53 protein-coding genes and 2 pseudogenes are annotated in these 57,671 nt (G+C 41.1%); 17 read left to right on the forward strand and 38 right to left on the reverse strand.

The window, feature by feature from the left end; all coding sequences use genetic code 11:
• Together BLS03_RS13755 and BLS03_RS13760 are read left to right on the forward strand one after the other, a co-directional pair.
• A partial coding sequence (locus BLS03_RS13755) for a hypothetical protein (protein ID WP_218122007.1) occupies window positions 1-183 on the forward strand: 183 nt, incomplete at its 5' end.
• Between the two features lie 529 nt (window positions 184-712).
• Window positions 713-1,285, forward strand: coding sequence for a DUF2913 family protein (locus BLS03_RS13760; RefSeq protein WP_093274974.1), 573 nt, complete (start codon window positions 713-715; stop codon window positions 1,283-1,285).
• A gap of 101 nt (window positions 1,286-1,386) precedes the next feature.
• Here the strand turns inward: BLS03_RS13760 and BLS03_RS13765 are convergent, their stop codons facing one another.
• Window positions 1,387-1,701 (reverse strand): hypothetical protein, encoded by a 315-nt coding sequence (locus BLS03_RS13765; protein ID WP_143015630.1) that lies wholly within the window; start codon window positions 1,699-1,701, stop codon window positions 1,387-1,389.
• A gap of 640 nt (window positions 1,702-2,341) precedes the next feature.
• Between BLS03_RS13765 and BLS03_RS13775 the strand changes: the two genes are divergently transcribed.
• Entirely contained in the window at window positions 2,342-2,815 is a 474-nt protein-coding gene (locus tag BLS03_RS13775) for a hypothetical protein (protein ID WP_093274980.1), read from the forward strand.
• Window positions 2,816-3,408: 593 nt separating this feature from the next.
• Here BLS03_RS13775 and BLS03_RS13785 read toward each other — a convergent pair.
• The 8 genes from BLS03_RS13785 to BLS03_RS13820 all read right to left on the reverse strand — a co-directional run bounded on the left by BLS03_RS13785 (window position 3,409) and on the right by BLS03_RS13820 (window position 13,567).
• A complete protein-coding gene (locus BLS03_RS13785) occupies window positions 3,409-4,236 on the reverse strand; it encodes a prepilin peptidase (protein ID WP_176765594.1) in 828 nt (275 codons plus the stop codon).
• Between the two features lie 62 nt (window positions 4,237-4,298).
• On the reverse strand, window positions 4,299-4,877 hold the full coding sequence (locus BLS03_RS13790) for a phage tail protein (protein WP_093274988.1): 579 nt from the start codon (window positions 4,875-4,877) through the stop codon (window positions 4,299-4,301).
• Window positions 4,878-4,986: 109 nt separating this feature from the next.
• Entirely contained in the window at window positions 4,987-5,448 is a 462-nt protein-coding gene (locus BLS03_RS25910) for a DUF7683 domain-containing protein (protein ID WP_245696689.1), read from the reverse strand.
• A 218-nt stretch (window positions 5,449-5,666) separates the two neighbouring features.
• On the reverse strand, window positions 5,667-5,918 hold the full coding sequence (locus tag BLS03_RS13800; protein WP_093274990.1) for a bacteriocin immunity protein: 252 nt from the start codon (window positions 5,916-5,918) through the stop codon (window positions 5,667-5,669).
• A gap of 1 nt (window position 5,919) precedes the next feature.
• Window positions 5,920-8,394 (reverse strand): T6SS effector antibacterial DNase, encoded by a 2,475-nt coding sequence (locus tag BLS03_RS13805; RefSeq protein WP_093275180.1) that lies wholly within the window; start codon window positions 8,392-8,394, stop codon window positions 5,920-5,922.
• 334 nt (window positions 8,395-8,728) lie between these two features.
• Complete coding sequence (locus tag BLS03_RS13810; protein ID WP_093274991.1) at window positions 8,729-9,313, reverse strand: phage tail protein; 585 nt, start codon at window positions 9,311-9,313, stop codon at window positions 8,729-8,731.
• Between the two features lie 594 nt (window positions 9,314-9,907).
• Complete coding sequence (locus tag BLS03_RS13815) at window positions 9,908-12,292, reverse strand: arylsulfatase (RefSeq protein ID WP_093274994.1); 2,385 nt, start codon at window positions 12,290-12,292, stop codon at window positions 9,908-9,910.
• 9 nt (window positions 12,293-12,301) lie between these two features.
• Window positions 12,302-13,567 (reverse strand): anaerobic sulfatase maturase, encoded by a 1,266-nt coding sequence (locus BLS03_RS13820; protein ID WP_093274996.1) that lies wholly within the window; start codon window positions 13,565-13,567, stop codon window positions 12,302-12,304.
• An 87-nt stretch (window positions 13,568-13,654) separates the two neighbouring features.
• On the opposite strand from BLS03_RS13820, the gene BLS03_RS13825 reads away from it, so the two are divergent.
• Window positions 13,655-14,542, forward strand: a complete 888-nt coding sequence (locus tag BLS03_RS13825; protein WP_093274998.1) for a LysR family transcriptional regulator — start codon at window positions 13,655-13,657, stop codon at window positions 14,540-14,542.
• 362 nt (window positions 14,543-14,904) lie between these two features.
• On the opposite strand, the gene BLS03_RS13835 is transcribed toward BLS03_RS13825, so the two are convergent.
• Window positions 14,905-15,312 carry a nucleotidyltransferase domain-containing protein gene (locus BLS03_RS13835; protein WP_176765595.1) on the reverse strand — a complete coding sequence of 136 codons (408 nt, stop codon included), beginning with the start codon at window positions 15,310-15,312 and terminating at the stop codon, window positions 14,905-14,907.
• 141 nt (window positions 15,313-15,453) lie between these two features.
• Window positions 15,454-15,900, reverse strand: a pseudogene (locus tag BLS03_RS13840) (NUDIX hydrolase).
• Between the two features lie 415 nt (window positions 15,901-16,315).
• On the opposite strand from BLS03_RS13840, the gene BLS03_RS13845 reads away from it, so the two are divergent.
• Together BLS03_RS13845 and BLS03_RS13850 are read left to right on the forward strand one after the other, a co-directional pair.
• Window positions 16,316-16,804 (forward strand): mobile mystery protein A, encoded by a 489-nt coding sequence (locus BLS03_RS13845; RefSeq protein ID WP_093275007.1) that lies wholly within the window; start codon window positions 16,316-16,318, stop codon window positions 16,802-16,804.
• The gene (locus BLS03_RS13850; RefSeq protein ID WP_093275009.1) at window positions 16,801-17,412 is read left to right on the forward strand and encodes a mobile mystery protein B; all 612 of its coding nucleotides are present in this window, start codon (window positions 16,801-16,803) and stop codon (window positions 17,410-17,412) included. Before BLS03_RS13845 ends, BLS03_RS13850 begins: the two co-directional genes overlap by 4 nt.
• 391 nt (window positions 17,413-17,803) lie before the next feature.
• Here the strand turns inward: BLS03_RS13850 and BLS03_RS13855 are convergent, their stop codons facing one another.
• From BLS03_RS13855 to BLS03_RS13895, 9 genes are all read right to left on the reverse strand, one after another.
• Complete coding sequence (locus tag BLS03_RS13855; protein WP_093275011.1) at window positions 17,804-19,471, reverse strand: hypothetical protein; 1,668 nt, start codon at window positions 19,469-19,471, stop codon at window positions 17,804-17,806.
• Window positions 19,472-19,693: 222 nt separating this feature from the next.
• Window positions 19,694-20,518: a hypothetical protein gene (locus BLS03_RS13860; protein ID WP_093275014.1), complete on the reverse strand. Its 825-nt coding sequence runs from the start codon at window positions 20,516-20,518 to the stop codon at window positions 19,694-19,696.
• 250 nt (window positions 20,519-20,768) lie between these two features.
• Window positions 20,769-21,365 carry a hypothetical protein gene (locus BLS03_RS13865; RefSeq protein ID WP_093275016.1) on the reverse strand — a complete coding sequence of 199 codons (597 nt, stop codon included), beginning with the start codon at window positions 21,363-21,365 and terminating at the stop codon, window positions 20,769-20,771.
• A 317-nt stretch (window positions 21,366-21,682) separates the two neighbouring features.
• The gene (locus tag BLS03_RS13870) at window positions 21,683-22,246 is read right to left on the reverse strand and encodes a PFL_4695 family integrating conjugative element protein (protein ID WP_093275019.1); all 564 of its coding nucleotides are present in this window, start codon (window positions 22,244-22,246) and stop codon (window positions 21,683-21,685) included.
• Entirely contained in the window at window positions 22,239-22,799 is a 561-nt protein-coding gene (locus BLS03_RS13875) for a transglycosylase SLT domain-containing protein (RefSeq protein WP_176765596.1), read from the reverse strand. Before BLS03_RS13875 ends, BLS03_RS13870 begins: the two co-directional genes overlap by 8 nt.
• Window positions 22,783-23,586, reverse strand: a complete 804-nt coding sequence (locus tag BLS03_RS13880) for a hypothetical protein (RefSeq protein WP_093275024.1) — start codon at window positions 23,584-23,586, stop codon at window positions 22,783-22,785. Before BLS03_RS13880 ends, BLS03_RS13875 begins: the two co-directional genes overlap by 17 nt.
• Window positions 23,586-24,584, reverse strand: coding sequence for a hypothetical protein (locus tag BLS03_RS13885; RefSeq protein ID WP_093275026.1), 999 nt, complete (start codon window positions 24,582-24,584; stop codon window positions 23,586-23,588). Before BLS03_RS13885 ends, BLS03_RS13880 begins: the two co-directional genes overlap by 1 nt.
• A 2-nt stretch (window positions 24,585-24,586) precedes the next feature.
• The gene (locus BLS03_RS13890; protein ID WP_093275029.1) at window positions 24,587-25,021 is read right to left on the reverse strand and encodes a hypothetical protein; all 435 of its coding nucleotides are present in this window, start codon (window positions 25,019-25,021) and stop codon (window positions 24,587-24,589) included.
• Between the two features lie 1,953 nt (window positions 25,022-26,974).
• Window positions 26,975-28,645, reverse strand: coding sequence for a glycoside hydrolase family 5 protein (locus BLS03_RS13895; RefSeq protein WP_093275032.1), 1,671 nt, complete (start codon window positions 28,643-28,645; stop codon window positions 26,975-26,977).
• Between the two features lie 635 nt (window positions 28,646-29,280).
• Between BLS03_RS13895 and BLS03_RS13900 the strand changes: the two genes are divergently transcribed.
• Window positions 29,281-30,042 carry a DUF1190 domain-containing protein gene (locus BLS03_RS13900; protein WP_143015631.1) on the forward strand — a complete coding sequence of 254 codons (762 nt, stop codon included), beginning with the start codon at window positions 29,281-29,283 and terminating at the stop codon, window positions 30,040-30,042.
• Between the two features lie 120 nt (window positions 30,043-30,162).
• Here the strand turns inward: BLS03_RS13900 and BLS03_RS13905 are convergent, their stop codons facing one another.
• From BLS03_RS13905 to BLS03_RS13915, 3 genes are read right to left on the reverse strand one after another with little or no spacing between them, the layout of a single operon-like run.
• Window positions 30,163-31,083 carry an AcaB family transcriptional regulator gene (locus BLS03_RS13905; RefSeq protein ID WP_093275036.1) on the reverse strand — a complete coding sequence of 307 codons (921 nt, stop codon included), beginning with the start codon at window positions 31,081-31,083 and terminating at the stop codon, window positions 30,163-30,165.
• Window positions 31,025-32,299 (reverse strand): hypothetical protein, encoded by a 1,275-nt coding sequence (locus tag BLS03_RS13910; protein WP_143015632.1) that lies wholly within the window; start codon window positions 32,297-32,299, stop codon window positions 31,025-31,027. Before BLS03_RS13910 ends, BLS03_RS13905 begins: the two co-directional genes overlap by 59 nt.
• A 5-nt stretch (window positions 32,300-32,304) precedes the next feature.
• Window positions 32,305-33,222: a hypothetical protein gene (locus tag BLS03_RS13915; RefSeq protein ID WP_093275042.1), complete on the reverse strand. Its 918-nt coding sequence runs from the start codon at window positions 33,220-33,222 to the stop codon at window positions 32,305-32,307.
• A gap of 416 nt (window positions 33,223-33,638) precedes the next feature.
• Between BLS03_RS13915 and BLS03_RS13920 the strand changes: the two genes are divergently transcribed.
• Genes BLS03_RS13920 through BLS03_RS13935 form a run of 4 tightly spaced genes read left to right on the forward strand, consistent with a single transcriptional unit; the run spans window position 33,639 to window position 37,845 of the window.
• Window positions 33,639-34,055 carry a hypothetical protein gene (locus tag BLS03_RS13920; protein ID WP_093275045.1) on the forward strand — a complete coding sequence of 139 codons (417 nt, stop codon included), beginning with the start codon at window positions 33,639-33,641 and terminating at the stop codon, window positions 34,053-34,055.
• Entirely contained in the window at window positions 34,052-36,070 is a 2,019-nt protein-coding gene (gene mobH, locus BLS03_RS13925; protein ID WP_176765597.1) for a MobH family relaxase, read from the forward strand. The genes BLS03_RS13920 and mobH overlap by 4 nt, the downstream gene beginning before the upstream one ends.
• A gap of 4 nt (window positions 36,071-36,074) precedes the next feature.
• The gene (locus BLS03_RS13930) at window positions 36,075-37,418 is read left to right on the forward strand and encodes a hypothetical protein (protein ID WP_093275050.1); all 1,344 of its coding nucleotides are present in this window, start codon (window positions 36,075-36,077) and stop codon (window positions 37,416-37,418) included.
• Window positions 37,408-37,845, forward strand: coding sequence for an H-NS family nucleoid-associated regulatory protein (locus tag BLS03_RS13935; protein WP_176765598.1), 438 nt, complete (start codon window positions 37,408-37,410; stop codon window positions 37,843-37,845). The genes BLS03_RS13930 and BLS03_RS13935 overlap by 11 nt, the downstream gene beginning before the upstream one ends.
• A 168-nt stretch (window positions 37,846-38,013) precedes the next feature.
• Here the strand turns inward: BLS03_RS13935 and BLS03_RS13940 are convergent, their stop codons facing one another.
• Entirely contained in the window at window positions 38,014-38,784 is a 771-nt protein-coding gene (locus BLS03_RS13940) for an AraC family transcriptional regulator (protein WP_093275055.1), read from the reverse strand.
• A gap of 106 nt (window positions 38,785-38,890) precedes the next feature.
• Between BLS03_RS13940 and BLS03_RS13945 the strand changes: the two genes are divergently transcribed.
• Entirely contained in the window at window positions 38,891-39,601 is a 711-nt protein-coding gene (locus BLS03_RS13945; protein ID WP_093275057.1) for a type 1 glutamine amidotransferase, read from the forward strand.
• An 82-nt stretch (window positions 39,602-39,683) separates the two neighbouring features.
• Window positions 39,684-40,319, forward strand: coding sequence for a LysE family translocator (locus BLS03_RS13950; protein WP_093275059.1), 636 nt, complete (start codon window positions 39,684-39,686; stop codon window positions 40,317-40,319).
• 235 nt (window positions 40,320-40,554) lie between these two features.
• Here the strand turns inward: BLS03_RS13950 and BLS03_RS13955 are convergent, their stop codons facing one another.
• The 3 genes from BLS03_RS13955 to BLS03_RS13965 form a co-directional block, all read right to left on the reverse strand.
• A complete protein-coding gene (locus BLS03_RS13955; protein ID WP_176765599.1) occupies window positions 40,555-41,406 on the reverse strand; it encodes an alpha/beta fold hydrolase in 852 nt (283 codons plus the stop codon).
• Window positions 41,407-41,474: 68 nt separating this feature from the next.
• Window positions 41,475-42,509: an alkyl sulfatase dimerization domain-containing protein gene (locus BLS03_RS13960; protein WP_093275065.1), complete on the reverse strand. Its 1,035-nt coding sequence runs from the start codon at window positions 42,507-42,509 to the stop codon at window positions 41,475-41,477.
• A 180-nt stretch (window positions 42,510-42,689) separates the two neighbouring features.
• Window positions 42,690-43,256, reverse strand: a complete 567-nt coding sequence (locus BLS03_RS13965) for an MBL fold metallo-hydrolase (protein ID WP_093275068.1) — start codon at window positions 43,254-43,256, stop codon at window positions 42,690-42,692.
• Between the two features lie 149 nt (window positions 43,257-43,405).
• Here BLS03_RS13965 and BLS03_RS13970 point away from each other — a divergent pair, with 149 nt between their 5' ends.
• The gene (locus BLS03_RS13970) at window positions 43,406-44,356 is read left to right on the forward strand and encodes a LysR family transcriptional regulator (protein WP_093275071.1); all 951 of its coding nucleotides are present in this window, start codon (window positions 43,406-43,408) and stop codon (window positions 44,354-44,356) included.
• 45 nt (window positions 44,357-44,401) lie between these two features.
• Here BLS03_RS13970 and BLS03_RS13975 read toward each other — a convergent pair whose 3' ends face one another.
• Complete coding sequence (locus BLS03_RS13975; RefSeq protein WP_245696691.1) at window positions 44,402-44,581, reverse strand: type 2 periplasmic-binding domain-containing protein; 180 nt, start codon at window positions 44,579-44,581, stop codon at window positions 44,402-44,404.
• A gap of 83 nt (window positions 44,582-44,664) precedes the next feature.
• On the opposite strand from BLS03_RS13975, the pseudogene BLS03_RS25400 reads away from it, so the two are divergent.
• Window positions 44,665-44,817 (forward strand): annotated as a pseudogene (locus BLS03_RS25400) (transposase); the annotation flags it as partial.
• Between the two features lie 204 nt (window positions 44,818-45,021).
• Window positions 45,022-46,199 (forward strand): IS3 family transposase gene (locus BLS03_RS13985; RefSeq protein WP_093275076.1). Its coding sequence is split into 2 segments (ribosomal slippage): window positions 45,022-45,289 and window positions 45,289-46,199, totalling 1,179 coding nucleotides; the frame shifts between segments, so codons are not numbered across the junction.
• 15 nt (window positions 46,200-46,214) lie between these two features.
• Here the strand turns inward: BLS03_RS13985 and BLS03_RS13990 are convergent.
• From BLS03_RS13990 to BLS03_RS14000, 3 genes are all read right to left on the reverse strand, one after another.
• On the reverse strand, window positions 46,215-47,348 hold the full coding sequence (locus tag BLS03_RS13990; RefSeq protein WP_093275079.1) for a site-specific integrase: 1,134 nt from the start codon (window positions 47,346-47,348) through the stop codon (window positions 46,215-46,217).
• A 178-nt stretch (window positions 47,349-47,526) separates the two neighbouring features.
• Window positions 47,527-48,024 carry a hypothetical protein gene (locus BLS03_RS13995; protein ID WP_093275082.1) on the reverse strand — a complete coding sequence of 166 codons (498 nt, stop codon included), beginning with the start codon at window positions 48,022-48,024 and terminating at the stop codon, window positions 47,527-47,529.
• A 26-nt stretch (window positions 48,025-48,050) separates the two neighbouring features.
• Complete coding sequence (locus BLS03_RS14000) at window positions 48,051-50,075, reverse strand: adenine nucleotide alpha hydrolase family protein (protein WP_093275084.1); 2,025 nt, start codon at window positions 50,073-50,075, stop codon at window positions 48,051-48,053.
• Between the two features lie 353 nt (window positions 50,076-50,428).
• Between BLS03_RS14000 and BLS03_RS14005 the strand changes: the two genes are divergently transcribed.
• Window positions 50,429-51,181 (forward strand): hypothetical protein, encoded by a 753-nt coding sequence (locus BLS03_RS14005; RefSeq protein ID WP_093275087.1) that lies wholly within the window; start codon window positions 50,429-50,431, stop codon window positions 51,179-51,181.
• Between the two features lie 24 nt (window positions 51,182-51,205).
• Here BLS03_RS14005 and BLS03_RS14010 read toward each other — a convergent pair whose 3' ends face one another.
• The 7 genes from BLS03_RS14010 to BLS03_RS14040 all read right to left on the reverse strand — a co-directional run bounded on the left by BLS03_RS14010 (window position 51,206) and on the right by BLS03_RS14040 (window position 57,371).
• Window positions 51,206-51,733 carry a hypothetical protein gene (locus tag BLS03_RS14010; RefSeq protein ID WP_093275090.1) on the reverse strand — a complete coding sequence of 176 codons (528 nt, stop codon included), beginning with the start codon at window positions 51,731-51,733 and terminating at the stop codon, window positions 51,206-51,208.
• Window positions 51,734-51,906: 173 nt separating this feature from the next.
• Entirely contained in the window at window positions 51,907-52,170 is a 264-nt protein-coding gene (locus BLS03_RS14015; RefSeq protein ID WP_093275093.1) for a hypothetical protein, read from the reverse strand.
• A gap of 2 nt (window positions 52,171-52,172) precedes the next feature.
• Complete coding sequence (locus BLS03_RS14020) at window positions 52,173-53,609, reverse strand: hypothetical protein (RefSeq protein ID WP_093275097.1); 1,437 nt, start codon at window positions 53,607-53,609, stop codon at window positions 52,173-52,175.
• Window positions 53,610-53,803: 194 nt separating this feature from the next.
• Complete coding sequence (locus BLS03_RS14025; RefSeq protein WP_093275100.1) at window positions 53,804-54,310, reverse strand: hypothetical protein; 507 nt, start codon at window positions 54,308-54,310, stop codon at window positions 53,804-53,806.
• Window positions 54,301-55,140 (reverse strand): hypothetical protein, encoded by an 840-nt coding sequence (locus BLS03_RS14030; RefSeq protein ID WP_093275103.1) that lies wholly within the window; start codon window positions 55,138-55,140, stop codon window positions 54,301-54,303. The genes BLS03_RS14025 and BLS03_RS14030 overlap by 10 nt, the downstream gene beginning before the upstream one ends.
• Before the next feature lie 199 nt (window positions 55,141-55,339).
• Window positions 55,340-56,707 carry a toprim domain-containing protein gene (locus tag BLS03_RS14035; RefSeq protein ID WP_093275105.1) on the reverse strand — a complete coding sequence of 456 codons (1,368 nt, stop codon included), beginning with the start codon at window positions 56,705-56,707 and terminating at the stop codon, window positions 55,340-55,342.
• Between the two features lie 25 nt (window positions 56,708-56,732).
• Window positions 56,733-57,371 (reverse strand): zinc-finger-containing protein, encoded by a 639-nt coding sequence (locus BLS03_RS14040; RefSeq protein ID WP_093275108.1) that lies wholly within the window; start codon window positions 57,369-57,371, stop codon window positions 56,733-56,735.
• Window positions 57,372-57,671: the final 300 nt, after the last annotated feature.

Consider the following 57,671-nt stretch of genomic DNA (forward strand, 5'->3'; position numbering starts at 1 on the left):
AATATGAAGTACGAATTGCAACTGCTCGACGATGCAGGAAACAGGCTATTCAATACTGTCAATTGGTCTGATAAAAAGCTTGATTGGGGCATTGGTGTTCGTGCGCCAGGAGAATATACGCTACGCATTTACGGACTGAGTCGCGCTGGAAAATATCATTTAATGCTCATTGAAGGTAATTAATAAAAGATATGGGAAGGTTTATCCGCTATCTACTTCAGTTATCGTTTTCCTAGCCAACCATTGCTGTCGACGCACCCGGACATGTCGTAGCTAAGATTGTGAAAGGGATTCTGCTATCTCGATTTTCACAGTACTAGATCCCCTTGCTTAGTGGTTATCCCCAAGGAGGAGTATGGAAATGTTATTTGATATCAGAGACTTCAATTTACATCAAATTGAAATATTTAGCTTAAGTCCATTCTGTCCCTTCGTGATTTATAAGTATTTTCGTCCTATCTCTAGGGTGAATCATCGATATTTGGTTTCAGTAACCGCATAAAGTGGTGGTAGGTTAGCGCTTTTATTAAGTATTACTCGTTATTACTATTAAAACCTTATTAGCTCAGTAGTTAATGCGTAAAGGCTCAGAAAAAGTTTAGAAGGGTTGGTTGATGAATTGACAAGGAACATCAGTTAAGCGGTTGGGTTTGTACAGGGCCTTGTGTTTTTGTGGTAAAATATTAACACTCACGGATATTCGAATTAGCTAATGTCAGAACATTCTTACCATCATCTGCTTCAATCGACTTTTGAGAACACTCTTCTTCACCTCTACTTCAAAGTGAATGTTGCGAGTGGGTTTGTTACAGAAGAGCGAAGGAATAAGATCATTATCGATTTCTTAAAGCCAAAAATTAAACAAGAACGATATAAGTCTATAAAAAAACAGCTCAAAACTATCTGTTTGATGAAGAATAAATTTGGCTCAATCGAAAAGCATTTGGATGATGTTTTGAGTCAATACGTAGAGATCGCGAACAAGAACGATGTTGAGAAGCTCTATTCCTTGTTGGAGTCATTCGAGTTTTCCGGATTCGAAACAAAGCTTATTGAAGAAACGCCAACTCAACAGGCTGATGTTGTATATCTCGATAGAGCCCACATTGATAATTGTTTTGATGATGAAAATCGACAGATTGCACCTATCTCACTGTTCATACATACAAATGGACTGGAAAAATTCACAACATGCTTAACAAATCAGTTTTACTTCCGATTCGAGCAATATCAAAAAAGCGAAGAGTTGAACAACTACCACTATCAGCTTCATCCAATTCGCTAATTCCAGCCATCTGAAACGCCACTATTCAGATTCAGTAGAGGTCAAATCACTGAACAAGGAAATAGGTGGAATTACACGGCTCGTTATATTCATGGAGACGTCTAGCTATATATGCCCCAGTCTCGCGGCAATATCCAGTTTGGTATCCAATCGACAAACTCACTAGGACAAAATTGCTCATTTTTATTAATGATTGCTAATATCTGTTTTGGATGAATATAAAGCACTTCACCACGACCAATACCATCGTAGTTCCAAAACTGATAACCGATTTTTAGTTTATTCCCTTCCGTGTATTCAGTGACATCAAGAGGGGCGCACTCACACGTTGCTATTTTTCCTCGTTCTTGATCACTATAGGTTATTAATAGCTTTGTTTTTGCGTGTATGGAGTGAATCATCAAATATCGATGCATTGCTAGCACTTAAGGTTTAATGGTTTACTATACGGTAAGTTAAAATGATTAATTTAACAAGAATATGTAAAGTTCGAATTCGATTGTGTCGGCTGGTAATGAGGGGGAGGCTTAATCTATGTTTCTGCGGTAGAGTTTGATAAAGCAATAGAACTTACCGAATGTTATTTAGCTCACGCATCACACCAAATGATTAATCTGACTCATGTATTACAAATACATGGTCTACACTGATAGGGTGACGTTTCGTTTCACTTGAAGGGTGGGGGTTATGAATGAGGTATTGTTTATTTACTCTATACATGCTCGCCAAAAGTTAATCGTCACGTACTTTCCAAACAACGAGCCTAAATCAGTTACATGTAAATGCGCGCCACTCGATTTTGGTCCTAAGTGGGGAGACCACTTTGTAACAGAAAATGTATTCTATCTTTGGAACTATGATTCGCTGGACGATGCCCATCAACTTTATTTATACCCCAAGCAGGTAATGTATATCGATGCTTGTTATGAGGTATTTTGTTTAAGGGAGCTTGTTACATGGAAGCCAAACTGGATATTGCCGCGTGATTGGGGCATTTACAGTTAGTGACATATCAATAGATGGCAGTTTGCTTTTAGAGATATTAAAAGGTATACGATGAAACTAAAAGGAACAGAACTCGTTAATTATCTGTTAGCATGCGGCTGGGATAGTGAGCCCGTCTGTGATGAAGATCTGTTCAGTTGTCATGTATTTTATTTGCGAGATGAGCGTAACTCAACCGTCCAATTGTTCTTGATCCCAATGTCAGAGTTTAGGGAGTTTAATTCGCACGATGAGCTAACGATGCGTATGATAAAAAGTGCACTGCTAAAGCTCATAGGAAGTGTCGAACGAATACAATGCATTTCTGGTGATATTGCGTTCAAAAAAGTTATCTGTGGGATCGTTAAATCATCGACATGCTATGAAGCCTGGATTGCATCACATACCGAGAATGAACAACTTCATGGTGTAATCAATATTGATGCCAAGAATCAAATTCGATTTTCCATCTTTAAGGGTGAAGCTTCTGTTCAAACCCCAGATTCAGTCGTGGCCCATTGTTTGATGAATCAACATTTATTCTAAAATGGCTCTAAACATCTATCTATTCTCCATGTTATGAAGAAAATGCCAAATTTATATCCAAGGGGGGAAATATAACTTCAGTGTTATTCACATCGGACAACGGTGTGGTTGCGGTATTCGATTCATAAAACCTTTGCTAAGCGAGCTAATAGTGTAAAAGTGATAAACTTTACTGCAAATGCTCGGGATGTTTTGCCTGCCGATAGCAGAACCTAAAAGATTGAACCTCTATATTCTTGTCTAAGCTTCAAATGCATATTGCATGTAAGACTGTCTCAATGCGTTCAAATACATATAGTCTAAAGAGGGTAGGTCGCTGTCACAAACAGTGCTACTCTCGATAACTAAGGCGCTGTAAATGACACCATTGACCATTAGGGGGACCACTTCACCTTGGCGAAGCCTAATAGCGCAGGAAAACTCGTGAATTTGGTCTTGAATTGACACTTTGACGTTGCAGATCATCTTGATTACCTTCCGTTCTGTTGTTGAGCAATTTAAATTGAATGCATGCATCACACATCCAGGTTCCACCGTAATTTCGGCGCAGTTAGAATTACTTAGTACTATGCAGACATTCGTTGCATTTCGCATTAAAGCGCATATATAGAGCTATACGACACAATACAGACCAATGTTACATAAACATTTGGGTTGTGCTTCGCATGATAAAAGCGATCTGCGGCGGCGATGTGTACGCAAAAATGAAGAGTTACTGAGACGAGACTAACCGCGGCTAACGCGGATGGCCCTAACGTGGCGCCAAGGCCAACCATTACAGGGATCAGGTCTTTGAGCTTCACGCCATAACTGCAATGTTTTTTTATATGCCAGAGCAGGGCTGCGCCGAGGCCACCAGCGAGTGCGCCGATGATCGACATTTTGATTTCGACAAGCCCAATCTCATAGACGGATGAAAAGAGCCCTGCCCATAGAAGCATTTGTGTTAGAGCGGTCGGGATACGTTGTCCGTCGATCGCGATGAATGCCAATGAGATGAGCAGGAAGGTGAACAGCAGAAGGGCTATTGTCGTTAATGTTGACCCGAATTGAATTGCAAGGAACAAGCTAAGGATTGACGTTAGTAGTTCTACAGCTGGGTATCGTGCGCTAATCGGTGTGTCACAATGGGCGCATTTACCTTTTAGCGCTACCCAGCTCAATAGGGGAACATTATCACGAATTCGAAGGGCCGTGTTGCATGTTGGACAGGTCGATCGAGGCGTACTTAACGTCAGTGCGCTGGTGGCGCCGCGGTTATTATCGAGCTCGTTTCGCTCGCCCGGCATTTCAGCTTTTAGTTGCCTCACGTACATGATGGGTAGCCGATAGATAATCACGTTTAGAAAACTGCCAACGATCAACCCAAAGAAACCGATGATGGCGCAAAACTGCGTATAGCTGATATTCGATAAATCCATAGCGACAACTCTTTGAAGTGGCAAGCCAGTCAGCATGACTGGCTATAGTACGGGCCGTATTGTTATTGGTACTTGATGATGTAGTTCAGTGCGCGGTTAATCGGTCTAAATTCAGCTGCCGTTGGTACCTGGAGTGACGCATCGAAGGTCAGACGACCAGTGTTAGAAGCATCCGCTTTTGATGGTGTGTTCGCGGCTTGACAGCAATTACTCTTAGTGAACACGCCAGTCGTATTCCCTCGAACACTGAATGTTTCCGCCAAATACGTCACGGTACCTGTAATGTTTCTCATAGCGTCAGTTTGAGCTGCTTTTAAAGCGCCACTGTTACCGCCATACCCGCGAACGAAGTAGCCGCGCATATCCGGTACCGTGCTCCCAATAACACTCTTCAATTGTGGATAGCTGTTAGTGGATTGGCCTTGCATGATGATCCAACCACTTGGCGGTGTATTGGTTGCCCAGAGCATGATGGTGCCGACCGCGACATTATCACCGCCAGTTCCAGAAAAACTGGCGGCTTCCGTTACAGATGAATTTGGAACACTTGTTGAGTCAACCGCGCCGGCGGTTGCTGTGCTGGTGTAGGAGAAAAGAAGTACTAATAAGGTAGCAAAGTACTTATTGAGTAAACGTCTCATGATATGCCTTATAGATAGTTGTTTGAGAGCTTACTATCTAAAGTATTTATGGAAGGAAACCTACGGTGAGCTCGACTGTTAGTGAGGCGATCAGTTCAGTTGGTTGTACCTATTTTAATAAGGTGTACAGAGGAAGTAGGTGTGTGCCAAAACGCTCTGGCAGAGTGACTTTTGTTTTGTGCCGATCGCGAACGTTAGATAAGGTAAAGCTGTCTTTCATAACTAACTCAATTAACAGCCTAAATTCGTATTTTAGCCAGCATTTTCCGTGCTGGCTTTTTTTATCTGGTTTAGTTGAACAGCAGTGACAAAAAAAGCGCCATAGAGCGCCTTTCTGTGTCCGAATAAACTCAGTCAGCGACTTCACATATCGCAATGTCAGCATCAATTTTTTCAATGTATTGCCTATGCAGGCTTCTATTTCGTTTAATTGAGCGAGAGATACATCTGCGCAATTCCCCTCTAAAGCAACCCCAAAAATCCTCAATACATCGTCATCGGATAAATCTTTGAGCTCAATTTCCATTAAGAGTTCTTCATCGTCTTTACTGTAAAAATTCAATTCATACATCGCTATTTCTCCACTTTCCTCTTCGGATCTTTAGGTTTAGTGAAAAGTCGAAATAACAGGTTAACAAGACCGACCATGGCCGAATCATATTCATGCAAAGATAAGATTTGGTCTCACCTGTTAGTGGTTTTCGGAAAGACAACGGGGAGCAAGCACGCTCCCCATTAATTTTTGTCGTCAGACAACAGTTTAAAAGTCTCTGTTATTTGAAAAGAGAGTTAGCTCTTAAAGCAAGGTAAACCTTGCGATAAGCGCCATTCTTTAACGATTCTAACAATATTCTCTGGCGTTCCATCTTCTGGTTTATCAGGGTAATAAATTAGATCTGAGCCGTCTGGATGCTGTGTTATATCACAGAAGTGCATTACAAGATCATTGTGCTCTTTTTCGCTGGAAACATTAACTTTGCATATATCTACTACGAGTTTCAAAAAGTCTACTTCTGTATATTCTGTTATTGTTGATTTCATTTTAACTCTCTGATTTTGAATGAATACGAATATGATTTCTAGGTGTCGTTATGCCCATGTTATCTAGCTCATACACCCCACCACCGTGTTGAATCTCTTTCTTATGGTGTATTTCATATTTTTGCCGTCCTCCAACTTGATCTTTGAATCTAGTGAACGGGGCACATCCTTTACGCATTAGTTCTTGATTACTCGGTGAAAATTGGGACGCTAACTCTGAATCACTAATCGCTTTCCAAAAGGCTTCCCTAAATTCATTAAAACTACTAAATTCTTTACCCCTGAGCTTATTTGCAACCTCCGACGGAACTGGTGAGCCTAACCCTTTACTGGCTTCCTCTAACCAAATCCCCGTAACATCTTCACCATTACCCGTTACTACTCCAGATTCATCACGTGCTGTTTTCCTGAATACAACATAGAGAGGCGGCAAGCCAGAATCTGCCGGGAAGGTGAAGATATACTCGGCTAGATCTACCTCGGGATAGAGAACTGTGCCTATCTCTTGTTCATGATCTTCAATTGGGCGAACCCAAATATTGTGAACATCAAGCTGATCATTCTCGGGTAATATGGTATCGGGTTTAAGCACATCCGTTGAGCCATCGGGCGTCCATAGAATGGTAATGCCGTTTTCCAGTTCCGCAACAAAGTTTTGTCCTTGTTGCACCGCCTCGCGCTTCGTAACTCGCTCACCATAGGCGCTTCCATCACCTGTTTTGATGCCTACTACTTGCTGCTTACCGTTTTCATCCGTGTACATATTGAAACGTACGCGCATAGTCACGATATCAGGATTTCCTTCTAAAGTGCCATCAGCAAGTTGCGAAGGCCATAAGGCCGCTAATAAAAAGCCGCCCATTCGGGCAAAGCCTGCTATGGCGTCTCCTGAAATCGACCAAGTCCCCATGGTGTTGCTTGTACTGGTACTGATAATCCCAAGGTTCGTTGCCGCGCCATTTGCAGGGATGGCAAGTATTGCTGCATTGCCATAATCCGTTGCTTTAGAAGCTTTGATGAGTGTGGTTAAATTTGTTACAGGTAATTCTGTTGCAAAAAGGCTATCGCTGTTTATCGCTTTAACCTGGGTACCCGAGATCAGCGAGTCAGTGTAATCATAATGCGTATTCGCAAGGCAGCTATAGGTATCAGGAGAGAGCGGAGGTAAAGCAGTCGTTTTTTCTGGAGTGCTCTTGGTTTGCTCGACGGCCTTGACGGTCAGCGTATCACCGACTTTCAATGACATTGGATCGGCATTGTATTGCGGATTCAAATCAAGCAACTGTTTCGCCGACAAACCATATTGCGCGGCGATGTCTCCCCATGATTCCCGTTGCTTAGTGTTTGAGTTCGTCACAACGGTATGTGTTTCTGGTTTGCTGTCAGCTGTGGCCGTTTTCGCTGGCTGTGTGGTGTTCCTTTCTGCGACAGGTTGTTTTGGCGCGGCAAGTAACTCATTGATATCAAGTTTGATGCCATGCTGCGTCAGCCAATCATCATTAAGGCTGTCCAGTTCTTCTCGCGTAATGGGCTGTGCCAGATAGATCAGATATTGGTTATCAACCTCTTTACCCGCAAGCTTCCAGTATACCAGAATGGCACTCTGATGGACGTTGTATCCTTGTTCATCATCAAGCTGTTCGTGCGTGGAACGTGTCGCGTAGAATGCCCACTTGCCATTGCCAAGTAGTTTGTACTCTTGAACTAAACGGCCATCGTAGAAATGGTAATAATACCCCTCCGTTGGCAACCCTAAACGCTCACCAAGTTGAACTGAAGGTACAACGGGGATAAATGCCTCTTGCACCACTCCAGAGTCAATCGGATTTACACTCACGTTATCAGCAACGCTAATACCCAAAGAATCTGAGGCGACTTTTGCGACTAACGTTTTGGGCTCATCAAAGGCGGTAAGAGCGGTATATTTTGTGCCGTGTTCGGTTGGCTCAGTGTCCCAGCGGCCAATTGAAGCCTCTTGTTTGGTTTTCGCCAGTTCAAACGCACACCCCACGCTTTTTCTAAACGCGTCATCAGAGCATGCGACTTCAAAGGAGTACTCATATTGCAATGCTGGTGGATCATCTGCGGTATTTACTCGCTCCCCACGGTCTGGTGCAACATAGTCTTCTTCAATTTTCGATGCATAACCTGCTGAACTTCGAGCTGAGGTAGCCCCCAATTTGGATTGATAGGCTTTCTTTGCTTCAGGCGAGAACGCGCCTTGTCCTTCAGGTGAAAAGCGCCATGAACTCATCATTCCATCTTTGAGCATCGCAGGTTTAGAGGGAGAATCGGTTAACAGAGCTAACTCTCCACTTTTCAGCTTCTCCATAAAACTGGAATAGCTCATTCCTTGGGGAAGTACGGAGCCTAACGTACTTTCATCCAGTCTTTTAAAATCACCTTCGACTTGGCCAAACTCATATGTCATGAGTTCGGTTAGCCGTACTACTCGATAACCCACAGTCAAATCCATCTGATTATTTTGGTTCATATGATAGCAAACGCCTATAGTGTATTTTCACTAAATCTCTAGGTAAATTAACTATTTAAACGATATGAAGGGCGGTTTGAAGGCAGTCATTGAGTACTATAAATGCTTAGGGTTGAGTGTGGTAAACCAAGGTTTTTTTACGCTAGATGGGTTTATTTGGGAATAGGGGTACAACATTTCCAGCGACATCATTACTTTCTTGTGGGCGCGGCCACATCCCTGGATTGGTGAACGTTGGTTTAATTCAAGTTATACCTAGTCACAATGAAAAGAAGGCCAACCACACGGCTGACCTTCATAGTTTCCATTCTGGCATTTACTGATATTTGATGATGAAGTTAAATGCGCGGTTTAACGGCCTATTTTCATTAGCCGTAGGCACGACATTTGACGCGTCAAAGGTTAATTTCCCGGTGTTTGACGTGTCTGTTGTTTTTGGGGTGTTGGCATTGGAGTATCCGGTCTGCTTAGTAAAGGCGCCAGATACAACCCCTCTAAAATTGTATGTCTCAGCAACGTAGGTGATTGTGCCAGTCAGGTTACGGATCGCATCGCTTTGAGCGGTTTTCACCGTACTGTTTGTGCCGCCCGTTCCACGCGGGAAATAGCCGCGCATATCGGGAATCCAAGTACCAATGACCTTTGAAAGGAGAGGGTAAGTCGTATTAATACCGGTTTGGCCTGTCATTCTAACCCAACCGGCAGGGATGGTGTTCGATGGCCACATAACGATCGAGCCAATCGGTAGACCTTCACCAAGGGAACCCGAAAAACTCGCTGCTTCCGTAACGGAAGAGTTCGGTACAGACGTTGAATCGACCGTGCTGGCTATGGCGGGATTGCCAAATGACATTACCGCGATAAAAAGAGTGGCCAGATACTTATTTAGATAGCGTCTCATGCCTTGCCTTATAAATAGTTTGAGAGAGCTTACTATCTAAGGCAATTACCACTGAATGAACATATTCAGCTGTTAAGTCAGTGAGGCGGTTTAGTTCGCAAGCTGTACACATAGGCTTCATGGGTACGCCTGCTGGTGGTTATAGAACAAAATGAAGAGGCAGAATCACAATTAAATTGTTGATATCAAAAGGGCTAGTTAAAGTGACCCTGCGTTTGTATTATTAGACTCCTATTTTGATACGGCCTCAAAAAACCTTGAGCATATTGCCACCAGCCTTTGGACAGAGGCTGGTTTTTTTTGTCTAACACAAGGTGACGCCGTCACTTAATGGTTGGCACCATTCAGATTTAGGCCTCTTGTAGCTGACGAATAAAGAATCAAACTTGTTGTAACTCATCTCTGAGTTACAAAGTGCCAACTGTGAGGGTTCTGGACATAAATGTGTCAGCGACATTATTAATTTTGAAAATCATTAATTAGTTTAAGTATCCTGTTACTTGGTATTCTTATCTGAAACACCCATAAATCTTCTGAATTTACATGACCAAAAAATGCCAACCAGAGCGGTTGGCATTTTTTCTTTTGATAAAATTAGTTAATTATCGGTTGCGTTGGGGCAACTTCTAAATCAACGTTCTTAATTTGGCCATTAAACTTGAACGGTGCTTTTTCAGTGTATGCAGGCATAACAGGCGCACCTAAATCGACACCAATATCCAGAGTTTCTGTTGCAGAGAATCGCGATGGAACCGCGTGTTCAACTTTACCAGAACCCACTTTCTTATCATTGATGTACAGTTCGACTGTGCCGCCATTAAAGTCTTTCAGGAAGCGGAAGGGCTCTTGTTTGTAAACGGCAGAAAGTTTTACATCGCCATCAGGGATCGAAGAGCTAGACTCGATGGTGTAGTAACCTTTACCAAAGAAGTTATAGCCGTACACTAGCTTGCCGTTGTCAGTATAGAATGACAAACCGGCAGAGCTACCGCCCATAGCCAATAATACACCATCCGCTTTCTGACCTTTTGCCACATTTACATAAGCGTCAATACGGTGATTGCGTTGGTATACATCCGGAGCAGAACCTTCAGGGATACGATTTGCACTCGCTGTATAGCTGAACTTCGTTTTACCCTTAGTCAAAGAAGGGCGTTCAGGGTTAGACACACGTTCTGCGAATCGGTCATCCAAAGGATACACTTCATTAATTTCAGCTTGATGGTCGAACTCTTTGATCATCTGTTTCAACTTGTTAGGCATCTGTTTCGCTAAGTCATCCGCCTCAGAGAAGTCTTGCGCGACGTTGTAAAGCTCCCAGGTCGAGTTTTTAAATCCTACGGAACCACTTAGCTGCCAAGGCACACCGTGGAATGATGCAGCAATCCAACCATCTTTATAGATAGCGCGGTGACCACCGGTTTCAAAATACTGAATCGTACGGTGAGACTTCGCGTTAGGCTGATTGAACGAATAAACCATGCTGGTACCAGCCATTGGTTTTTGCTCTACACCATTTACTGATTTTGGCGCTGGGATTTTTGCAGCTTCAAGAATTGTTGGCGTAATGTCCACAACATGGTGGAACTGACTTTGAATCGCGCCAGTGTTCTTGATTTTCGCAGGCCAAGAAACGATTAAACCGTTACGTGTACCACCGAAATGAGAAGGTACGCGTTTCATCCATTGGAAAGGTGTTGAACCAGCCCATGCCCACCCCACAGGGTAGTGGTTTTCATGCTTCTCGTTACCCAGTTCATCAATATATTTAAGCTGAGATTCAACAGTATCTGGCACACCATTTTGTGTCATCACGTTGTTAGTTGTACCCGTTGGCGTACCTTCAGCACTCGCACCGTTGTCGCCCACAATGTACATAATCATGGTGTTATCAGCATCTGGCATACTTTCAATTTTGTCGATCAAGCGACCAACTTCATAATCAGTGTATGCAAGGAAACCTGCGAACACTTCCATATGGCGAGCATAAAGTCGTTTCTGATCTGCACTCAAGCTATCCCATGACTCGATCTCTTTTGGTCGTGGTGTTAGCTTAGTGTCTTTAGGGATGATTCCCATTTTTTTCTGTCGAGCAAATACCTCTTCACGATATTTATCCCAGCCCATATCAAACTTGCCTTTGAACTTCGCTATCCACTCTTTAGGCGCGTGTAATGGAGCATGAACTGCACCCGGAGCGAAATAAGTGAAATAAGGTTTGTCTGGGTTGATCGATTTCTGTTGGTCAATCCAGTAAATCGCGTTATCGACTAAATCTTCATTCAACTGATAGCCATCAGAAGGTTTCCTTGTTAACTCTACTGGCGTTGTATCGTTAAATAGTTGAGGCTCCCACTGACTAGTCTCACCGCCATGAAAACCATAGAAGTGCTGGAATCCCAAACCCGTTGGCCACTGCTCAAATGGACCTGCGGGTGAAGTTTCCCAGTCAGGCGTGTTGTGCCACTTACCGTATGCACTGGTACTATAGCCATTGTCTTTTAAAACTTCTGCAATGCTGGCTACTGACTTAGGCCAAATTGTACTGTATGCAGGGAAACCTGTTGAAAGCTCGGTGATGGTTCCGAAGCCGACTTGGTGATGGTTACGTCCCGTCAGCAACGCAGCACGAGTTGGAGAACTGATCCCCGTAGTGTGGAAGTTGTTATAGGTCACACCGCGTGCAGCTAATTTGTCGATGTTAGGTGTTGGAATTAAGCCACCAAAACGTCCGGCCTGTCCAAAACCTAAATCATCCAACATGATGACCACTACGTTCGGCGCACCTTCCGGTGCTTTGATCGGTTGAGGGTAATCAGACTTAGATTGATCGTACGTTTTGCCTATCTTGCCGTTAAACTCAGCGGCTTGCTGAATAGGTAAGACGGTTCTATCGATAGTATGTGCAGGCGCAGCGTAGCTTGCTGATGAAATCAACAAACTCGTTATCGCCACTATCGGTTTTATTTTTGTTTTCATTAAGTTTCCTTAAGCACTTAGACGTTGTTGAAGAGAAACCTGGCTATTCACTACTTTGGCGTAGAATTTTTTTAGACCAGGGCATAGATAATTGAGTCCAGATTCTCCTTGCGCTGTCTTGGTAAAACGGTTTTTGGGGCATTCACCAAAACACAAAGAGAGGAAAAAGCACTGGCGACAATCCGAAGGCAAATCCGATGTTTTCGATTTGCCAAAAGCTTGCTGTTTGTTTGAAAACACAAGATCCCCCATATGCGTTTCAGCGATGTTGCCGAGCTTATATTCGGGATAAACAAAATGGTCACAGGAGTAGACGTCACCATTGTGTTCAATGGCTACCGCCTTTCCACAGAACTCAGCCGACACACATTTCTGTGCACCAAAGCCGAACATTTGTGAGATAACGTTCTCGAATTGATCAACGAAAACCTGACCGAAATCCTTCTTCAACCATTCATCCCACACGGCAGTCAGAAAGGTTCCCCATTGCGTAGCACCTACTGACCAATGCGTCAGATAAGTGTCTTTTTCCTGAGGAGAAAGGTTTTTATTCCCAATCTGGATGAGTTCTTGAGTTCGCCACTTATTTGGTGCGTTACTGGTGAAGTCTTTGGGTTCAACACAAGGAATAAACTGAATGACCTGCGGTTGAACTTCGTCTCGCAGAAAGCGGTAAACCTCAAGAGGAAAGGCACCATTGTCTTGGTTTACGACACACAAGGCATTAAAAGTGATTTGGTATTTTTTCAGTAACGCAATGGCTTCCATTACCTTATCAAACGATGATTTCCCAGCTCTGTTAACACGGTGAATATCGTGAAGGTGTTTTGGCCCATCAACAGAAATTCCGACTAAAAACTGATGTTGTTTCAGGAACTGGCACCAATTGTCGTTGAGCAAAATACCGTTAGTTTGCAGATCGTTTTGGATGGTTTGGTCTGGCTTTTTAAATCGGTTTTGTAGCGCTATGACTTTTTCAAAGAAGGGTAAGCCCATTAACGTAGGTTCTCCTCCTTGCCAAGTAAAGACCACCTCATCGCCCGTTTGCGCTTCAATATACTGCTTAATGTATAGTGCGAGTGTTTCATCACTCATACCGGCATGTGGCGGTTGCTCTAAGAGAGACTCTTTATGCAGATAAAAGCAGTAACTACAATCTAAATTACAGCGTGACGCTGAAGGCTTAGAAACAGCATGAAATCGATAAATATCATCAGTCAATTTTGGCAACTGTAAATTTGGGGATTCGATATCAAACAGAATCGGTTTTTTCATTGCGATTGCACTTCTTGGTAGCTTATAAGTGTAGAAACAGTATAAAGTATGACATTCACTCACGTTAGTAATACCAAGTGTGACAAAATGGAAAGCACGGTTAACCTAAATTTAATTAATTTACTGATTTTACTCAAAAAAAATAAAACCATGCGGATGGTGGCAAAAATATTGGGTAAGTCTGAAAGTGCTGTAAGCAAAGATTTATCTAAATTGCGTAAAGATTTTAACGATGTTCTCTTTATTAAAACTCAAAATGGCTATGAGCCGTCTCATTATCTAAACCAAATATTTCCGGAACTTGAAGCTGCCTATTTGCAACTTACGAGAGTGGTAAATAAACCGCTTGAGTTTGACCCTGATCATTATGATGAGTTGATCACAATTGCTATTGCTGATGCAGAATACGATTTATTACTGGATGCGTTGTACCCAAAACTTGTCAAATATTTTCCACAAGCCAAATTTAATTTTGTTAGTTGGAATAGCAGTTGTTTGCATCAAATCTTAGACGGTAAAATTCAATGTGGTATCCACCTCTGGAATGAGCATGTATCTCAAGATATTTATCAAAAGACGATAAAAACCGACCAGATTGTAGCGGCGATGCACCGAGATTACGGCGTAACAGATTGGCAGACCTTAAAAGATATGCCGTTTGTATTTATTGATGTACCAGGCTGGAACGAATTTAACTATCGATTTGAGCAAATCCTGCCAGCAGAGCATCGTGGTGAAGTGCAGTATAAAATTCGCGTCGATAAAATGAAGTCAGCATTGAGGGTTGCAACACATTCACAAATTGCGGTGCAGTTCCCAACTCGCTATTTGAGCGAAGAGTTTACCGTTATTGCTTATCCGAATGATGTTAAGTTTAATATTGCCTACACGTTTTATTGTGCACAAACCGAAAGATCGAGTCCGCTTATAAAATTGATTCATCAATTAATTAAAGAGTGTTATCAGGTTATTTAGCTAAAAAGAATTTGGCGCAGATATAACCTGACAGGCACCGAGTCAAAAATGGGTAACAGAAAGATCTGGCCTGAATTTGTGCACATTATATCCGTTGCTTTCACCCACAAGATGGCAAAAATCCTCCAATAGCACACATTCAGCGCTCTATTCCTCAATATCTCAAGCATAGCGAACAAATCGGAGAGGAATAATGTCATTCACTTTCATTCATTACTTTTTGTATATAAAAACTAGTAAATTATCCGGATTACAATTCGCACCCTAGCTCATTTTGGGGCAATTTTGAGCTATACGCAGGAAGATATGAGTTGGATCTCGGTTGAATACATACCAAAAACGAAAATGGTATTCAAATAAGATTAGCTCTGTGACACATGATTTTTAAGGGTATTAAGACAATTTGTAGGGTCATACAGTATTTTAAAGCCCTCACTGACAACCTTTAATGTACCAGTATCAACTGGAATATAGGCCCAACTTAAAGAACTGAAATTGAACTCTAATTCCCAACCATCTCTGTAAAAAACTCGTACAGTATCTACCACACCCCATTTTTCTTGGGCTAAATGAACTATCTCTCCAAAGTTTTTTGCCCATTCTGTATTTTCAATGAAACGCATTTGCACTGATGTAAATATGCATATATCAACATCTGAATCTACCTTGTATTGCCCATTTGCATAGGAACCAACAATTGCGACACCTTCTATTTGGGAATGTTCATCCCCCCAAGTAGTGAGCTGTTTAGTTATTTCCGTGAAGTTCAAGTTCCATACCCCATACTTTCCAAAACAAATTCACTGCTTATAAAAAAGATAAACTGAAACATTACTAGAATTTAGTTAATTTGAGGCTATCGCACCTCACACTCTTTAAGCAACTAGCTACGCTTTGGGGCAGATTCGATTTTAATTCTTCATTTGATGGGCTTTAAGTCGTTCGCTTAACTCCCATAAAGCGATTCGATTTAAATCATACTTGAGAAGTTCGCTCGCCTCAGTTGCCTTACACCAACGGAATTCAGTATGTTCCGAAGATAACTGTGGCTCCCCCGAAACCTGCACTGAGAATGAGTATTCTGGTATCACATAAGGGTGATCGCTCCATTTTTCATGACAAGAATAAAACATTCTAGGTAACATGCACATAGAATCAAGTTGAACCCAGTCACTACCTGTTAACGACGTCTCTTCATACAATTCTCTTTTTGCGGCATCGCACAAAGACTCTTAATCTTCTCCACCACCAGAAATTGCCTGCCATTCACCATTGTCTGTACGGCAAGCAATCAAGAAGATAGGGTATGAAATTTTAAATTTATATGGAAATATCAGAACCTGAAATGGTGCTCTCACTGTGTTGATTCCACTGTTGTTGCAAATCAATAGATACTACAACCATTAGGAAAAGTTAGGCAATTCTCAGATTACATTATTCTCGGTTTTATTGCGCAAACGCGGAAAGGGGCAGAAATCATTCAGAGCAGAATTCTGGATTGTGTTTTTCCCAAAACAGCCCCTATTGTCCCCAGAATCTAAATCAAACTAAACCGTTCACTTCCTACTCTATTGCTGCCGAAGACGTCAGCACTTCCAAGATGAATTTGACACGATCATTGTCCAGTAAGCAGATAGCCAAACAAGTAGTGTATTTTATTATCGATACACTTACCTCTCATATGTATCGAAAAACAGATACAAAAAAGTTTATAATGTATTTAAAATAAGATACAATTGGTTTTGTAGTGTATTCAATTAGAGATACAAGGCTATGAAAAAATCCGGTGTCTATGCCGTTGCACTTAAGCAAGTCAAAGCAAAAATCAGCGATTTACTCGATTTATCTGTGCCTAAACCGCCGAAAAATGGTTGGGTGCGCAGTATCCGTGAGGCCTTGGGGATGTCGGGCGCGCAATTAGGTGAACGTCTTAATCTCTCTCGTAATCAAGTTTCCATATTGGAGCGTAAAGAAGCCGATGAAACCATCACACTCAAACAACTTAAACAGCTGGCGAGCGGGCTCGATGCCGAACTGGTTTATGCGATTGTTCCGCGTCAGTCGATTGATGACATGATAGAAGCGCGCGCAATGGAGTTGGCCAAGCAGCGTTTGGCCATGAGCCACCAATCGATGTTTTTAGAAGCGCAGCAGTTAACCTCAGAGCAACAACAGCAAGCGCTGGTTCAATTAGCCAATGAGATTAAAACGGGCAGCAACCGAGATTTGTGGAAAGTCAGCTTGCAGGAGAAATACCAATGAGTCTGTTTGTTGAACCAGAGGGCGCAACCGAACTAAATGCCGATGATGTTGCCGGGCTGAAGTTTGATCACATCACGACTCGCGAAGAGCTTAATGAGCTTGAAAATGCCAACATACTGCAAGGGTTGAGTTGGTTAGCCTCGACGCCTAAAACCAGCATGGATGACATTCTTTCCATGGCGTTTGTGGAAGAGTTGCATCAACGTTTGTTTGGTGATGTGTGGGAATGGGCCGGCAGCTACCGTCACCGAGAGTTGAACATTGGTGTCGATCCGCTGAATATCCGGCCAGATTTACACAACTTACTGGAAGACATCAAGTGCTGGATTGAGTTTGAACACTATGACAGCCTCGAACTCTCGGCCCGGATACAGCACAGGTTAGTTAAAATTCACCCTTTTCCTAACGGCAACGGACGTCACTCGCGCATGATGACGGACTACATACGAATGGTACTACTCAAACAAAAGCCTTTAGTTTGGTCCAATACAGATTTGGATAAACAAAGCCAAGAGCGGGGTGAGTACATTGCGAGCTTACGCCAAGCTGATGCCGGCGATTATGCGCCTTTAATTCAATATCTTCAGGCGAAAGGGAATGCGACTTAAACCAAGCGTTAAGAGCTAAATATACAATTACAGTGTGGATAGTCAAAAGAGGCTGGAACGTCAGCCTCTTTTCTTTGTAGAGAGAGCAAGCTCACCAAAACAACCCCCATTGTCCCCAGAAATGGAGTACACCACAACGGCAATTCTGATTAACTTTTGGACAAAGGCGTGTTTGATATAGTCAGTTCACATCACCTCTACTAAATGAACTAAAAAGAGGAGAATGACGGTAAGTGATCAGACTCTATTGGTATCGTTAAACTATATTGTCTTCCGACACTAGTGACCCAAGAGGCCATTATAAAGCAACTAAAAACGAGTCCCACACGGTAAGATTTACCATAAAAAGGCCGCGATAGCGGCCTTTGTTGTATCTGTAATTAACCAATCATTACTGGCAGACGATCAGTTCACCCTTGTCATTGTAATTCACGTATTCGGGGCGGTAGCTTGAGTCAACAAACACTGATACAGGTTCGTGTGTTTCTGGATCTAGACCCACTTGCGATTTATACGGTAGGTACTTCATTTGGAAGTCCATCTGCGCAACGGATTTGTATTCTGGCAAATAACCCAGCTCTAGGCCGTTTGCTTGGCAGAACTCGATAGCTTCGCTTGGAGTCAACTGCACATTGACAGTTTCAGTCGAACCGTCTGCAGCCAGTGAAGAAGCCGGTACGACGAATACCGCTTGGCCATCATCGGTCAAATAGCCGTGTTCAAACCCAGTTTGCACTTTCATGTTGATTTGGCGCGACCAAGTATCTTTTGAGCCGGTACCTAGGAACGTGAAGTATTGCGCTGCAGCGGGACGCTGAATACGTAAGGTGATCAGGTTGTCTGTGTTTTCGTTGCCCTGGCTTTCGATGCTTGTCAGTTTCACATCTAGGTCATTTTCAAACACATATGCGCGGCCATCAGCGTACGTTGAATCAGGCTGAACTTCTTTCGTCACGCCATCTTGAGTCACTAAGAACTGTTCGACTTCGACTGACGCCGGCACGACTACCATAAACCGCTTCAGTGAATCCCCAAGTTGATCTGCAGGCGCCATGAATCGCAATTGCAAATCCATGGTATCGGCATCGTGGCCTTTTACATCCATCTTAACCGCGGCGGTTGGAATAGTGGCTGCCAAGCTCTGTGTATTGTAATAGTCGCTCAGGTTGCCAGCTTTAACGTAATTGACGAGCAGTTCTGGAACACCATAGGTCATGCCACCAGCATGGCTAAAACCGTGATTATGCATTTTTTCGTGTAAGTAGGTTGTAGTTGGGTACTGCCATCCTTCATGCCATAAGCGCCCCTCACGCACACTTAGGAAGCCGTTGCCTAATGTCGCAGTTCCATAGTAACCCGCGCTAACAAGCATGCGGTGTTTAGTTTGTGGTTGGTAGTTGAGTAAAGTCAGCAGGCGGGTGTATTTAGGGCTTTCATCGGTACCCCATCGAGCATATGGATTATGCTCTGACTCGCAAGCTTCGCCATCTTCATGGTAGTGCACAGTACTAGCACTTCTCGCCGTACCATAGTCAGTGATATATGAGGCTATCTGGACGTTCAAATCGAAGTCGTTCAAAGCATTCTTTAACGCTCGCATCTCCTGTTCATACTGAGTCGTGTTGAACTCAGTCACTTCTGGGAATTTCTCATTCACGCTCTCATAGTATGGATTGTTGATCTTGAAGAATGGCTGTTCGTCTACAAACTTTAACGAGGAAAAGTCAGCATCAGAAAGGTGGAAAGTTTGTGTTTCGAATGGCCCAATACTAGAAATGACTTTGTGGTATTTCCCATCTATCTCAACGATAGGCTCATGCAGATAACGCGGCGTACCGTTTTCAATAACAAGGCTTTCTGTTTCTTTCACGTAACGGACATCAACATCCTCAAGGGTAAATCCGTCGAGATAGCTACGTTCAATCTGCTCTGTACTGACTAATTGGTCTGCTGCTATTTCATATGCATTCAACGCTGAAGCATTGGCAATATTGGTTGTGGCTAATACCAGCGCAATGGCTGTTAAAGGTGTCGTTATTTTTTTTATTTTAGTGCTCATGTGTGCTTTCCAATTGGAATTAAGAAGAGCGGTATTCTCCAGTATTGGGCATTTTTTAGCACTAAGGTTTAGGGTAGGGGCTTGGTGTAAGTTTTGTAAGAAATATCTGAGGGTTATGTTTTGTGGTAAGCCTATAATTTACGACCGCGGTTGGTACCACCAGCTGACCGCGGCCAATGTACTTTTTACTCAGTAAATCTATTAAGAACTTATCTGTAATTGTCACTTCAGACGGTGCTGATTACGTTCTAAGTAAGGCATGAAACGTTTTTCGAAAACTTCTTCTTTTACATAGTGATAAATAAGTCTTAGTTGACTAACATAGTATTTCGGTGTTGTCTCGAATGCATAATCAAAACAAAACTGTACAGTGTTTAATTTTTTTTCCCAGTTATCAGGGCATTCAAGTCGTGCGAAGATTTGGTTGTTATCGAAAGGCCCTTGCTCGATTATCATTGAATCTTTTATAGCTTTTGCATTCTTTAGTCCTTCAGCGGTTATATTTTGACATGCCATTCCAATAGGGAGTGTGTAAAGTATTAAAGCTGATCGGTGTTTTAAATGATTTGACAGGAACTTTAGAACCTCGAGTGGGTGATCTCTAGGAGAAAGCTTTCCTAGACCATGGAAAGGTTGTAAATCACGTATCATATTAATCACGGCGTTGTCGAAATTTTTTTTGAACGCTTTTACTGTCGATATTTTATTTTCGAAATCACATTCTTCGGTATATATAGGAAGGCAAACGTTGCGCTTGTCTATGGGGTCCGCACCTTTGTTTCCGATAATCGCCATAGAATACACAGCCTGATCTACAGCACAACGCAAATTTAGCAATATAGAACTTAGTTCGACCTCTAACTTTGGTTCTATGTCCGGTACGTTTTTTATAAACCATTGAATTTGTTTGGTTTCTTGATCAAACTTAGACGAAACTTCAGGCTTATATTGTTTCGTGGTTTCGTTAATACTGTCTAAACAACCTCTAAGATCATTCAAGGCGCTATCAAGCCTCGCTGTTATTCCATTAATTGTTTTATTACCCATATCTATTTCGCTCTGTATTGTAATTAAATTGGCACATCACTGAACTAATTTTTTAACACCTAGCATTGAAAATTTGTATAGAGCTAAAGTTGGTTTTATCTGTGTTGGTAAAACAGATAAACGAGAAGTGGTGGTCTAGGGAATGGGTGAGATAACTTGAAAGCCTTGCGCAGCATATAACCAAATATACCTAAAAGAAGGACGCCAAAAACATAGCAACAATGCCTTCGGCGTACTCTGTCAGGTTGCCTTAAGAGGCTTTTGCAAGGCTATCTTCGATAGGGAGAACTTTCGCACCGGTTTTTGAAGTACCAGACTTTGAATGAAACTCTACACCATCAGGCTTTAACACAATGACGGTTGTCTGTTTTTCGTCTTCTTCTCTCAATATGTGCTGCTTAAAACCGCTGGTGGATTCTGTATTACATAAGGCCTTAACAATAGCGTTGGTGAGTGCATTGGAAACATCTGCAGCCTTATCAAGTTCTGGCATAGTGGTATCAACCAGTAGCTTTTTAAGCGCGGCCATCGGTTCTAATAGCGCAAGTCCACCTTTCTCAAGGAAGTCCATTAGCCCACGCATGTTTTTAGGATCGGTGATATGGGTTTTGCCATCTTCAGTCACCCAGTTCACAACCCACCAGTCGCGCCCAGTAGTCATGAATCCAGTGTTGAATTCCACAACCATATCATCTGCAGGTGCTGTTTTAGTATTGGTCTCAATTGGACCCTGCCAGCTATGCTCGGATTTGTAGTCATTGCTATATTTGTGGCCTACCGAAACGCTAAGAACACGCTGGCCCGTTTTATTTTCAATTCTTACTTTTGCCGATCTATGTGTAGTCATGACATTTCCCTATCGGTTTGGTATGTGTACCAATTTATGTTTGTACTCTTGGATCGATACAGCGTCACACATGCGTGTATGAAGGTCAGGACAGCCTACCAGTGACCAACGGCTAACAGTATAGATTATGAATTAGAGTGCATATAATTTGTGTGGATAATATTGATCACTGGCTATAACCATGGAAGGTTTAGGCTCGAATTTCATAGCCCACTAAGTGGGCGTTTATGAGGAAAATGAATAGCTAAGCAAAGAGATGGTTATAATGTCGGGGATATTCTATCCGTTATGCATTTTAATGCGTAATGGCTGTGGGTTTATTGAAATATGCCTTGATTTGTTACGAGTACTGGGTACCCCGGTACCCCGTATTTTTCTTTCACATGATCCGCAGGTTGTACTCTAATTTTTAGAGCAGGGTAAGCAGTTCGGTAATTCTTCAAGTCATCGATGGTTTGTGCTTCCACCAGCAGCACCTCGGCATTCATATTGGCCAAAGTCGTATGGTTCATATTCAGCCATCGGCGCGAAGAGCTATCGGTGCCAATGACCGCCACCGGATTCAACACGGCTTTGTTTGGTTTCTCGAAATCCACTGTTAGGTGCATTGGCTTTAATGCATAGCTAATGACAGGAAAGATATTCTGCAGAGCTTTGTCACGAATCTTTTCCGGAGACAGAGAGGTCATTTCTCTTGCTAGGTCCTGTTTAGCGCTCTCTTGCATATCTGACAGTTTCATTGATGTTGACATACCTTGAAGTAGATCAGCTTCAACATAAGCGCTTAAGGGCTTTCCGCCTGCGTCTGCTACGGTGATTAATGCGCATAGGGCTGGTGGACTAAACATAATAGGGAGTAGTAATGTTGCCAATCTACGCATAGCCAAGCCTCTTATACCAACCAAGAACTTTCTTGCTGTAGTTCCTGGCAGCAATACGATCTGATGGTGAATGATATTTGCCAGCCGCGGTCAGCCAGTCGCCATTGGAGTTCAGTTTCTCTTTCAGGTAGGCAGTGCCAACATCCAAGTTGGTATGTGCGTTAACCGCTGAATCAATAGAGTTGAATTTCTTCTGATGCCAGTACCAATTGACTTGAACTGGCCCGACATCAAAATTCTGGTACCCGTTTTCAAGTAGATACTTTGCGTTTACCAATAGCTCTTCTTCACTATTGAAATAGTAAGGAGTTCTATTGAAATTCATCGCGTAATGACAAATCGACTTTGTCTTAGGGTTATAGCTTTCAACATGAGCGATGGAGTAAAGCAATTCAGCAGGTACCGAGTGTTTATCGGCGTAATAACGATATACTTCGGGAACCCTTACTCGTTTGGCCGCGGTTGCTTCAAAAGGAAGTAGGCTATTAACGCATAGGGCGCCACCAGCTTTAATTACCGATCGTCGAGTTAAAGTATTATGGATTTGATGCACGGACTCCCCCAAATACGTCTTTGGTGATGGATACCGGCGCATGTGAGATCCGTAGTTTCTCGCTTTTTCCGTTGTCAGGGATAATGCCTACTGCACCCGTTTCAACATGCTTGTTCGTTATGCCTGCTTTCTTCGCAAAAGCTAACATCGCTTCTTTGCGCTGTTCACCAATCAATACGATATCAACGCGACCTTTACTCCCGGTGGAGGCGATCACTTCATTGACGAATTTGATGCACTTCGAATCGCACTGACTCCCATCAACGAATAACAAGCTGCGAACCGTAATGTGTTCACCAACACCAGTCAGTTCGATTGGCCCAAAGGAATTTAGAGTTACGTTTTTAGCGGCAGTAGGTTCCGCTGGCATAATCTGATTGCCCACGATGATCATATCAAGCATGTATTGGCGATCTTCTTCCATACGCACTTTCATGTATTTGAGCTCTAACTCGGCATATTTGTATTTCTGTTTTTGGTCTGATTCCGCGGAATACAAAACGCGGTAAGGGCTGGCTGTATCGATACTTAGGTATTGAGAGATGGGATTATTCGTGCCTGTAAGGTGTTTGTAGGTTTCCCACTCTTTCTCGGAAAGACCCCAGCTCTTACGCTCAAACTCACTGTTCGTTGCCTCTTGGCTCATGTTCTTTGAGGCTGTTTGTTCTTGAGTGTGATCCGTAGTGATGCGCGGTAACGCAATGCTGTTTGCAAGTATTGGCATAGAGGCCATTGAGCATAGGGCGGCGACCATGACAGGCTTTAGGTTTACTTTTCGGTTTTTCATTAGCTACTACTCCTAAGAATGAGGGAATCGCCATTAATGTTTTCTAATCTCACAGAGTTAGGGAGTGCACCGTTTTTCGTCTCTTCAATACTTTTGATGTACCAAGAAGAGTCTCTTGTTAATTTGTCACCCACTGTCAGGTAACTCATTGTTCCGTTACCGCTAACATTTGCTATGTAGCTATCGCCAATCTTTACGATCGTATATAGCTGATAGCCATCTACTGAAAAAACTGCTTTTTCAGCTGGTGGATTACTTACTCGAGGCTTTTTTTCAGGGGTATCGACCTTCTCTGTTATACGCAGTGTGGTTTTTGTTTTCGGCTTCTCACTTGGAAGTGTCACGGTAGGTAAGATGGAATTTGATTCAGCGCTAAATGACTTTTTAAAGCGTTCTAAGTCGCTTTCCATCTGAGACACTGCAGCAGCTAATTCACTCGGTTTTACATATACATCATCTAACTGACTTAACTTATTTAGAAACTCACGCCTTGTTTGATGAATTTTCGTATCGATGTTTTGCTCAATCCTTGACTCGACTGAATTGATTTCTTGATCAAGCTTTGTCGTCATGGATGTGCTGTAGGCGCTAAGTGCTGAATTAAGACTATCCACTGTCACATAAGATGAGAGTTTGGCTGATAGTTCGTTGATTTGTTGGCTTTGCTTGGCAGTGATCCCCGAGATCATCTCTTGCAACTGATCGTATTCGACGTAAATCGGTTCAACAGTGTTTTTGCTGCCAGTACTCGAGGCTAAAGAAGTAGCCCAACTGATAATTGACCCACTGAAGTAAATCGCACCTGCACCTAAACCGCAGGTCAGTGTGAGTATGCCAAGTACCTTACCGACTTTTTTAGCTAGTAACGTTTTACGGCTATGCTTAGGTGTTTCGTAACTATCTAGGATGCTTTCGGAATCCTCAGGATGACTGTGATCCATGAGTTCGTCTAAGACAGTTTCGTTTGCTGAAGCTTCTTTGTCATATGGTTCAGTCATGACTACTTGATTCCCGATTCTGTGTGATACGCGGGGTTGATCGAAACCAAACGACGAACATTGTCGAATTTCACGCTAAAACCATCGCCTACGATCGTTTGAATCACATTCTCTACTGACACGTATGAAAACTGTTTATGAATATGAGGGAGCTGTTTTGTCAGTAGTCTTACTGATTCAAGTGCCATTTCGTTAATTGGTTCGAGCTCATACCCGGTATTCAAAAGTACAAAATTTATTGCTTGGCCAATTAGCTCGATATCGGATGGAAGTTTGTAGCTACCCACTACCGAGTTCAGGTTCTTTTGTTGGTACCCGGAATCGATGTTGATAGAAACGAACTCAGATATAGAGTAACGCTTATCTAACTCGTTGGCGGTCGCTTGAGAGCCCACAGCTAAGCCCACTAAAGCGACTATGGTCTTTATGCTAGTCATAATCGGTCCTACATTTAACGATGTTGGACGATGCTACGCAGGCGGGAAGGGCGAAACCATATCGACAGGGAAATTTGAGGCGGCAAATGAAAAAGGGCTCAACTTCCGTCGAGCCCTATTAAGGTTTTGAATAGTTTTATTCAAGTGTTGAGTCTGTAATTTATTGGCCGCTTACTCAACAGGCCACGCAATCAAAGTTACTCAGTGAATGCGACCTTCGCAGGTTAATCAGCTTTAAGCTTTAAGGCGTGAGTCATGCCCCACAACATAGTTTGTCCGAAGACAATTGGATTCTTGATCACGGCAATCGAAAGATCAACCGCAAAATCGATCTCCCCCAGAAATCGAAAATCCGCTGTGGCTGAAAACTGGGCAATTTATTTTCCTAGGTTGAAAGCTGGGACGGACGGGCTGAGCCCTTTTACTTAAAAAGGATAATTAATTATTTAATTATTATTAAGTGAGAGCTGGGAAGCCCTCAGAGATGTACCTTTATTGTACCTACCTTATGTACACACTGTGAACCCATTCGGTGTCACTATTCTGTACACACCGCCGAACACCACTGGTACACAGCGCTGTACCTGCCCAGTTGTTATGTACAGTTCACTTAACATTAAACCAGCAATTGGATATGTTTATAACGAATAGTTCTATGTGAATTTACGTGTTTAGCGGGAAAAAGTTTGGATGTACGGCCAGAACGGGGACGATATTGCATGTGTGAACCTACTTTGTACACTTAGCCTTATATATGTACTACTCCACAACCATTGACGGATTAGGTGATACAAATGAGCGAGCAGGCTAAAAGAAAACACTCATTTAAAATTAATTATGACTCAGTTTGAATTATGTACTTGTCATTCTTTGATTAGGTGATGAATTAACGCCAAATTATTTATTTATGGAGTGTCTTTAGTCCGGTTTGGTCTTAGGTTATTGGTGTTGCCAAATAAAAGTGCACTTTCTCGAAATCGGCGTAAATAAAAAGCCGTGATTTGATAGGTAGGGCAGTTGTACTCGAGAAATTTTTAACGGTAATGTGAGGTCATCTGAGCTAACTGATAACCCATTACTTATCACCTAAGGGAGCATTGCCGATTACCAAACCAAGTAGTCATACTGCGCTTTAGGAAACTATATTGTTTGTTTTAACCCTTATCACAAGCTATCAATCAAAGGCCAATTGTTCCCACAATCACTATAAAGGAATGCTTTCGGGAGTTTTGAGTTGTCATGTGAAAGTTACACGCTAGTAACTCTGCTTGTTTTTTTTAAGTTGGCCGATAAACCATATTTACTTAAACCAAAGCTACACCACTCCCAATACACAGACCACGCTTCTAGCTTTTTATGGCAGTCGTGACTAGCATGTGGCAATTAGAAACCTGTGATACGTTTCCCATTGGCGTGTGGTATTTTGACCATGGTTAAGAAATCCCGCACAGTATTAAAATCATTTTTTGAATCATTTTAACTCAATCACCGTTCGAGTGATTGACAAGTGTGGCTTTGTAGTTTGATATAAGGTGATTTCAAGGCGATGCTCACTTTTTTCGACCAAATTCCCGCTAAATGAAGTGATGTATTTAGATTACTAATACAGAAATACTGCAAAACATAATGTGTGATTGAAGTATATAACGCATAGCTAATTACGGGGAAGATGTTCTTCAGTGCTTTTGTAAACCTCCTCTAAATTATCTGTAGACAGCTTTGTTTGTGATTCATATTCGAGTACAAATTTTCACAACTGATTGAAAACTTAAACTTGGTAACTCCCTTTTAAGCAAGGCTAGTCAGATTACCGAGGGGGGCTACGCGGTCCAACATCGAATTCAGATATTTAAGTGTGATGTGTTGCCAATATGAGCGTGCTACCGCAATATGGTGAAAAAAAAACGGCTTTCCTATGGAAAGCCGTCAGTTTACTTAAATGGAACTATGCAATTAATTCTCCCTTTTCGTAATCACAGTACGGGTCGTCTCAGACGTCCGTACTGTGCTACCGTCATAGCCTGTCGCTTCCATATAAAAAGCCGCGGGCGAAGCCCAATTTTCAGTTGCAGGTCCAGTAGTTGTTAGGTGAATGTGTAAAAGACCATCAATCGTATACTCTTCCACTTTGTAGTTCGGTGTGACGTCTTTCGTGCCTTCTTCGGTGATCTGATATAATTTGACCGTCCCTTGTTGTGTATCAGTAAATGAAGCATTCACATGGTATTTTGATCCAGCATTAACTGTAGACGTTTCCGGTAAATCAGTCACAATTGCTGGGAGCGGAATTTCTGAGACCACTTTACGTACTGTCACATTCGATTCAATTGTTTCACTGGTTGCAGTGTTGGTCGCTAGGATACGAAATGCGCTCGGACTGCCCCATGATGAACTAGCTATCGTGCTGGATTGGAACGTGACGGTCACTGAACCATCGGTATTTTGCTTTTCATCCACCAGATAACTCGTCACATCTTCCCAACTGTCAGTGTCCGCATTATATTGCTGGAGCCTGAAGGCATCGGCATTCTTTGCGGTTAAACTAATGGAAAATTTTGAGTTTAGAATCGCGTAATCCACTGGGTCAATATTCTCAGTGATGGTAGGAACCAGCGGAATATCGTGTGGGTCAAGAATAGCTTGCACTATGTTCTCATCCAGCTCTTTAGTTACTTTATCAAAGAAGCCAAAGCCTTCACAGAATTCCCAACAACAAGAAGAAAATCCTTCATTCTGATAACAATACGTATTGTATTCAATCCAGCGGCGGCGTGAATATTCCGGTGCCGCATTATATTGTTCAAAATTCAGTACTTCATGATTACAGCCATATTCCCCAATATTGACCGGCAGGGCTGTGTTTATTTTGATTGTGTTAATCACAGTGTCAACCGTCAGACGCTGTTCCTCTAAAGCAGACCATCTTCCTCCAATATTGACATCATATTGGCTGTCCTTAGTCCCCTGAAACGTAAATGTCTCAGGTGCATATTGATGCAGTGTCACAATTGTGTATTCATCGTTATTAACGACAGGTGGTAGATTGATCAGATTATCCGCATTATTCCAATTTAGTGTGCCCGCCATAATAATCCGTTCGGGTTCAGTGGCGCGGATCAGTTCATAAAACGCCTCTAAGTATTCATTCCAGCTACCATCATCCGTAAATTCAGAACCCGGTCTAGGCTCATTCAGCGGTTCAAACATGACTTCGGGGTGATCAGCAAAATGGCTTTGAATACGTGCCCAAATGGCTAAAAACAATTCGAGATCGCCTGTAAATTCGTGAAGATCGACAATAACATATAACCCGAGACGCTTAGCCTCAGCTACCATCGCAATAATTTGCTTAGCAAACCCATCAAAGTTTTCATATGGTTTCTCAGCGTCTGGGTCCCAGTGTGTTTGCCAGTTCAAAGCAAGTCGAACATTGGTAAATCCAGCGTCACTGATAATCTGGAAATAGTCTTGTTCAAGGGCATTAGTATTCAGATCACCAATCTCAATAAGAGTTGGATGATCAATATTTACCCCTTTTCCCATAGCAGCATTACGGATCTGAGCAGGAGTCTGCTGGTTATCTCTATGGTTAATTAAATTTGAGGCGGAATTGGTGTAGTTCATATCTATATCCTTACTGATAAATTTATATTTATGTCAATATACAGTACGTAGTATGGTTGTTTTTATCATGAAATTTAGCTCTTAATTTATGATGAAAATAGCCATGACTTTAATCAGTCATTACAAAAGTAGTTGATCCTTTAAAAATAACGCGTCTCATTTTTAATAAATTCGATGTTCAAGTATATAGAACGGATGACGTTAATTTTTTGACCGATTTATTTTGTCTTTTTATTGAGTATCTATAAGGAATGAAATGCTTAAAATATAATGTTTATACCATTTAATAGCATGCTGTGACCTAAATTATACTGCTTGTTAGTGTTGGATAAATAGAAATTTTAAAAATAATACTATGAAATTAATAAATATTTTTAATTGGAATGACAAGTCTGTCAATGTGTTATTCAGCTTTATAGCCTTTATAAGGAATCAAACAATTTTCTGTGTTGGGAAAATCAGGTAGATGAACTAGTGAAGAAAATGAAGAATGAATAGTCACCGAGTCAGTAGACACTAGTCAGTCTTCTTCAAGTTATTTTTGATATAACCCGACTATTAACTTTTATATTCATCAACTTATGTCTAACATGGGCATCAATTTCAATTAGTTGCAATCGACTGAGGAAAAAAGAGTGACGTTGCGAAACATGATTTATTTGGTTCGGTCAGTGATTGGCGACAAAATGCCGATCGTAATCTGCGTAGCGTTATTCGGTTGTTTGTTCATTGGCATAGGGATATTAGCGAGTAGCGATAATGGATATGGAGTTGGGAAAGAAGTCTCGCGACAACCCTATATTGAGTATACCAATTTAAACACTTGCATTTCTGAACAAGGTTCCGATGTATGTCAGGAGAGGTTCGATACTGCGAGTGAATTAAGTAAAAATACCGCAATGAAATACAGAACAAAACAGGATTGCAACGATGACTATGGGGATATATGTTCGCCAAACGGTTCTGTTTGGTCGCCTAGTATTACAGGGATTATTTTGCGTAAAGATACCGATTTTGTATTGCCAATCTATACGTCAATGAACCCTAAATCGAGTCATTACGGTTATATCTTCAATGCAGAAGGCGATATTTTAGGTCGATATAAAAGTGCTGATGGTAGACAAGTCGCATTGAAAGATACTTTTACTCGCCCGTTGACTAATAGCATTCTACCTGCAATACCAATGACGACATCTGATACTAGTTCACCAGCACCCAGTCAAATACGTGTAAACTTCCTAGAAGGAACTGTTGAAAGAGTTTTCAAAACAAAACCGCAATTGTCGGTAAAGCAAGTGAATGAATATGAGTTCGAACAGCGTTTGCCGCCGGTGAAACCTCGTCATAAGTTTCGGAGTAAAGCATGTATAGTAACAGCAAGTAAGTGTCTACTTTAATTTGATTCGCCAACTGATGTTCATGTTTCATATTATTATGAATTTTACATTTACTTGGTTCACGTAGGAAATGGCAAAAAAAAGCAGCGTATGATGTACGCTGCTTTTTTATTGGAACAATTAAATGATAGGCTTTGTTTCTTGTTGCTTTAACATATCAGCTTCGGAAGTAGCAACAGAGGCATCATAAGCATCATTTGTTGACGCTTGAATCTCTTCAGCTGTTTTTGGCGCACGGAAAAGATAAGTGGACCTTAGGTTTGTTTCTAAATACTCCGGATCTTTAATCAGTTCACTAAATCCTTCTGGCAATTTAACTTTTGAGTTTGCTTGATAAGCTGCCACTGCTTTTGCATTGTTTTGAGCAAAATCTAGGGCATTTGCGCCGGTGTGAGTATAGTGCTTACGATACTGTAGTACGTTGCGAACTGAACCAAATACAGCACTACGGCGTGTGTGTACTAATTGGTTGATCTTAGGTTCTACCCATGAGCATAAACGCATAACTTTAACCAAGCGATCCAGTTGTGTTGCTACCTGTACCATCTGGCGGCCTTGTGGCGATGAGAACGACACTGAGCGGATTAGTGGTTTAGTGTTGTGTGCGCTAGACAAGTGATAGCTATTACCAGTCTTACTCATAAAGCTTGCATAACGTGCCGAGAAGTCCACATGAAGGCTTTCAATATCGGTTTCAATGATGGAAATCTTATTCTCGATCTTTACCAATACATAGGCAGCAATCGGGCAACCCTGCAAGTAAGCAGGGATGATTTCGTTACGTAACACGTTGTCTAAATGGTGGAAACCTGGAGTAAAACTTTGACCGGTTGAATCATCTCTTGATGTACCATCGAACAATCGGCCAACTTCACTGGTTTCAAAAACTACTTCTAGTTCAGTAACGAAACTCCCTTGTTCTTCACGTTTGCGTGTGCCTTCTTTTGCAGCGGATACCACTGCAAATAGATCACTGCTATTGTTAGCTGAAGCATGCAGCAATTGCTGCAGCGGAGACAGATTTTGATTTGCTTGTTCCATTCTTTAACCTCTTTTCAGCGGCCTTGTATGCCGCGGTGTTTAATTGAATTTGCAAACCTGCTTCGACGATCTGCTGTAAATAATAGGCTTTATCTATCCCTTTCAAGCGATGCTCAATAACCTTGGCAAGCTCGGTGATAGTCATTTCGTTGCGACTGCAGATCTCAGTGATTCGCTCACGAGCTGAGCTCTTATCAGTATCAAGTAATTCGTTGAGTGAAATTGCATCCCAATGCTGTGGAGCGCGTTGTGTACCTTCAGCCGCAAAACCATGTGCAAGGCGTGGAGGTAAACCATAAATTTCACGGCCAAATTCATAAGTGCAGCCAAGGTTGGCCAACCAGCTGTAAAATTCATTCAACTGGTCAACGTGATTGACTACTGTAGAAAAAGCGAGATGCAACTGTTTTGCTACCATCAACATACGTTCTACATCGGTCTTGTAGAGCGAGTGGTCTTTCTCATACAGGGAATAGATCAAATGGGTATCGGCATCAGTATCTTGACGAAGCTGCCTGACCACATTCAAACCAAAACTTCCAACTAGCTTTTTAACATCGGCCAACTTTGTTTTTCCATAACCAAAGTATCTTTGAGCGTGGCGTTGCGTAATTCCGAGCTTGACTGCTTCTTTTGCAATCATATCGGTGCGTGTTTTTTGTTGTGCCGGCACAAGAACTCGGTCCTGGAATGCAGGCGTGAATTTGAAAAACGAATCTTTAAATAGATCGGTATGAAGGCCAATGTGTAGCAACTCGCTATGGTTTAGTGTTTTCAGCTGCTGCAGGAACTCATCTCTAAACCCAGAATGAACGAGAAAACCAATGTTTCCGCGGTGATATTCAGATTGTAAGAACAGCACTAATTTGACAAATAGCTGAGCACTGGTTTCGCAACCGATATATTTACGGTTAGTAAGATGCTTGATGGAATCGGCTTGCCTTGGCGGACAGATAAAAGACTCAAGGTATTTAACGTCAAACTCGACCATATCACTCAGCCTTAATTTGTTAGAAATTAAGGTATCGGTGAAAAAGTGCGGATTGAGTGTCGAAATTAGTTCGGCATTATTGCCCAAGCCGATATTCGTACACATTGCGTTTGCTTCCGCAACATTTCGTTTGTTACATAGCAAGATGATTTCCCAAGAAACATGCTGCATGAATAATTTATATGAAGGACTTACCTTTCTGAGATGTTTGATAGACGTTGGCATTATTATTAGAACCTCAATTGATTAATGAACCGATAGATTTCGGACAGCTCCTTGCTCGATGACAGGATCTCTAAAGGGGACAGCAGCAAGACCATGCCATTGCTGATTTGAATGCCAGAGATCTCGAGTAAGGTTTCGATCGTTGAATAGATAAACTCAGTCACGCCCTCCTTTTCAGGGACAGATTGTTCAGTTTTTTTTAAATATTGGTTATGTAGAACCGCGTAGCCTTCACTGTAGCTAGCTCGTGCTTCTAACATGGTTCGGATTTCACTCACGCTTAATCCGATTTTTATATCGTTTGTAAGTAGGAAGAGACTCGCCCAGAAAGTCACTGCAAGAGGATTAGTATTTAAACCGCACTGCTTATAAGGAAAATTAATTAGTGCCTTGGTCTGACTCTGTTCACAGGGCATAAGCAAATTTATATAGTCGCTAAGTGGCTCAGCAAGAGAGAGCGAAAAACCAATAGCCTTAGTGCAGTTATCCTTGTTCTGTGAAAATGGATTATTTATCGCTTGCCAAGTTCGAATTGCGCTACCTAAATCACCATTAACAACTTGTTCCTGAATCTTTTTGATCGCTGGATAGTCTTTTCTGGAAACCCAGTAAGTTCCGGTATACCCATTGGCCTTGAGTTGCCAGTAATGCATGATTTCGTAGTACCGTGGGCGCTTAAAATCTTCATCAAAGCCATTGTTTACAAGATCAATGGTGGTGGAGATACCGAAAGAAAATGTTCTGGATACCAAGGCAACTGAATACGCCCAAGCATCGAGTCGGTCGAAAGGGTTATCGTGTCCAAGGCTTATATAGTCTTGGTAAATCGAAGATAATTTTTGAATCATATTCGCTGGAGATGATTCAATTCCTATCACCTCATTTATGAGAGAAGTAAATTGTTCGTTTGCTTGATTGTCCATTACTCTGTCGCACTAAGTTGTTTGAACTTTAGGTGTACAGAATGTGATCAACTAAATTATTAGTGTTAGCGACAGCCTCTACGTATAAATAATTTCAGATGGATCTTACATTGGAGTTAATGAAGGATTATTAACTGGTTGGGAATTGGACTATAATTGTTTAAATTCGAACCGAAAATTAAAGGAGTTATAAATTTCAGTGACCTATTCGTTATTTTTCTAGGCTAATAAGAGGTTCGACCTTCACATGTCATATTGCTAGCAAGATTTTGAATCACGCTAGGAAAATCCGTCAAAAAAAGTGCTTTTTACACTGCCACCCCCAAAAACTCCCACCTTGTTACATATACATTCCAGAAAAGTTATTTTGTCCAAAATCCAATAGTCATCACTTAGCCTGAAGATAGGGAAATAACTTGAATAACGAAATCCGCGCTAATGAAGCGCAACGTAAGCTGCAACGACTCTGTTTTCAATCTGGCGACCGCCACCTGATTAATTGGTCAACAGAATATTTTGGTGTCATCGATGGCTTAAGTCGCCATTTACCGTCTGATTTGATTCCATTAGAAGTTGAGTGGCAAGTAAGGTTTGATAATCGGATTGAGCACGATGCCATGAACAGTTCCAAAGAAGAGATAGGCCTTTGTTTACAAGAAACACTCGGAGAAAGTAGTTTAACCCGTCTCTATGTTGAAAATGAAAGTGGTGAGATCTGGAACCCCGCGGTCAAAAGTTTTAACGAATTTGAAAATGGTTCACATCAAATCAAAGTATCGAAATTAAACGAATGCCAATTCGATTTAATGGAGATACTAGGAGGGAGCCATTGAAAAAAATCCTAGCTGGATTGTTCGGCAGCGGCAAGAAGGAAGTGCAAGACACTACAGTTGAACAGCCCAGTCTATATACCGTGCGCAGTTCACAGCAGTTGCTTGAACCACACCTACTGACTCTTGAAAAAATACGCGAATGCACATCATTGAGAGACCGTGATTGGCAATCCATTTATATGCCAATGTTTGAAAATATGGCAATGATGGTCCAATTGCTTCCAGCAAGTGCAGGTCATCACCATAACAAAGCTGGTGGACTGCTTGCGCATACTCTTGAGATAGCCCTTTACGCAGCGAGAGCAAAACGTGCAGTGGTATATAACTCGACTGGTGCAGAAAATGAAGTGAAGTTGCTTCAGCAAGCATTTACCTTTGCATGCATATCCGCTGCAGTAATGCACGATTTAGGTAAGCTCGTGACCGACATCATTGTAGTAGATAAAGACACTGGTAAGCGTTGGAACCCGATATTAGGTCCAATGATGGTTGGTGTGCCATATGCCTTCAAATGGAATAGAGGACACAAGCGGTCTAAGCAAGATCATGAACAGGCTTCAGGGTTGTTAGTTTCTCTTATCATCCCAGCTATAGGCATCAAGTGGTTATCTGATATAGACGACACGCTCTATCGTTTATGGATCTCTTCGATTACTGGGCATGGGGAAGGTTTTGGTGGGGACGTTTATAATGTCGTTCACCGTGCAGATATAGAATCGGCTAAAACTAATTTAAACGCGGAAACACTTGAACTGAGCGACACTGCAGTCAGTAATCAAGGGTTTAATCAGGTGGATGGCGGTGCTCGTTACTTCCATGAGCCATTTATTAAATACTGGTCCAACACATTGAGTGATGGTTCATGGAAATTGAACAAACCCGGCGCTGCAGCCTGGGTAACAGATGATCATGTGTTGATTGTCGCACCTTCACGTTTAGTTGAGACGGTTAATGCTTTACGGTCAACAGTAGATAGAAATCTACCTCAAGATATAGCCACTATAGTTCGCCAGCTACATGATTTACGTGCACTTTCGACGCTTGTCGATGACGCTAAAACCATTTTCAAGTTAGAAATTTACGATCCAGAAGGGATTGGCCAAGCCTCAGAATGGAAAAAAGAACTGAGTTTTATTGCGGTACCAAGAGAACTGGTTGACCCAAACAAGCAACTCGAAAACTTCAAAGGCATGGTTGTAAATAACCTAGATGGCAATTGCATTTGGGATGGCGTTAATGTTGCGCACAATGATACTGCGTTAGAAAAGCCTGACTGTAAGGACGAACAACCCAAGCAACCGGAAAGTGAGGTAGTACATAGTGATAAGCCCACCGAGCCGGCCATAAAACAGAAAGTTGAAACAAAACGGTCAGCTAAGAATATCGATTCTGACAATGTCACAGCAGCTGAAATATCAGAATTAGTTGCCAAACAGATGAATACAAACGTGACACCTCCATCTATGAGTCCTGATATAGCAAGACTGCTTGCGGTACCACACCGCGAAGCCGAAAGTGATCAATCTCGTTCGATTATGGATGAGTGGGCGAATATGGGGAGCCGTTTAGGTGAACCGACCAAGAATGATGGCGACGTAGAACCTAAACCAGATGGTTTTTGGGAATGGTTAATGGTTGAACGTCTAGCAGGTTCGCTAAAAGTAAATCAGTTTGATGCACCGGTGCATATCCTTAATCTCGGGCAAGGTGCACAAGGATTTCTTGTAAGCCCACTTGTGTTTTTCGAATATCTGGAAGCCATTGAGCAACTAGACTCGAAGACGATTGGTACAAATTCACCTCAATTGATCGCTGTTCAAAAGGAGTTTTTTAAATATTCAAAACATAATTCTTGGTTAGGCAGAGATATTGCGAGGTTTTCTGTAAAGAGTAATGCAAAGCGGGCCTCAATAAAAATGCTCAGCGGCGTGATTTTGTCGGTAGATGCAACTAAAGAGCTCTTCGAAGGGCAATATCTCTCCCTTGATATTTCCGATTTCATAGACACTAGGTGATTTGATGACACTCCATGTTTATGACAAACATTCGTATAACTCATTGTATGAATTGAGCGAGCATGATGAGGGGATATTGCGCGATAACCCACGCTCAGATGCAGGGCAAGATTTGCTTTCTAGTTTGAAGTCAGCGAATAGATGGATTGCTTGCGACTGCAAACAGCCGATGGCTTTGATGTATATCCGGTATAAGGATTTTCATTACAGCTTGGTAAATCATTATGAAAAAGGGGTTCATGATCCTAGCCGTTGTCGATTTTTTAGCTCGGTTATGGGTGGGCCTAAGGAAGTGACTAGAGATACTGATGAAGCATTGATTGGCGATGACCGCGAAGATGCATTTTTCATATTTCGGAAATTTGCCCCTGACGAAGAACAAGATAAAGCGAAGGTAAGTAGCAAGGCCAGTCCTTCACTAAAGAAGAGAGATTCGTTTTTACGGATATATGACAACTTGATCGAGTCAACTTATCAGAACTTTTTTCATGGCAAACCAATGTTTAGGTCTCAGCTTGCTATAAACAAGAGGTTGTTTATAGCAAGGGACGCTTCAAGCGAATTCTTTGTAAAGGGAACGAAGAAAAAGCTACTAGATGTTCTTTACGTTGGCAAAAAAGGATATGAAATTGCGGTTAGCGAGTTACTAAAGGCAAAGTCGAATATTGTCGATCGTGAGCGGCCCACAGCAATAGTGTTGCTGCTTGTTGATCAGCTAGAGTTCAATAAAAGGACCAATACATTAGCTTGCGTTTCTTACGATGATGATGGGGTTCCTTCGTTATTGCATCTGAATGACCTCGTAAAACCGCCAGTAATTGAGGCGGATGTTTCATTACCGATGAAGCAATCGTGTATTGTCATTGCCGGCCTAACATTCATAAATAAAGAAGATGAGCTTCCGGTTGTTGGTAAAGTGGCCATACAGCCGATCGTCGGTGAAGGTTCTATTTGTCCAGTTGAAAATGCATACGAGAGATGGTTTGTGCTGGTGGCTAACTCAGTGATATTAGAGTGGAAAAAGCGACTAGGTGAGCAAGAAAAACTATACGTCCAGAAACCATCTTTGATTTCATACGACCCAACACATTCAGAATTTGTTTTGACCCTCAAAACTCAAATTAAGCCGTTGAGGTGCCTCGTGCGGCTAACCACCACAAGTAATGATTTGGTCGATTTACCGGCTGATAGTTTCACTAATACAAAATTTCAATTTGTAGTCACTTATGACGCTCTTGGGTTTAAAGACGATAGAGAAAAATTTGTAAGTGGCTGCATAACGTTATTAAACGAATGCATAAATAGATTGCATTCAATTCAGTATGATAGGGGAGCTTATGAGTTCTAACAGTACTCGGTTATCCGCGGATGTGATAGCCAACTTTTCAAAGAAATTAACGAAGCAACGCACAGTCGAGCAACTTATTGAAAGTATACCGGAGTCATCATTTCAAGCCGTAGCAACTCTCCTGACAAATGCGATTGAAGACAGAAACTCACGTATTGAGATGAAAGCCAAAGAAGAACAGCGAAAAGCAGAGCGTTTAGAATCCATACTAGGAGCTGTTGAATCTGAGATGATTCACAATGGTTTAGATCACACTGACCTTTTAAACAAGTTGGTAAAGCGTGACAAACTATATGCATTCATCGATGAAGGTGGAAAATTGGCAACTTGGCCAGGAAAGGGGCCAACGCCAACGCCATTAAAAAGGTTGATCGAAAAGGGAGCGAGTCTTGAAGATTTCGAAGTAAATATAGGCAATTTCACTTAGTGCCGATTTTAAAAATGCGCCTTTAGAAAGGCGCATTTCTATTTAAACCATTTTTGCCCCAAAGTAAGTTTCGTCTCAGATAGTGCATCAGAGATGGTTCTTGATTTTGCTATACTAAAAATAATCCCAAAAGTGGTGTAAACCGTGTATTAGAGAGTCTGTACTCGTTTATAGGTTTGCAGTGCGGTATTTTCTTGGTGTCTGATTGAACAGCTTTTTAAAAGCCTGTACATAGGATGAATCAGATGCGTACCCCAACTCCATAGCAATTTCCTGTATGCTCATTTTCGAGCTTAATAATGGCAGAGATAAAACCAGCCTTATATTTTGTCGCCACAGAGCAAATGATTGAGAGAACTCTTTCGCACATAATCTGGATAATGTGCGCTCAGATGCTCCGACTTTTTTTGCCCATTCTTTTAACGTAAACGGTAAGTCAGGTTGCTGTTTAAGCTGTAGAAAAATAGATAAAAGGCGTTTGTCCGTAGGGATGAGAAGTGGTATTTCATAACTTATTGCTGACTCGATTTGATCTCGTAAGACCGTTAACAAATGTGCCAAGTTGGATTCCGATTGTGAGAGCGTATCACTTTCAAATAAAAGCAATATCAACTCTTTGAGGAACAAGTTTACCTGACAGGATTTAGGCTCACTTCCATACTGCACATGTTTGTTAGGGTTGAGGTAAATCGCTAAAAATTGTGTGTCTGTAATTGCAACAGATTTATGAATGGTATTGGCGGGGATAAAGAGCATACCATTGTGAGGGACTATTCCACTTTTATCACTAATGTCTGATTGTAACAAACCTTGGCGCGGGAAGACGATTTGGTGCCATGGATGTGAATGGAAATCATCAATATAACCAGAGGCCATGATAGTCGTTTTAGTTATAAATTGTTTATCTGGAAAATCTCTGATTAAATCGTTAGCTTGCATAAATGGCGGCTTATCTATATTAATTGTCAGTTATTATAAATTACGCCAGTTTGTTTTGATATAACATCATCAGTCAATTGTTATCAAAAAACAAAAGGGCCAAATGATGCACATTCACTTTATCATCCATGAACATTTTGAAGCTCCGGGAGCTTATGAGTCTTGGACTAAAACTCACGGCTATACAACTACTTACTCTCGGGTTTATGACGGTGACTCTCTTCCGGAAAAAGTAGATGATATCGATTTTCTGATTGTCATGGGAGGCCCACAAGATCCAGTGACCACTATCGAGCAATGTGCTCATTTCGATGCCAAAGGTGAACAGGCGGTAATTACAAAAGCGATTGATGCAGGAAAAGTCGTACTTGGTATTTGTTTGGGATCTCAACTCATTGGTGAAGCATTAGGTGCCCACTATGCGCATAGCCCTGAACGCGAAATTGGCAAGTTCCCTATCACGCTAACCAAAGACGGCAGTACCCATCCACTGTTTGACCATTTTGGCACCGTTCTGGAAGTGGGCCATTGGCACAACGACATGCCGGGACTGACTCAAGATGCAAAAATCATTGCGTACAGTGAAGGCTGTCCTCGACAAATCGTTGCTTATAGCGATTTGGTGTTTGGTTTTCAGTGTCATATGGAATTGACTAAAGATGTTGTAGCGTTGCTGATAGAAAATGATGATTTCAGCGAGGCAGCAAACTATCGTTTCGTTGATGAGCCTGAAGTACTATTGAATCATGACTATGATGAGATGAACCAAAAGCTACACGATTTTTTGGATAAACTAGCGAAAGCCTATCACGCATAAAGTTAAGTTTCTGGTTGCTTTTTATTTTATCACCGGCTCATTGAGCTGGTTTTTTATAGATAGATAGTTAGTGAGGAAACACATGGACATTGATTTGCAAGCATACATGCCAATATTGGCAATTACTGGAGCGCTTACTCTCGGCGCTATGAGTCCGGGTCCCAGCTTTATCTTTGTTGCCAGACGAGCAATTTCACTTTCAAGACGGCATGGGATTTTTACCGCGTTAGGTATGGGGACGGGAGCATTAGTTCTATCGGTTGCCGCCTTACTCGGATTACAAACGATTTTTAGCCTGATGCCGGTAAGCTATTCAATATTTAAAATTGCAGGCGGATGCTATCTCTTGTTTTTGGCATTTGGAATTGTGAGATCAGCTCGAATCCCGTTACAGTCCATAGATGCTACTCGATGCCAAAACATTTCCTTATTTCCTTCGTACTTACTAGGTTTAGGAACCCAACTCAGCAACCCCAAAACAGCCATCGTATTTGCCAGCGTATTTACAACACTCCTACCGCAAAACATACCTACGTATTTCTATATTGTGGTTCCAATATGCACATTTTTGAATAATGCAGGATGGTATCTTATTGTAGCTTTAGTTTTATCTGCTTCAGGCCCTCGTCAAGCGTACTTAAAATTTAAACAATTTATTGATTATTTGTCTGGGTCAGTGATGGGGGGATTAGGATTGAAATTAATCATCAGTCGCTAACAAATCTCGGCCCCAAAGCGTCTTTCACTGTCATTACGCAACTTGCGTAACGCATGTTGTGAAACGCACGTTGCGTAATCAACTCAAAAGTGCCCCTTTCTTTGTTTACAGCTTTTTACCATTAGCCATGCTTTCATGGTTTTCCACAACAATTCTAATGACTCGGTTGCTCATATACAGAAAAGCCAGCAACATCACGTTGCTGGCTTATCAACCCATCACAATATTTCATGTTTTAACGATGTTTAGTTGTGAACTGAAGTATAAGTTCGTTAATTTCAGCAGGCTTATCGAGTTGTACCCAGTGGGTCGCATCATTTACACACGCAAACTCAAAACTGGCATTTTCACCGATGAAGTGCACAGAGTCTTTCATCTGTTTTTCGCCTAAATAGTGGTCATGTTCAGACCAGATACCTAGGCAAGGTGCTTGAACTAAGCCCAAATCTTCAGCTTTCATCGGGCTTTTTAAATTCAACGCATTGCGATACCAATTCAGCCCAGGGATAATATCGCCACCTGCTTTAAAGACGTCTTTCCAATGCTCCCACTCCGGATGGTTACGCGTCCATTCTCTAAATAGCTTCCACTCATCAGCGGCGAGCAGATCTTGTGCCATCGGCAGTTGGAAGAAAAAGAAATACCATGACATTTCGCGTTGCGCGATATCCGGCATGCTCAACAAGCCAAATGGATGGCCCACAGAAATAGCGGTCAGTGATTTCGTGGCCTGCGGATAAATGCCTGCAAATGCCCAAGAGACAGCCGCGCCCCAGTCGTGCCCAACGATATGCGCTTTTTCGATATCAAGGTGATCGATCACCGCTTTAACATCCGATGCAAGCATGGTGATGTGGTAGTACTGTTTCTCAATCGGTTTAGATGTTTTGCCATAGCCACGCATATCTAACGTAATCACGCGGTAACCCGCATTGACAAAGGGACCGATTTGATGGCGCCAAGCATTGGCAGAATCGGGGAAACCATGCACGAAAACAATCGGTTCACCTTGGCCTTTTTCATAAGCCTGAATAGTGATATCGCCATGTTTAATCTGGAAACTTCTGCCTAACAGTGATGTATTCATGATCATTTACTCTCAATCGTCTCAGGTAGTTGATTTGAACTACCTGAGCGTTGTTGTGAATTATTTGATTACTGCTCAAATTTATCGAAAAGGTTAAGGATCTGAATCGCTTCTTTATCAGAACCTTTGGTCACTTTTGCTTTGCCGTTGGTTAATTCGGTCGCTAGATCTGATTGATTAAGGTAGATTCGAGCCCAAGTCGCGCCATCCATTGACAGTTCGATATCCGGTTTTTGATAGTGCGTTGCAACGTTTTCAACATACTCAGCAACGCCACGACGAACGTGTAAACCGACGTTTTTTTCACCAAAGTTGAATGCCAACATTTTATCTACATTTTCTGATTTTTTAGGGTCGATACGTACACGGTGATAGTTCAGGTATGTATCTGGATCCGCAGCAACCACTTCTACTTTAGGTGGCAGTAGTTTTGGAATTGTCTCCAGTCCCTCTAGAGCACGAGCTTCACTGATAGTAAACGAACGGCCGATAGAGCTAACCGAAATTTGGCCTAGTTTACGTAAAGAATCTGCTTTGAGTTGGCGAGCTTCTTGATTGTTAGGGTCGATTAGGTATACATGGTTAACCAATTGAGCAGACCATGCATACTCTTTGTTATCATACGCATCTTTCGCCGCAGCAATGACTTTGTCTTCGCCTCCCATTAATTTCACTAGGCGTGTCGACTCTTCTTTCTTCGGTAATTGATACAATTTCGTTGCATCACGGTCATACCATCCTAGGCCTTGATAGAAAGTGGCTGGGGTATACCAATTTGATTCACCGTATGACTCTTTGTTGTATGCCGCATCAGCTAGATGCTTTGGTTTGTATACAAAGTAGCGTAATTCATCAGGACCTAAACCTAGAAGAATGCCGCGCAATGCTTGGTCATAAGTCAGTGTAATCATGTCACTGTAATTAATGAGAGTTTCACTCACTTTCTGGGCACCTTTTACTGCACGAGTGTGCGTACTTACTAGGTATTCAGGCTTAAGATCACGCATTAATGTAAGAGCATCACGCCACTCTTGTGGATCGCGATAACTAGCGCCACGCAGTGAATAGAGGTTTACAGTACCAGGCCAGAAGAAATTGTTCATGACCACTTTCTTGCTAGGGATCCATGCTGTGACGCTATAATCATCCGATTTGTAATCGGTGAAAAACTGAATATCAAGGCCTGCGACGTTTACAGTTTCTCCATTTTTAACTGTACGGTTAACAGGTAAAAAAGCAGGTTCTTTAAATTCCAGTTTCCCAGCTAAGCCTGCATCTTTACCCTATGATGGTAAGAAAGTGCTGAACTGAATCGCAGCTCGTGCAGACATAACAGGGCCAAGTTCAGGAATCGTTGCTTTTAACCCGCCACTTTGAAGATTTTCTTTGACAGTGTCATTTAGCTTTTCATGACCAATTATGGTGACTTTGCTAGGGTCATCAACCATGGCTCCACCACCAAGTGCGTAGTGAGAGTGACTATAAATGATCGCTTTAATTGGTTTCTTACTGATTTCTTTTTCAATAATTTCACGTATGTGTTTGCCTTCTTCAGCATAATCGCCCGTGTCGTATACGATTAAACCATCGGGCGCTTCAATCACGGTGGCATTAGCAATAGAAAGTCCACCGACTACCCACACACCGTCAGTCACTTTTTCTACGGTTTTTTCTGTGTAGACATTTTGAGGCATTACCTCAAGTACTTCTGCATTAATTACTGCTCCGTTGGGCGCAGTAACAAGTTTTGCAGAGCCGTCCATGTAGCGGGATGGGTATTCTTGGGCATAAACGGTTCCAGCCGATAGCGCTAACGCTATTAGTGAAAGTGAAAAGATAGGTTTCTTCATATTTCGCTCACTAATCAAGGTGGTAGATATGTATCAATTCAATATGTATATCAGTAGATAACAGTTATTCTTGAATGAGGTTAGCGCAAAACTTACTATTCCCTAAGGGACTTATTTTCAATTCAATATTTCCTATTTGGAATCGAAACATGCACGAAAAAACACTACTTACTAAAGACTTAAACTTACTATTGCTACTATCCACATTGCATGAAGAGAGAAGTACGGCTAGCGCAGCTGAGCGCTTGTTCGTTACGCAATCAGCAGTAAGCAAAGGCCTAAAGAAGTTGCGAGAGCAGCTTAACGACCCGCTTTTTGTTCGAACGAGAGGCAGCTTTGTCCCGACAGAAAGATGTGATGAATTAGTGGGTAAAATTACTCCGATACTCGATGACATCAAGAATGTTTACATCGGTACTTCAGATCAATTCTCAAGGAGTGAATATAGTGGTGAGATTTGTGTTGCTATTAACACAACCATGAACTTTGCGTTTGGTGATGAAGTCTACCGTCAGTTACATGGTGATTTTCCAGACGCAACCATCCGTATTATGAATTGGTCTGATTCGACGGAGCAGCGACTGTTAAACAACAAAATTCAAATTGGTATTAATTACTATCCGATTGATGTATCAAAAGATTTGAACAGTGATGTGATGTTTCAGGAGCAATTTCATCTCATCACACGAAAAAGTCATCCGTTAAGTGACAAAAAGCTAGTGAGTTTAAACGACGTAACGCAACACCCTTTTGTCGTCTCTGTTATCCCAAATTACAGCGCCCAAAAAAGTAAAATTGAATACGTATTAAATAAAATGAAACTCAAGTCAAAAATAGTCCTGCGTAGTGACAATGTTAACCTGTGTCTGGATGTACTGAATCAGTCAGATGCCATTATGCCTATACATAGCTTATTTAAGAATAAAGTTTCTTCCGATTACTCAATACTCGATACTGATTTTGATATGGATATCTACGGAAAGAGTATGTATGTAGCGTTATTCTATACCAGTCAACTCACTACAACTCAGTTGGGCACGGAGGTATTCGGCTCCGTAAAAAAAGCGCTTTATAAGTTAAGGACGAACGGTATTGCTTGATATCTGGGGCAAGCAAGCTTAGATTGGGGCTAACTCTTCGGGACATTAAGCATCCATAGTTGCCACTTTTTCTTTAAGCCATTGCGAAAATGCGCTAAACCTCGGGCGGACTTCATGCCCTTTTGGACATATCAAGTCATAGCCAAATCCTGAAGGTACACGTTTGAATGGCGCAATCAGCTCTCCAGAGTCTAGGTGGGGTTTGATTAAATGGTAGCGTCCCATCGCGATTCCCTGTAGTGGCATAGTGAATTTGGCCACCTGATTAGAGGTGTTAAGATACACCTCATAGCATGACAGGTGAAACTATGATTAAGCGTACCAGACGTACTTTCAGTGCGGAATTTAGACTCGAAGCAGCGCAACTTGTTCTCGACCAAAACTACACCGTTGTTGAAGCCGCAAAAGCCATGGGCGTGGGTAAATCGACAATGGACAAGTGGGTAAGCCGCCCAGAGCTAAGAGAACATTTTGGGTCAGGTAATACATCCAGCGAGAGGCAGACGCCTCATCCGGTACTCAGGGTGGTGACCATGATGAATGTACGCTCTCATGTCATTGTCGATGCCGCTATAAGTCCATATCGTCGAGGTGTAGTGGCATAGTGAATTTGGCCACCTGATTAGAGGTGTTAAGATACACCTCATAGCATGACAGGTGAAACTATGACTAAGCGTACCAGACGTACTTTCAGTGCGGAATTTAGACTCGAAGCAGCGCAACTTGTTCTTGACCAAAACTACACCGTTGTTGAAGCCGCAAAAGCCATGGGCGTGGGTAAATCGACAATGGACAAGTGGGTAAGGCAACTTAAACAAGAAAGAAAGGGGGTGGCTCCCCAAGCCTCACCGATGACACCAGAGCAAATTGAGATACGTGAGCTGAAGAAAAAACTCGCCCGTCTTGAAGAACACAATGAAATATTAAAAAAGGCTACAGCTCTCTTGATGTCGGACTCACTGAACAACTCGCGATAATCGAGAAACTCAGGCAGAGCTTTAATATAACCACCTTGTGTCGTGTGTTCAGTGTCCACCGCAGCAGTTACAAATACTGGCGTTGTCGCCCTAAACGTGTATCCCCTGACTTGGTGAAACTAAAAAGTCTCATTAAAGAAGTTCATACGGCAAGCAACGGCTCTGCTGGTGCAAGAAGCATTGCTGATATGGTGACGGCTCAAGGCATAAAACTGACACGCTATCGAGCTTCTAAGATAATGAAATTATTAGGGTTGGTAAGCTGCCAAACACCGAATCATCGTTACAGAAAGGCATCACAAGAACACGTAGAGATCCCCAACCATCTATCTCGAAAATTTGCAGTTACCTCTCCAAACCAAGTTTGGGTGGGAGATGTGACATATGTCTGGACGGGACAGCGATGGATGTACCTTGCTGTCGTCATTGATTTGTTCGCGAGAAAGCCGATTGGTTGGGCGATGTCAGCCTCTCCCGACAGCAAGTTGACGGGGAAAGCACTCGCTATGGCGTTCGAGTCAAGAGGTAAGCCCAAAGGCGTGATGTTCCACAGTGATCAAGGAAGCCATTACACAAGTCGTTTTTATCGACAACTGTTGTGGCGTTATCAAATCAAGCAAAGCTTATCTAGGCGTGGTAATTGCTGGGATAACAGTCCGATGGAACGGTTCTTCAGAAGTCTAAAGACAGAATGGATACCCGTGTCGGGTTATCGGAATTTTAGCGAAGCAAAAGAGAATATAACTCGATACATCACGGGCTATTACAGCCAACTCAGGCCACATCAATATAATGGTGGGCTGACACCCAATGAGTCTGAACGACTGTATTGGGAAAACTCTAAAGCCGTGGCCAAATTTAGTTGACCACTACAATATAACTTATTTATTAATTGAGAATTTTTGACTGTTTCGGAATCTAGCGTGGTCACGCTCAAAAACCGTAATCTTTCTAGTATAGTGAGCCGGCATTGCGGGAGATTTCCATCTACCCATATTCTGTAAATCTGCAAGATTACAGTTCATATATTTAGCTGCATCAACACAGCCACCGACACGGCCACTATGACCAGTGAATCGAACATTTTCTCCCGCATATTTTGACACACGAAGCATTGTTCGATAGACCGCATTATCTGACATTGGATCGTCGGCTACGACACCGCCGGTAGATATAGACCGGAAAACATACTCTTGATCGTTTTGCTTTAACCCAAGGCGTTCACACATATGCAGGTATAAGCGAATACTGGTACCACTAAGAAAGCTATATTCCCCTTTACCATCTTGGTCAGTTTTAGATTTTTTGATGAGTAAGGCTCCACGAATGGCAGCATCAGGAAATAGATGGCCACCTAAGCCAAATGGCAGTTTTTGGGATTCAATTTCTTCTTGTGTAGCTTCTTCATCAATATCGACATAGATGTCATCAAAAGTAATGCCACATATATCAATACGACGTAACCAGCTATCGTATAAGAATGAAGCGACACAGGCATCGCGTATAGACCGGATCGACCCATCTTTCAGGCACTCTCGAATTATTTTGTTCAAGTGATTAACACTCATAGCTTCAGCTTGTTTTTGTCTACTACCAAGTTGCCGCCTGATACCACTAAGTTTCATTTGGGCCTCACTTAGAGCCATTGGCTTATAGAAACCTGCAGCGTGGTGTAACTTGTTTATAGAGCTGCACATGCGCTGGATGGTGGAGTACTTCTTTTTTTGAACTTCGGCCATGTACGATAGAACAAGAATCGTATTACCTGGGGAAAGCGGTAAGGCCGTGATACTCAAAATTTCAGCGATCTTGTTAAATTGCTTAATATCAGATTCAAAGCTTCTCAAGGAATTGGGACTGGCATTTTCACTATACAAATCTCGCCATAACGCTAGCTTGTCTCGACTTTCATCAACTGTTAAACCATAAGGGTTGACGGTCTTTTGGTAGACTTTATCAAGCGTTTCTAAACGGCCAATTTGATTGGCCGCAAAATCCATTACTTCATCCATCATAAATGAGCTACCTAAAATTATCTGACTTAAGTGTATGATAATTGAATGAGTAGAATCTGCAAAGATTTTGGTTAATTTGCGCAAAAAATATCTTATGGACCAGATTGGCTAATTCTTATGAAGGTCGATTTTGCTTAGCAAAGCAAAAAAAACCGGCGCTGAGCGCCGGCTTTGTTTATTAGCTAATTTTATAATTCGCCACTTCCAAACTGTTCATGATAAATCGAACACTTTTCAAATTGTTTTTACGTTTAAAGTGGTTCATTACTTTGCCGATGTTTGGATTACGAACCTCAACATGATCATGTTGCAGTGCAGGTGTAATTTCTAGCAACCGATTGATGCTATGTAAAGCATCATCCAGAGTAGCCCTTTCAGTGACTTCTGTTACTGGAGGGAGCTCGATCAACTCTTTGGTAAATGCCTTGTTGACCTTGGCTACCTTATCCTTATCTACCACAAAATAGAGATCACCGTATTCGGGTTGTAAGGAAGATGTACGAAGTCCCATAAACAGAGGTATCACTGTGGCAGTGTTGTTCCTATGAATCTGGATAAGCCATGAATCGATAGCCTGGCTACAATGTAACTGCTCAGTTAACCGGCGGAATTCATGCAAACTTAGGTGGTCTAGAAGTGATGACAAATTATGCCAGTTGTAGATTTGGTTAAGCATAGTATTTCCTTGTATGTAGTTATAAATTAAAAGTCAAAAGAGAAGTTAAACTCCGCTGATTTAGACATCTTGACCTGTGTATGGTTGTCTCGACGTTTAGGTTCGAGTTCCCAAGCTTTAAAGCTTTTCTTTGCCCGAATTGGACGCTCCAGTTGCTGTTCAATGAAGATTTCATCTAACGATTTGTTGGAGTTAAGCCCCATCTGATAGCAAACACTTCCTCGAATTGCTTGATAATGTTTCTCAAGAAGACTTGATTTACTAAGTGAAATCACACCGAAATTTAGTAACACCTGGCAAGCGGCCTGAGGTGCTATGTGTGCGTTTCTATATCGTTCGAGTTCAAAATCAAGGAAGATGAATGCTGATTCTTTATCAATAGTAAAATTGTTTTCTTCGTTAATGATGTTCGTAAACTCAAGAAACTCATTACTATGACGATCGTAAACACGATTGGTTTCAGCACAGTTAAAAGCGTTTTGGTATTGGTCTACTAATCCAGAATAACGCTGGTTACTAGGTAAAATTGAATCCCAATATTCATTTGGTGAACATACTTCTAAGTACATACCCGTTTTACGCGGTGTTCTTGTTCTTGTGAGTGTCGCTTTATCCTCGAATAATTCTAATTCACCATATTTATAAACCAACGCCCATACACCTAGTGCTTCAAATGGTTCGACACAATATCCGTGGAGAGACCAGAGGAAATCTAAAAAGATCACTGACTCAATCTCGATAAACTGAAATTGTGGCTCACACATGTGTTTATTGCGTGGTGTTGGTTTCAATTCTCCAGCATTGAACTTACGAGAATGTTCAGCGGCTCTTCTTTGTTCCAAGAAATCAGCAGTGATCAGTCCATGTAGTAACCGCTTTAAAAAACCTATACGGTAGGTATCACTTTTCAACTCGATATGGCCACTTTTATAGAGCGTACGCCCTACACCATTACGTAAATCCCAGTTATATTGGCTCTCCACAAGTACTCGTTGTATTTGATTCAAGTGTTTCATATAGCCATATTTGTCAGGCTCATTGAGAAGCATATTTTCTAGACTTTTGTCGTTGGCAACAGCAGTACATAAGATGCAACCGCTACGGCTAGAACAAGCACCAGATTTGGTATAAGCTTTCGCTGTATCCTGGACTATTGGGCAGTCACCACTTGCACTTTCGGAATAAAACTCAAAAAGTTCGTCAAAATTCCCTACTGGTGAAGGTAAAGCACCGCCCACACCGGCTCTTGTAAGTACAGCCCAAAGTTGTTCTGTAGAGAAGTGCAGAATTGGGTATAGAAACATGGACCCATCCTTACCAGTACTGACCTTAACATCGTCACCATCAAATTTTTGAAGTGACAGTTTGCGCCTCGCACTCTCGTCAAGCCTAGAACCCAATAAAGTAAGCAACTTGGTTTTTCGAAACTGCGAAGGTTTATAACCTAAGCCCCGAATCCAGTTATTTACGGCCGTTTTAGTAGCATTGACTTTCCAATCAATTGCACAATCTCGGGAGTTGGCATTTACGAAAACCGGAATACCTCGGCCCCCTAATATTTTGCCTACCCAAGACATAGCAAGTGATGGCTGAGCAGTTACTAGATCAAGCGGGATACCATGTAAATCACAGAAATCCTTGAACTCTGCCATATAGCTATATGCCAAATTTTTGGTTTCGGGATTCTCGATACGCGTATTGCTGTTAAATATAATTGAAGGTTGAATCAAGTGGCCGCGGCCTTCACGCACAAGCTCCATACATGAAAGAAGGAAGACATATACAGTGAGATTTGAATCTTTACCGCCACTATAACCAATGGCACAACTGTAACCATCTACGATTTTTTCCTTCAGGGAATCAACCGAACGTTTAAGCAGGGATAATGCAGTATGACCAGATTCGTCAGGGTAGTTAAGAATCCGCGCATCGCTGTTTCGCCATTCCGTCCATTCGTCTACAGTTAGCAATGGTATTTGCAAATCAGATGACACGGAAGGTTCAGAGAACAGGTCAAAAGTCTGCCCTTTGAAAGTAGGGTTATTGAACATAAGAATTTCCTTGGATGTGTGGTAAATGGCGGGGACGCCTAGATTAAGATGACTCGCACTGAACGTGTGGCTAATTAATTGAGTCTAGTTAGCCAAGAGGAATTGTATTTATAACACACTGTCCCGTATATATAAACAAAGCCCTTTCAAAATCGTCGAGCAATGTCCAGTAACTCTAAAATAATTTCAAATGTGACATTGTCACTAATTAGATGATCCACCTTTTATTGGGTGATTGCTATATTATAGATAAAAAGCCAGCAAGTGTATGATAACTGTAATTATCATACACTTGTAAATTGAAAGGATACCAATTAGAATAAAAGGTAACAAATACAAGAAAAGGTTGTAAGATGGCCGAGTTCAGTGCAAAGGTGAAAGAAGGCTACGCTGTAGCAAGTCTATGCCAGTTACTAATCGATATTCGTAAAGACACAAGGTTTAATAAAAATTTATTCATTAATCCAGGTTCACTAGAACTCGATGACTTGGAGCATGTTTTAGCTATCAATAAGGGCAATGAGAGACATTGTATTGAATGGCGTACTTTCAACGCTATATACAATCGAAATCTGACGACTGAGTGTAAGAAATTGGTACGAAGCTATTTCAAAGTTCCATTTTATTTACTTAATGAACGCGAATTATTCATTTACTCAAATGTATTGTCAGACTCTCTCAATGATGATGGCATTATTTCAGGAATATTTGATCTTAGCCGGGTCCCTGTCGAAGGGCTTGTTAATCAGGTCAAGTTTATACAGGCAATGATAGATAATGAAAGTAGTTATGGTATAGCCTTGGTATTTTCATATATAATTTCTGATTCTAAAAAGAGAAATTCTCTAAAAATAAAAATAGTTAATTCTCTAAAGTCGAATTTAGAAATGAATAGCTCTTATCTTGTACCAAAAGATTTGGCAAAAAAATATAATAATTTAAGTCTGGAACAAAAAAAGGACCTATCGAAGAGTTTGAAAGACTTTAATATGTCGAAAGAAATGCAAGATATAACTTTAGAATACAGTCTATCTGATGATTTAGAGAAATGTGCTAAACGAACAAATTTACCTATTCTATATTTATTAGAAAAGTTAATAAAATAGAAAAGGCCGCTAATGCGGCCTTTATTAGTATATGACGGAGTGTCTTATTTGTTTTAGTTTATCACCATTTTCACGACTGCAAATTAGCTTGCCATTTTTTACAGAACCTACCAATACTAGATCAGTTGTCAAAGCTAGCTCACTGTAAGCAGGATTACCTACTATTGCTTGCATTTGATATCTACCCATATCCTGCTCACGCACAATATACCCGTGAACAAAATTAGTATTTGGTCGTTTAATTGCATTAGCTTTATCTAGGACAACGAAGTAATCATCAACATTAAATAAGTGACTCAATTTAGAGTGTACTGTTTTAAATTGATAAATACTTACATTAGGTACTACGCGTTCGCAGTTTTTAACGATAGTTTTCTTTGTTGTTTTGGATTTAACTTTTGTGGAAGGATTTCTTTTGGAAGTGTTTTTTAAATCAGCGATAGCAGTATTTAAAGCTACAGGCATAGCTGCTTGAGATGACTTCATATCAGCCGTTCCTGTACCCCAGTTTGCAGCTAGAGCAGAAGTGGATAATGATTTAGCTTTGATCATGATAATTTCCTTGGATGTGTTTACTCTGATGAGTGTAAATTAAATTCTGTGAAGAAATGTTTATGTGCGCTTGGCAAGAAGGGAAGTGGTGACTTACTAACGTAAGTGAAGCAATGATATTCACCTATTTGCTTCATAAGGAACAGGTAGAATATCATTGCATGTAATCGTGGTCAACGAAGAATGAGTGAGTGTAACTTGGTTAAGTTGTCAGCGATACCCCATAAATCCTTATTGAAGAACACAACGGCTGCAGCTGCGATCAACGATGAGAGGAACGCCTTCTTGTGGAAAACTGAACCATCAATCATCGGCATAAAAAACTCTGAACTCAGTTCTTCCGGTGAGAAAACAAATTGCGATAACAAATCAACTAAACCAAAGATACTTAAGCTAGTAACAATTACACAAAGTGAGAAATACATTGTTCTTTTCATACTTATTTTCCTTTTTTAACAAACAGTAAGGACAGATTTGCATTTTTGTTTTTCGGTATACCAATGAATAAGTCAACGTTGTACTCTTCCATCGTTACCTTAATCATTCCACGCTTTACTGTATTTTGCTCGAACATTGAAAACACAATATTCGACTTTTTAAAGACTTCTTGTAACTCTAAGTCAGTGCTAGTTTTTGTGAATTTTTTGAAGAACCGCAGTGCGTCAGCACATTTTTCCTTGTTAATGGAAATTGTTAAATATTGATTATTTAAAATAAGTTCTTTTTCAACGCTTGATTTTAATCCCACAGCAATTAGGCGTTCGCCTACATTCTTGATTATTATATTAGTTTTGTCATTTAAGGGAGTAAACAATTGTTGCGCGTTGCTTGGTGAGTGCGTCAAACCTTGTTCCTTAATTTGAGCTAAAAGGTTAGGTATACTTTTACTGGCTGTACAAAAATCGCATTTGGCCCATTTAGAAAAGGTATGTATAAATGACTTAGTTACCGATAGTTCTGTTTCATCAATCAAAACAGGATTTGCCCAATCAGGTGTACGATCAATATAATTATTTAGCGTATCACTATAAATCTCGTTTGATTCCGATATATTCAGAACTAAATTGCAAATACCGAACTCTATCTTTCCCTTATTTATCTCAGCTTGCGCATTATCGAATAACGATGTGAAAGCGAACGGTGCTCGTTCCAAAACAATATCAGTATTTATATTTTCAAAGTAATTAAGTAATGCTGTATATGTAGTTTTCTGCATCCAAAACTTTTCACCTTTATATTTTATTGGCAATTGTTCAGACGCTTTATCCTTCTTATTTTCAAATGCATAAACTAACACATTTTGTGTACCACCTGCAGTTTCAGTTTGATCTAGAAGAAATGCAAGTTCTCCACATTTAACAAACGATTTATCAGCAGATGTAAACTCAAGCAAATTCGCAGATAGATAGTGTTTAAGATCGTTAGCATTCATCAAACCATCATGGTATTCGAGTGCTGTTGATATCGCACGATTGGTTAATACAACAACACCAAGGTTAGTAAATGCGTAAGGTTGCGACTCAATAGTTTCTAGGCCACTAATTTTAAGCGGCTTTGCGGATTCAATACTGATTGGTAAATTATCGGTTTCATAGTTCCACGTTTGCCAAATTGGTTCAACTTGGATTTCAGAATGTTGAGCAATCATTTCTTCTACATCTTGACGATAGCCAGTCATAATCGTGAGGTTTTCGCCTTTTTCCATTGATGGCAACAACAACCGCAACACAGAATATTCGGCATAAGCCTCTTCGCTTAAATAAGGAGCCTTTGAACTGCTTGGTTTGATGTTTTGATAGAAGACGTTATCACCGTAACTGATGTAAACGCTTGTGAAGGAGCTCTTTTTAATACTGATAATAGCGAGAGTTTTCATGTTTTTTTCCTTAGATAGAGGTAAATAGTAAGTCTCTATTCTAGTCTAATTCACTCTCAAGTCAATAATAATAGGTGCAACTTTTAATAAAAGGTAGGTTAACGTAGTGAGAAATCTCACACTTTCCTTTATGCAACCAAATGGGTTGGATTATTCTCTTCAACAAAAAAGGGACCTAAGGTCCCTTTATGTTATTAATGTACAATTATTGTATATGTTACTAAAGAATCATAAACTCTTTTGACACTATAGCCCAATGAGCTAATTTTGGTAGTTAAAGCTTTTAATCTTGACTCACTATCAAGTGTAACCCAACACACTTCATCACTGCTGGTTACATCTACAATAGAATCATCAAAACTACCCAGTGAAGGTTTTATTCTTCGATACATTTTACTTTCTGAATATGAGCAGGTTTTGGTTTTTACTTTAATGTAATATAGTTCATCTAGTTCATCATCCTTCGTCGCTCTTATATTTCTGTAACCAATGTTTTTTAATTCCATAGTCACCCTGAGCACCTCTTGATACGAACTAACTTCTAGCCAAAAATAGCAATCAGATAGTAGTATTGCGGATTCAACACCAAAAGTTTTCTTTAAGAAGTTTTCAAGTTGTGACAAACTTTTATTTTCAGCAATTACCTTATTTTCTTTAAAGTATCTATTCAGCATTGACTCAATTTTTCGAGTTATAACCATTCTATTTCCTTTGATGTAGCAAAATATAGTGGAATATTTTCTAATGTCCTTTCATTAATTTCCAATGTCCTACATAAATCTAGTCTGGTGTAATGAGGAATAGTATTAAAAAACTCCGCTTGTTTAAGTATTGATAACCAATTAGATGACAATGATTTTCCTAACTCTAATTCTCTTAGCATAAGTTCGCACTCATCTTGTGAGAAATTATTGTTAATGTAATCGAACACATGTTCTTTGCCTTCGACACTTAACCATAGGTTAGCTATCAATGTATTAGATATGTTGATAACATTCTCTAAACTAGCTGAACTGTGCAAATATACATCGCTAACTATTGTCCCGTAGAGCCCTTGATGTGCGCCACATCCCTTAGCACCGAAATGCCAATACTTGGAAGATAGCTTGCCATGTTTAACAGGCATTTCATTTTCAATGTAAAAGTAACTACCGCTTGAAGATGTAGATGAAACAGTATTGTCACTATTGAAAAAGACATACGGCATACCAGAACACAAAGCCAAATGTTTATTTGATTGGACATATTTATCACTGCAGTAGTACGCACATTCTAATCTTCCATTTTCAATAAAAAATACTTTATTGAATCCAGTTATCTCAGCATGCCCATCTAAATATTCTAATATCATCTCCCTATGAGAAATATAATATTCAAATTCTTTTTGTGCTTGCTGTTCTAAAATATACCCATCAAAGCAGTAGAGAGTTGCGTTCCCCATATAAAAGTTAACTTTTTCTTCACCGTACTTTTCTTTCAATTGAGGTAAAGCCGAACGGCAAAATTGATTTTTGATCTTATTAAATTCCATAATACATTTCCTTAGATATTGTATATAAGTGACCAATATAGTCTTGGTATGCAAGGATTAACCTTGTAAGTGAGATTTATAACGAGTGGGTTAGTTTAGGCAATAATGAACATATATGCCTTTTAGGAAAAATTGTTATTGTCTAATTTGCTATAGCCTATGAATAATCGCTTATAAATACCCCGCGAACGGGGTATTTTTATGCAATATTAAACTCGTATTTATCATTCAAATAATTTAATGCGTTTATATCGAAAAGTTCCAATTGCGCAATATCTTCTTCTAGTTGCTTCCATTCCTTAACAGATTTTGGTAGCTCATGTGATCCGAAGTTCGCAATAACATCATTCCAATCGACGCTTTTACTATTTTGAGGGATCTCAAAAGGTGGTGATAACCGTATTGGTAATATGCCTTTTTCTAGAAGTTTCTCACAAAGATTTTCACCAGCAGCAGCGCCGCGGCCTCCATCGTTTGGATGTTGGTCGTTTGGCCTGTCGTAGTCTTCAAAAATTAGTACTACTTTGACCCCGTCTTGTGGCAACCAATTTTCCATGCTTACCGCGTCTGTCGCACTATCAACCGGTAAACCAGTCATATATCGTACAGATAGGGCAACTTCTAGTCCTTCAGAGACACCTTGTACCAAAAATGGTTTGAAAGGTTTGATACCACGATTGGAATTGTCTAACCCAGGGATTGCACTTCCTTTTATTTTAGATGGACCAAATACCTTTTCATTATTGACCACAGTATGTGGCTTCATCTTGTTTCCATGCTCATCAATTACAATCCTATGCCAATATAGAAGTTCACCGGCGCCATTGATGATCTTAGAAACAATGCTCATGTACAAACCATCATATTTCACACCACTGGCAAAAACCTCATAACCTGGACTGAATCTAATATGCCTAGTTAGTTCAGGCATTGTTAGAACATCAATCCCTCTTGATAGGAAGTATTTGACAGCAGGTAATGAGTTCGGATGATTTAAGGGTAAACAAGTATCGAATAATTCTCTGTTTTTGGCTTGTATAAAATTTGCCCTTTGCAGATCCTTTTTCTTAGCTTCTTCTTCCCTTTGTCGGCGTTGTTGTTCAGCTAATTCTTTACGTGTGTTTTCCTTTAGTAAGAAAGCTTCACGTTCCTTAGCTGTCATTTCCTTATCTAGTAGTGGTTCATCTAGTATGTAACCCCAACTCCATCCCATTCCGATCCGGATTGCATTGAGTGTTTCCTTCATCTTCGAATCTCCACGGAGCCATCGAAGATGAAATATTCCAGATTTGGTACCACAGGTATTACAACAACCAATAGCATAATCATTGAACGGACGACTAACACCTTTAAATTTTACTTTCGCAACATAGTTACTGTTAGTCTTTCCATGGTGGTTCGGGCATCCAACCGGTTTTGGTGAATTTCCTCCAGTGTTCAATGATTCAATCATTAAACTCCCGCCACAACGGTCGAATATTTCTTCGTATCTACCTTTGCATTTTTCTTCAAACTTAGCGAAATAATCGTCCCAGGTGTTGTTCTTAAACCATTGTTCTAACTTCATAAATGTTCCTTGTATGTGTGACTCTTTATAGGCTTTTTAATGTCATATCGAAATCGTTATATTGCTTTCTGCACCCCACATTGCAAATGTTGGCAACTGGAGTAAACAGTTTCAATTTATGTGATACTTTATGAAGCACAGTACGCTTAGACATCCCGAGACGCCTTGCTGTATGTTCAACTTCAAGAGTCAGATCACTGCGCAATTTCCTTATTTCGACTGATGCTGGTACGCCAGCTGGCCATAAATCACCAGCATGTGCATTGACCGAATATTCACATCGTTCGCAGTAATATACCCATTTATAGTTTCTCTCCGTGTTGTAGTGACTTGCAGTTAATGTGCAAAAATCTCCACAACAAGGACAGGCTACAGGTACACCCGCAGATTTTTTACTAGGTACACCATTTTTGATATCAAGCATTAGCACAGAGATATACTCGGCTTCCGCACGATATTGAATTAATGGGTATTTCTGGTTTGTTACGATGGAATGGAGGTCTTTTGGAAGAAAATGAAAGTGTTGTGTATTAGCCAGTTCAAAAATCCACTTGGCCGTTTCTACGTATTTATCAAGCGAAACATCGTTGATTTTACTTCGTTTCAATTGTTCAATAAATTTTTTACGTATGAATGCAGTAAATGCACGCTCGTTGTGTTGCATGGTAATTTCCTTAGATAGAGTAAAATGCCGCTATGCAGCTAGATCAGAAATGCAATGAAATGCTTTGAAGTGATATGGCGCACCATTAAAGGCTGTAATCCGAATCGCGCCGACGATTACTGTAGAAACTCCATTATCGAAAAGAATCATAAATCAGTCAATCAATAAGCTCTCAGTTGCACAGCAATACGGTTGTTTATTGATTCACTTCACTACTGTGCATGACTAGAGTTTAACACACGACACGATTCAGTTAGTTATAGTGCGTTAAAAGATGCCTCCTATATTTTTCCTCACCTC

Source organism: Vibrio xiamenensis, from assembly GCF_900100015.1.
Classification (GTDB): Bacteria; Pseudomonadota; Gammaproteobacteria; order Enterobacterales; family Vibrionaceae; genus Vibrio; species Vibrio xiamenensis.

Bases quoted from the DNA above. Each gene is read 5' to 3' on its own strand.
- BLS03_RS14005 (WP_093275087.1), top strand. From the start codon at position 50,429: ATGGCCGAGTTCAGTGCAAAGGTGAAAGAAGGCTACGCTGTAGCAAGT.
- BLS03_RS13955 (WP_176765599.1), bottom strand. From the start codon at position 41,406: ATGAATACATCACTGTTAGGCAGAAGTTTCCAGATTAAACATGGCGAT.
- BLS03_RS13930 (WP_093275050.1), top strand. From the start codon at position 36,075: ATGACACTCCATGTTTATGACAAACATTCGTATAACTCATTGTATGAA.
- BLS03_RS13915 (WP_093275042.1), bottom strand. From the start codon at position 33,222: ATGGACAATCAAGCAAACGAACAATTTACTTCTCTCATAAATGAGGTG.
- BLS03_RS13950 (WP_093275059.1), top strand. From the start codon at position 39,684: ATGGACATTGATTTGCAAGCATACATGCCAATATTGGCAATTACTGGA.
- BLS03_RS13945 (WP_093275057.1), top strand. From the start codon at position 38,891: ATGCACATTCACTTTATCATCCATGAACATTTTGAAGCTCCGGGAGCT.
- BLS03_RS13890 (WP_093275029.1), bottom strand. From the start codon at position 25,021: ATGACTAGCATAAAGACCATAGTCGCTTTAGTGGGCTTAGCTGTGGGC.
- BLS03_RS13810 (WP_093274991.1), bottom strand. From the start codon at position 9,313: ATGAGACGCTATCTAAATAAGTATCTGGCCACTCTTTTTATCGCGGTA.
- BLS03_RS14030 (WP_093275103.1), bottom strand. From the start codon at position 55,140: ATGGAATTTAATAAGATCAAAAATCAATTTTGCCGTTCGGCTTTACCT.
- BLS03_RS13805 (WP_093275180.1), bottom strand. From the start codon at position 8,394: ATGGATTTGACTGTGGGTTATCGAGTAGTACGGCTAACCGAACTCATG.
- BLS03_RS14000 (WP_093275084.1), bottom strand. From the start codon at position 50,075: ATGTTCAATAACCCTACTTTCAAAGGGCAGACTTTTGACCTGTTCTCT.
- BLS03_RS13785 (WP_176765594.1), bottom strand. From the start codon at position 4,236: ATGGATTTATCGAATATCAGCTATACGCAGTTTTGCGCCATCATCGGT.
- BLS03_RS13975 (WP_245696691.1), bottom strand. From the start codon at position 44,581: ATGGGACGCTACCATTTAATCAAACCCCACCTAGACTCTGGAGAGCTG.
- BLS03_RS13845 (WP_093275007.1), top strand. From the start codon at position 16,316: ATGAAAAAATCCGGTGTCTATGCCGTTGCACTTAAGCAAGTCAAAGCA.
- BLS03_RS13970 (WP_093275071.1), top strand. From the start codon at position 43,406: ATGCACGAAAAAACACTACTTACTAAAGACTTAAACTTACTATTGCTA.
- BLS03_RS14040 (WP_093275108.1), bottom strand. From the start codon at position 57,371: ATGCAACACAACGAGCGTGCATTTACTGCATTCATACGTAAAAAATTT.
- BLS03_RS13865 (WP_093275016.1), bottom strand. From the start codon at position 21,365: ATGACTACACATAGATCGGCAAAAGTAAGAATTGAAAATAAAACGGGC.
- BLS03_RS13800 (WP_093274990.1), bottom strand. From the start codon at position 5,918: ATGAAATCAACAATAACAGAATATACAGAAGTAGACTTTTTGAAACTC.
- BLS03_RS13775 (WP_093274980.1), top strand. From the start codon at position 2,342: ATGAAACTAAAAGGAACAGAACTCGTTAATTATCTGTTAGCATGCGGC.
- BLS03_RS13825 (WP_093274998.1), top strand. From the start codon at position 13,655: ATGGAAAGCACGGTTAACCTAAATTTAATTAATTTACTGATTTTACTC.
- BLS03_RS13850 (WP_093275009.1), top strand. From the start codon at position 16,801: ATGAGTCTGTTTGTTGAACCAGAGGGCGCAACCGAACTAAATGCCGAT.
- BLS03_RS13760 (WP_093274974.1), top strand. From the start codon at position 713: ATGTCAGAACATTCTTACCATCATCTGCTTCAATCGACTTTTGAGAAC.
- BLS03_RS14020 (WP_093275097.1), bottom strand. From the start codon at position 53,609: ATGAAAACTCTCGCTATTATCAGTATTAAAAAGAGCTCCTTCACAAGC.
- BLS03_RS13820 (WP_093274996.1), bottom strand. From the start codon at position 13,567: ATGAAAAAACCGATTCTGTTTGATATCGAATCCCCAAATTTACAGTTG.
- BLS03_RS14010 (WP_093275090.1), bottom strand. From the start codon at position 51,733: ATGATCAAAGCTAAATCATTATCCACTTCTGCTCTAGCTGCAAACTGG.
- BLS03_RS13870 (WP_093275019.1), bottom strand. From the start codon at position 22,246: ATGCGTAGATTGGCAACATTACTACTCCCTATTATGTTTAGTCCACCA.
- BLS03_RS13765 (WP_143015630.1), bottom strand. From the start codon at position 1,701: ATGCATCGATATTTGATGATTCACTCCATACACGCAAAAACAAAGCTA.
- BLS03_RS14025 (WP_093275100.1), bottom strand. From the start codon at position 54,310: ATGGTTATAACTCGAAAAATTGAGTCAATGCTGAATAGATACTTTAAA.
- BLS03_RS13905 (WP_093275036.1), bottom strand. From the start codon at position 31,083: ATGGAACAAGCAAATCAAAATCTGTCTCCGCTGCAGCAATTGCTGCAT.
- BLS03_RS13935 (WP_176765598.1), top strand. From the start codon at position 37,408: ATGAGTTCTAACAGTACTCGGTTATCCGCGGATGTGATAGCCAACTTT.
- BLS03_RS13940 (WP_093275055.1), bottom strand. From the start codon at position 38,784: ATGCAAGCTAACGATTTAATCAGAGATTTTCCAGATAAACAATTTATA.
- BLS03_RS13910 (WP_143015632.1), bottom strand. From the start codon at position 32,299: ATGCCAACGTCTATCAAACATCTCAGAAAGGTAAGTCCTTCATATAAA.
- BLS03_RS13815 (WP_093274994.1), bottom strand. From the start codon at position 12,292: ATGAAAACAAAAATAAAACCGATAGTGGCGATAACGAGTTTGTTGATT.
- BLS03_RS13965 (WP_093275068.1), bottom strand. From the start codon at position 43,256: ATGAAGAAACCTATCTTTTCACTTTCACTAATAGCGTTAGCGCTATCG.
- BLS03_RS13880 (WP_093275024.1), bottom strand. From the start codon at position 23,586: ATGAAAAACCGAAAAGTAAACCTAAAGCCTGTCATGGTCGCCGCCCTA.
- BLS03_RS13860 (WP_093275014.1), bottom strand. From the start codon at position 20,518: ATGGGTAATAAAACAATTAATGGAATAACAGCGAGGCTTGATAGCGCC.
- BLS03_RS13855 (WP_093275011.1), bottom strand. From the start codon at position 19,471: ATGAGCACTAAAATAAAAAAAATAACGACACCTTTAACAGCCATTGCG.
- BLS03_RS14035 (WP_093275105.1), bottom strand. From the start codon at position 56,707: ATGAAGTTAGAACAATGGTTTAAGAACAACACCTGGGACGATTATTTC.
- BLS03_RS25910 (WP_245696689.1), bottom strand. From the start codon at position 5,448: ATGTATGAATTGAATTTTTACAGTAAAGACGATGAAGAACTCTTAATG.
- BLS03_RS14015 (WP_093275093.1), bottom strand. From the start codon at position 52,170: ATGAAAAGAACAATGTATTTCTCACTTTGTGTAATTGTTACTAGCTTA.
- BLS03_RS13790 (WP_093274988.1), bottom strand. From the start codon at position 4,877: ATGAGACGTTTACTCAATAAGTACTTTGCTACCTTATTAGTACTTCTT.
- BLS03_RS13895 (WP_093275032.1), bottom strand. From the start codon at position 28,645: ATGAACTACACCAATTCCGCCTCAAATTTAATTAACCATAGAGATAAC.
- BLS03_RS13960 (WP_093275065.1), bottom strand. From the start codon at position 42,509: ATGAACAATTTCTTCTGGCCTGGTACTGTAAACCTCTATTCACTGCGT.
- BLS03_RS13990 (WP_093275079.1), bottom strand. From the start codon at position 47,348: ATGATGGATGAAGTAATGGATTTTGCGGCCAATCAAATTGGCCGTTTA.
- BLS03_RS13885 (WP_093275026.1), bottom strand. From the start codon at position 24,584: ATGACTGAACCATATGACAAAGAAGCTTCAGCAAACGAAACTGTCTTA.
- BLS03_RS13995 (WP_093275082.1), bottom strand. From the start codon at position 48,024: ATGCTTAACCAAATCTACAACTGGCATAATTTGTCATCACTTCTAGAC.